Source organism: Psychromonas arctica, assembly GCF_038155225.1.
GTDB classification, from domain to species: Bacteria; Pseudomonadota; Gammaproteobacteria; order Enterobacterales; family Psychromonadaceae; genus Psychromonas; species Psychromonas arctica_B.
Genome location: NZ_JBAKBA010000008.1, coordinates 57,672 through 112,585, shown reverse-complemented (window position 1 = coordinate 112,585; position 54,914 = coordinate 57,672). Strand labels below are relative to the sequence as shown.

General features: G+C 36.3%; 47 protein-coding genes, 1 tRNA gene, 1 other RNA gene and 1 riboswitch (1 of these 50 only partly in view). Of the genes, 22 read left to right on the top strand and 27 right to left on the bottom strand.

Annotated elements, in window-relative coordinates; translation table 11 throughout:
- Positions 1-260: 260 nt before the first annotated feature.
- The 4 genes from V6255_RS05390 to V6255_RS05375 form a co-directional block, all read right to left on the bottom strand.
- The gene (locus tag V6255_RS05390) at positions 261-2,294 is read right to left on the bottom strand and encodes a putative bifunctional diguanylate cyclase/phosphodiesterase (protein WP_341627219.1); all 2,034 of its coding nucleotides are present in this window, start codon (positions 2,292-2,294) and stop codon (positions 261-263) included.
- Positions 2,295-2,339: 45 nt separating this feature from the next.
- Complete coding sequence (locus V6255_RS05385) at positions 2,340-2,957, bottom strand: hypothetical protein (RefSeq protein WP_341627218.1); 618 nt, start codon at positions 2,955-2,957, stop codon at positions 2,340-2,342.
- Positions 2,958-2,968: 11 nt separating this feature from the next.
- Positions 2,969-3,991, bottom strand: coding sequence for a hypothetical protein (locus V6255_RS05380; protein ID WP_341627217.1), 1,023 nt, complete (start codon positions 3,989-3,991; stop codon positions 2,969-2,971).
- Positions 3,992-4,355: 364 nt separating this feature from the next.
- Positions 4,356-5,396, bottom strand: coding sequence for an acyltransferase (locus tag V6255_RS05375; protein ID WP_341627216.1), 1,041 nt, complete (start codon positions 5,394-5,396; stop codon positions 4,356-4,358).
- A 305-nt stretch (positions 5,397-5,701) separates the two neighbouring features.
- Here V6255_RS05375 and V6255_RS05370 point away from each other — a divergent pair, with 305 nt between their 5' ends.
- A complete protein-coding gene (locus V6255_RS05370; RefSeq protein WP_341627215.1) occupies positions 5,702-7,297 on the top strand; it encodes a DUF3943 domain-containing protein in 1,596 nt (531 codons plus the stop codon).
- A 187-nt stretch (positions 7,298-7,484) separates the two neighbouring features.
- Here the strand turns inward: V6255_RS05370 and V6255_RS05365 are convergent, their stop codons facing one another.
- Complete coding sequence (locus V6255_RS05365; RefSeq protein ID WP_341627214.1) at positions 7,485-8,666, bottom strand: aromatic amino acid transaminase; 1,182 nt, start codon at positions 8,664-8,666, stop codon at positions 7,485-7,487.
- A gap of 106 nt (positions 8,667-8,772) precedes the next feature.
- Positions 8,773-9,774 carry a DMT family transporter gene (locus tag V6255_RS05360; RefSeq protein ID WP_341627213.1) on the bottom strand — a complete coding sequence of 334 codons (1,002 nt, stop codon included), beginning with the start codon at positions 9,772-9,774 and terminating at the stop codon, positions 8,773-8,775.
- 169 nt (positions 9,775-9,943) lie between these two features.
- On the opposite strand from V6255_RS05360, the gene V6255_RS05355 reads away from it, so the two are divergent.
- Positions 9,944-10,399 (top strand): Lrp/AsnC family transcriptional regulator, encoded by a 456-nt coding sequence (locus tag V6255_RS05355; RefSeq protein ID WP_025563831.1) that lies wholly within the window; start codon positions 9,944-9,946, stop codon positions 10,397-10,399.
- 232 nt (positions 10,400-10,631) lie between these two features.
- Here V6255_RS05355 and V6255_RS05350 read toward each other — a convergent pair whose 3' ends face one another.
- Positions 10,632-11,678, bottom strand: a complete 1,047-nt coding sequence (locus V6255_RS05350; RefSeq protein WP_341627212.1) for an adenosine deaminase — start codon at positions 11,676-11,678, stop codon at positions 10,632-10,634.
- 220 nt (positions 11,679-11,898) lie between these two features.
- Between V6255_RS05350 and V6255_RS05345 the strand changes: the two genes are divergently transcribed.
- From V6255_RS05345 to V6255_RS05300, 10 genes are all read left to right on the top strand, one after another.
- The gene (locus V6255_RS05345) at positions 11,899-13,728 is read left to right on the top strand and encodes an ABC transporter ATP-binding protein (protein WP_341627211.1); all 1,830 of its coding nucleotides are present in this window, start codon (positions 11,899-11,901) and stop codon (positions 13,726-13,728) included.
- 255 nt (positions 13,729-13,983) lie between these two features.
- Positions 13,984-14,106, top strand: a riboswitch (TPP riboswitch).
- Between the two features lie 66 nt (positions 14,107-14,172).
- Positions 14,173-15,015 (top strand): bifunctional hydroxymethylpyrimidine kinase/phosphomethylpyrimidine kinase, encoded by an 843-nt coding sequence (gene thiD, locus V6255_RS05340; RefSeq protein WP_341627210.1) that lies wholly within the window; start codon positions 14,173-14,175, stop codon positions 15,013-15,015.
- Between the two features lie 9 nt (positions 15,016-15,024).
- Entirely contained in the window at positions 15,025-15,846 is an 822-nt protein-coding gene (locus tag V6255_RS05335) for an ABC transporter ATP-binding protein (RefSeq protein ID WP_341627209.1), read from the top strand.
- On the top strand, positions 15,839-16,636 hold the full coding sequence (locus tag V6255_RS05330; RefSeq protein ID WP_341627208.1) for an ABC transporter permease: 798 nt from the start codon (positions 15,839-15,841) through the stop codon (positions 16,634-16,636). Before V6255_RS05335 ends, V6255_RS05330 begins: the two co-directional genes overlap by 8 nt.
- A gap of 119 nt (positions 16,637-16,755) precedes the next feature.
- A complete protein-coding gene (locus V6255_RS05325; RefSeq protein ID WP_341627207.1) occupies positions 16,756-17,706 on the top strand; it encodes an ABC transporter substrate-binding protein in 951 nt (316 codons plus the stop codon).
- 75 nt (positions 17,707-17,781) lie between these two features.
- Complete coding sequence (locus tag V6255_RS05320) at positions 17,782-18,447, top strand: TenA family protein (RefSeq protein WP_341627206.1); 666 nt, start codon at positions 17,782-17,784, stop codon at positions 18,445-18,447.
- Positions 18,448-18,516: 69 nt separating this feature from the next.
- Positions 18,517-19,356, top strand: coding sequence for a hydroxyethylthiazole kinase (thiM, locus tag V6255_RS05315; protein ID WP_341627205.1), 840 nt, complete (start codon positions 18,517-18,519; stop codon positions 19,354-19,356).
- Positions 19,357-19,446: 90 nt separating this feature from the next.
- Positions 19,447-20,073, top strand: a complete 627-nt coding sequence (gene thiE, locus V6255_RS05310) for a thiamine phosphate synthase (RefSeq protein ID WP_341627204.1) — start codon at positions 19,447-19,449, stop codon at positions 20,071-20,073.
- 522 nt (positions 20,074-20,595) lie between these two features.
- Positions 20,596-21,483 (top strand): LysR family transcriptional regulator, encoded by an 888-nt coding sequence (locus tag V6255_RS05305; RefSeq protein ID WP_341627203.1) that lies wholly within the window; start codon positions 20,596-20,598, stop codon positions 21,481-21,483.
- Positions 21,484-21,699: 216 nt separating this feature from the next.
- On the top strand, positions 21,700-22,380 hold the full coding sequence (locus tag V6255_RS05300) for a DUF3334 family protein (protein ID WP_341627202.1): 681 nt from the start codon (positions 21,700-21,702) through the stop codon (positions 22,378-22,380).
- Between the two features lie 530 nt (positions 22,381-22,910).
- Here the strand turns inward: V6255_RS05300 and V6255_RS05295 are convergent.
- The 4 genes from V6255_RS05295 to V6255_RS05280 form a co-directional block, all read right to left on the bottom strand.
- The gene (locus tag V6255_RS05295; RefSeq protein ID WP_341627201.1) at positions 22,911-24,230 is read right to left on the bottom strand and encodes a hypothetical protein; all 1,320 of its coding nucleotides are present in this window, start codon (positions 24,228-24,230) and stop codon (positions 22,911-22,913) included.
- A gap of 569 nt (positions 24,231-24,799) precedes the next feature.
- Entirely contained in the window at positions 24,800-25,468 is a 669-nt protein-coding gene (locus V6255_RS05290; protein WP_341627200.1) for a response regulator, read from the bottom strand.
- A 13-nt stretch (positions 25,469-25,481) separates the two neighbouring features.
- Positions 25,482-26,876, bottom strand: coding sequence for an ATP-binding protein (locus V6255_RS05285; protein WP_341627199.1), 1,395 nt, complete (start codon positions 26,874-26,876; stop codon positions 25,482-25,484).
- A 317-nt stretch (positions 26,877-27,193) separates the two neighbouring features.
- Entirely contained in the window at positions 27,194-29,422 is a 2,229-nt protein-coding gene (locus V6255_RS05280; protein ID WP_341627198.1) for an NADP-dependent isocitrate dehydrogenase, read from the bottom strand.
- A gap of 306 nt (positions 29,423-29,728) precedes the next feature.
- On the opposite strand from V6255_RS05280, the gene V6255_RS05275 reads away from it, so the two are divergent.
- A complete protein-coding gene (locus tag V6255_RS05275; RefSeq protein WP_425355906.1) occupies positions 29,729-30,430 on the top strand; it encodes a pseudouridine synthase in 702 nt (233 codons plus the stop codon).
- A 111-nt stretch (positions 30,431-30,541) separates the two neighbouring features.
- Here V6255_RS05275 and murI read toward each other — a convergent pair whose 3' ends face one another.
- On the bottom strand, positions 30,542-31,354 hold the full coding sequence (gene murI / locus V6255_RS05270) for a glutamate racemase (protein ID WP_341627197.1): 813 nt from the start codon (positions 31,352-31,354) through the stop codon (positions 30,542-30,544).
- 200 nt (positions 31,355-31,554) lie between these two features.
- Here murI and trmA point away from each other — a divergent pair, with 200 nt between their 5' ends.
- Complete coding sequence (gene trmA / locus V6255_RS05265) at positions 31,555-32,658, top strand: tRNA (uridine(54)-C5)-methyltransferase TrmA (protein WP_341627196.1); 1,104 nt, start codon at positions 31,555-31,557, stop codon at positions 32,656-32,658.
- A 111-nt stretch (positions 32,659-32,769) separates the two neighbouring features.
- On the opposite strand, the gene V6255_RS05260 is transcribed toward trmA, so the two are convergent.
- From V6255_RS05260 to ftsY, 7 genes are all read right to left on the bottom strand, one after another.
- Positions 32,770-33,699: a dienelactone hydrolase family protein gene (locus tag V6255_RS05260; protein WP_341627221.1), complete on the bottom strand. Its 930-nt coding sequence runs from the start codon at positions 33,697-33,699 to the stop codon at positions 32,770-32,772.
- Between the two features lie 435 nt (positions 33,700-34,134).
- The gene (locus V6255_RS05255) at positions 34,135-34,995 is read right to left on the bottom strand and encodes a prephenate dehydratase (protein ID WP_341627195.1); all 861 of its coding nucleotides are present in this window, start codon (positions 34,993-34,995) and stop codon (positions 34,135-34,137) included.
- A gap of 75 nt (positions 34,996-35,070) precedes the next feature.
- Positions 35,071-35,919 (bottom strand): RNA polymerase sigma factor RpoH, encoded by an 849-nt coding sequence (gene rpoH / locus V6255_RS05250; protein ID WP_025563871.1) that lies wholly within the window; start codon positions 35,917-35,919, stop codon positions 35,071-35,073.
- A gap of 113 nt (positions 35,920-36,032) precedes the next feature.
- A complete protein-coding gene (locus V6255_RS05245; RefSeq protein ID WP_341627194.1) occupies positions 36,033-36,353 on the bottom strand; it encodes a hypothetical protein in 321 nt (106 codons plus the stop codon).
- A gap of 154 nt (positions 36,354-36,507) precedes the next feature.
- Positions 36,508-37,497, bottom strand: coding sequence for a permease-like cell division protein FtsX (gene ftsX / locus V6255_RS05240; RefSeq protein WP_341627193.1), 990 nt, complete (start codon positions 37,495-37,497; stop codon positions 36,508-36,510).
- Entirely contained in the window at positions 37,490-38,170 is a 681-nt protein-coding gene (ftsE, locus tag V6255_RS05235; protein WP_341627192.1) for a cell division ATP-binding protein FtsE, read from the bottom strand. Before ftsE ends, ftsX begins: the two co-directional genes overlap by 8 nt.
- A gap of 17 nt (positions 38,171-38,187) precedes the next feature.
- The gene (ftsY, locus tag V6255_RS05230; protein WP_341627191.1) at positions 38,188-39,885 is read right to left on the bottom strand and encodes a signal recognition particle-docking protein FtsY; all 1,698 of its coding nucleotides are present in this window, start codon (positions 39,883-39,885) and stop codon (positions 38,188-38,190) included.
- Between the two features lie 97 nt (positions 39,886-39,982).
- Here ftsY and rsmD point away from each other — a divergent pair, with 97 nt between their 5' ends.
- Both rsmD and V6255_RS05220 read left to right on the top strand, forming a co-directional pair.
- Entirely contained in the window at positions 39,983-40,588 is a 606-nt protein-coding gene (rsmD, locus tag V6255_RS05225) for a 16S rRNA (guanine(966)-N(2))-methyltransferase RsmD (protein WP_341627190.1), read from the top strand.
- Positions 40,588-40,854, top strand: coding sequence for a DUF1145 domain-containing protein (locus tag V6255_RS05220; RefSeq protein WP_341627189.1), 267 nt, complete (start codon positions 40,588-40,590; stop codon positions 40,852-40,854). The genes rsmD and V6255_RS05220 overlap by 1 nt, the downstream gene beginning before the upstream one ends.
- A 215-nt stretch (positions 40,855-41,069) precedes the next feature.
- On the opposite strand, the gene V6255_RS05215 is transcribed toward V6255_RS05220, so the two are convergent.
- The 7 genes from V6255_RS05215 to V6255_RS05185 all read right to left on the bottom strand — a co-directional run bounded on the left by V6255_RS05215 (position 41,070) and on the right by V6255_RS05185 (position 48,056).
- Positions 41,070-42,029 carry a KpsF/GutQ family sugar-phosphate isomerase gene (locus tag V6255_RS05215; RefSeq protein WP_341627188.1) on the bottom strand — a complete coding sequence of 320 codons (960 nt, stop codon included), beginning with the start codon at positions 42,027-42,029 and terminating at the stop codon, positions 41,070-41,072.
- A 42-nt stretch (positions 42,030-42,071) separates the two neighbouring features.
- Positions 42,072-42,148: transfer RNA gene (locus V6255_RS05210), tRNA-Pro, on the bottom strand.
- Positions 42,149-42,310: 162 nt separating this feature from the next.
- Positions 42,311-43,507 carry an enoyl-ACP reductase FabV gene (gene fabV / locus V6255_RS05205; RefSeq protein ID WP_341627187.1) on the bottom strand — a complete coding sequence of 399 codons (1,197 nt, stop codon included), beginning with the start codon at positions 43,505-43,507 and terminating at the stop codon, positions 42,311-42,313.
- Between the two features lie 173 nt (positions 43,508-43,680).
- Positions 43,681-44,901, bottom strand: a complete 1,221-nt coding sequence (locus V6255_RS05200; protein ID WP_341627186.1) for an FAD-dependent monooxygenase — start codon at positions 44,899-44,901, stop codon at positions 43,681-43,683.
- Entirely contained in the window at positions 44,898-46,184 is a 1,287-nt protein-coding gene (gene ubiH, locus V6255_RS05195; RefSeq protein ID WP_341627185.1) for a 2-octaprenyl-6-methoxyphenyl hydroxylase, read from the bottom strand. Before ubiH ends, V6255_RS05200 begins: the two co-directional genes overlap by 4 nt.
- Entirely contained in the window at positions 46,177-47,475 is a 1,299-nt protein-coding gene (pepP, locus tag V6255_RS05190) for a Xaa-Pro aminopeptidase (RefSeq protein ID WP_341627184.1), read from the bottom strand. Before pepP ends, ubiH begins: the two co-directional genes overlap by 8 nt.
- 11 nt (positions 47,476-47,486) lie before the next feature.
- A complete protein-coding gene (locus tag V6255_RS05185) occupies positions 47,487-48,056 on the bottom strand; it encodes a UPF0149 family protein (RefSeq protein ID WP_341627183.1) in 570 nt (189 codons plus the stop codon).
- 172 nt (positions 48,057-48,228) lie between these two features.
- Between V6255_RS05185 and V6255_RS05180 the strand changes: the two genes are divergently transcribed.
- The 6 genes from V6255_RS05180 (at position 48,229) to V6255_RS05155 (ending at position 54,734) form a co-directional block, all read left to right on the top strand.
- A complete protein-coding gene (locus V6255_RS05180; RefSeq protein ID WP_341627182.1) occupies positions 48,229-48,528 on the top strand; it encodes a cell division protein ZapA in 300 nt (99 codons plus the stop codon).
- 448 nt (positions 48,529-48,976) lie between these two features.
- Positions 48,977-49,162, top strand: a non-coding RNA gene (gene ssrS / locus V6255_RS05175) — 6S RNA.
- Positions 49,163-49,313: 151 nt separating this feature from the next.
- A complete protein-coding gene (locus tag V6255_RS05170; protein ID WP_341627181.1) occupies positions 49,314-50,024 on the top strand; it encodes a 5-formyltetrahydrofolate cyclo-ligase in 711 nt (236 codons plus the stop codon).
- Between the two features lie 152 nt (positions 50,025-50,176).
- Positions 50,177-50,833 carry a ribose-5-phosphate isomerase RpiA gene (gene rpiA, locus V6255_RS05165; RefSeq protein WP_341627180.1) on the top strand — a complete coding sequence of 219 codons (657 nt, stop codon included), beginning with the start codon at positions 50,177-50,179 and terminating at the stop codon, positions 50,831-50,833.
- Positions 50,834-51,065: 232 nt separating this feature from the next.
- Positions 51,066-52,295 carry a phosphoglycerate dehydrogenase gene (gene serA, locus V6255_RS05160; RefSeq protein ID WP_341627179.1) on the top strand — a complete coding sequence of 410 codons (1,230 nt, stop codon included), beginning with the start codon at positions 51,066-51,068 and terminating at the stop codon, positions 52,293-52,295.
- Between the two features lie 360 nt (positions 52,296-52,655).
- Positions 52,656-54,734 (top strand): methyl-accepting chemotaxis protein, encoded by a 2,079-nt coding sequence (locus tag V6255_RS05155; RefSeq protein ID WP_425355905.1) that lies wholly within the window; start codon positions 52,656-52,658, stop codon positions 54,732-54,734.
- Positions 54,735-54,905: 171 nt separating this feature from the next.
- On the opposite strand, the gene V6255_RS05150 is transcribed toward V6255_RS05155, so the two are convergent.
- Positions 54,906-54,914: the 3' end of a LysR family transcriptional regulator gene (locus V6255_RS05150; protein WP_341627177.1), read on the bottom strand. It continues 870 nt past the right edge of the window; 9 of the gene's 879 nt are visible here — the last part of the coding sequence; the start codon falls outside the window, past its right edge; its stop codon occupies positions 54,906-54,908.

Sequence of the window (54,914 nt, the reverse complement as noted above, 5' to 3'; positions counted from 1 at the left end):
AACTCATTTTTCCTGCGCAAAATTTAGATCACTTATTTAATGTAATCGGTATAATACCAAAAGAATTAATAAGGTGATCATTCTTGCTGGTTAAAATCGCCCCTAACTGCGTTGTGAGTTTTGAAGTCAGAACAACTATCTCCTACAACTCACGCCTTATTAGTGTTAATTTTTCCTGCGTAATCTCTGATCACTTATTTAATTCCATTAGTATAATACCCAATCAAAATTTCAATATAAAAAATACGAAGAGACAGACCTTAACTGTTTGCCTCTACTGGAGGTTTGGTTAAAGGCTCTGGTTTTGCAAAATAATAACCTTGCGCATAATCTACGCCTAGTTTAGTTAATGCTTCAACTAAACTAAAATCTTCCACAAATTCTGCAATAATATCTTGTTTAGCTGCTTTACCAATCTCACAAATAGACTTAACAGCGGTAAAGTCTATTGGATTGTTCATCATATTCGCCACAATAGCACCATCTATCTTAATTTTATCCGTAGGTAATTGCTTAATATAAGCATATGAAGAATGACCACTACCAAAGTCATCGAGTGCAAACTGACAACCTAATGCTTTTATATTTTCCATAAACAACTGCGCCCGCTTGATATTTTTGATGGCAGCCGTTTCAGTAATTTCAAAACAAATTTTATCTAAAGGTATTACGCAGTTAGTAAGCTTTTCGATAATAAAGGTCTCTAGCTCATTATCAGTTAAAGAGTATCCGGATAAATTAATAGCGATTGTTTCAATAGACTCGAGTTGATCACCGTAAGATTTATAGTGTTCACAAACTGCATTAATAACCCAACGATCTATTTTACTTGTGAGCAAATAACGTTCGGCGACCGGTAAAAAATAAGCAGGGCTAATCAACTGGCCGTCATTGCCTAACATCCTTAATAATATTTCAAAGCTTTTACCTATTTTTTGCTGTTGTAAAGGCACAATATCTTGTTTGTATAAAACGAATAAATTGTTATTTAATGCGTTATTTAGATGGTGTACAGATATTAGTTGTTGCTTGGTATCTGAACACATCTGCTGGTTACTATCAAAAAGATACACAGCGTTTCTTCCTGAGTTTTTGGCTAACCCACAAGCCATATCTGCCGAGTTCAATAACTCTGTGACAGTATTTTCACAAGCTTTAGGTGCAACACCAATACTTGCACTTAAGTTAAAATTTTCACCTTCCCAATGATAAGTTAACAAGTTAATAGCTTGCTTTATTTTATTCGCTATTTCTAAGGCTTTTTGCTCTGTACATCTATTAATTAAAATAGCAAACTCGTCACCACCTAATCTCGCTACGGTGTCGTAATTACGTACATTTTGCTTAAGTATATGGGCTACACTCACTAAAACCTGATCGCCTACAGCATGCCCACAGGTATCATTAATAGTTTTAAAATAATCTAAATCGATAAAACATAAAAACCAATTTTGATCATTCACTTCTGAATTACCCATTACCTCGTTTAGATGACGCTCAAAAGCGCGGCGATTATAAAGCTCTGTTAGTGGATCATGTGAGGCTTGGTGGGACAATGTTTGTGTTAATAATTTAAAATCGTTACTTAGTGCTGTAATTTCAATGGGCGCATTATCGACTTTTTGAAAGTCATGCCCAGCTAATGCTTTATGTGATGAAACAATCAAGCCATTTAATGGATTACAAATTTTTCTATTTGCCCACCACCAAACAGCGATAATGAATAAAAAGAAAAATCCGCGAGAAACCCAAGCAGCAATCACTATAAAACTTTTTTCTTTTTGCAAAGCGATTGTATCTTGTTGAATAGTATTCTTTGTCTCAGACATCATAAATTGAATACTTTTTACCAAAGATAAACTAATAGAATCGTAATTTGGCAATAACTGACGTAAATGTGTAATCAGTTCCTTTTCTGGTGTATTGCCAATCGTATCAAGCTGTTTATTAATGTTTTTGATATTAACGATTGTTTTCTTAATTTCAGCGTTAAGTTCAGCAGAAAGATTGACGCCTTGTATTTTTGATAGTTCAGCACTGATATAGTCTCCCATATTTTTTGCACCAAAAATGAGGTAAGTATTGCCTGAAGCAATCACCAGATCCGTAGAGACTAAAAATTGCGAAGTGCTATTTTCAATTCGTTCGAAATCTTTAGCTCGTAAAAGACTTTGAGTGTGTTTGCTCGCTAATATTTGGACATGATTGAAGCGATACCCTAATACTTGCTCTAACATATAGGCACCAAGTAAACAGGCTAAAACAAGTATCGCTAAATAGCTTCTTATTCTCATTCAATACCTTCAGTTAATATATCAATTCAATTATCAGTAAATTTATTAATAATTAGCTTCAATTTTTTCAATATCTGGTGCCCAACTAATATCAGTAATAGCTAAGGTTTTTAATGCTGAACGTAATACTAATAACGACAGTTTTGGTGAAGTTAAAAATGCGCTTTCTCCAGCTTCTGATAGCGCCTCGCCATCAGCAGAGAGAAATAATTTCAGTTGTTCAATACTTTTATTATGAAGCTCTTTATTGATGCTTTTTACGACTGTGTCGTTACATTCTGGGCTACGACAACGTTGAAAATAAAAACCTTTCAAGCTTCTATCTAAATTTATAGCCCATGCAATTTCTACTAATCCCCATTTAGCCCACTCGGAGCGAGCTTGTAAAAAACCAGCAGGCTTTTCATTTTTATAAAGTACGTATAAAGTATGTTTGCTCACTTCACTTTGATGGATAGTAAAAGGTAGTATCTTTTTAACTGCTAATCTATCTTGTTCAGTCACCGTCCCAATTAATGAACGATATTGGTAACCCCCTTGATAAAGTATTTGAATAGCAGAGACAGGGTCTCTTAAGGAACAAAATGCAGCATAAGCAGAAGAAATTGTCAGCATTTCTACTACTAATAATATAATTAATCCACAAACTCTATTTCGTTTCATACAACCTACCATTACATTCTATATCTCAACTGCAAACTAAAACTAGGATCAATATTAATACCTTCTGCTTCTTTTAATTTTTGTTTATATTGAGCACTAATATCAAACCCACCATCGCTTACCCATTTTATGCCAGCAGTCCAATTACTTTTTGAGTCATATTTACTGTTCTCCGTCTGGTCAACTTCAAATCGTTGGTAATCTATTTGAGTATAAACTGATAAATTTTCTTTCACGTTACGCCATAACACCTCTACAAAACCATTGAGTGTATTATTATTCTCAACCTTTCCAATAGAAGATTCAGCTATAAACTGCCACTGATAGTAATAATAAGAAGTATCTAAACCAATATATTTCCGTTCAGTAACGCCATTAGCAGTTAAAACATCACCCGTTAACCATGATATGCCAGCCACTGTATTTTTATTGCTAAGCGTAGCGATTCGACCAGAAAATAAATGTGGATTACCGTTACTATTAAATTCGATACCAGAGCCACGTGTTAGGGCAACTTCATATTCAAAACGAGGCATAATACCATTAATAGAAATTCCCCAATCGGTTTTTATACCTCGTTGTGCAGCGGTTAATTGACGTAATGTACCACTTGTATCTATCTGGTATTCTAATCCGAATGGCACTTCAAAATGCCCTACTCTAATATTAAACTTACCTTGATTTAAAGCAGTATAATTGAAGTTAGCAATACGCCACGTAAGCTTTGTATCGTTACCATCATCAAAAATAAAAGGAGGGTTATTCACGTTATTTAGTTTAAAAATATAAGGTTGTAATATTAGCGTTCCAATATCCGCAGTATCATTACTGAAAACTTTATGTATATCGATCCCAAATACATTCAAAAAAGAATACTTTTGAGTATTAATATTACTATTAATTCGTGAAGAAAAATCAATAGAACTACGGCTATTCTCCCCTAGAAATACCCAATCCCTTGCAATTGTTAAAGGAGAAAAAAGAAGATTACTGCCTATACTTATAGCTAGCCACTTTGAATAACTTTTTGGCATAACAGATAACCCTTGTTTAAGCTAAAATTTAAAATGGCCAGAGTCATAAACAACATAACTTTTTAAACGGATAAATTAGCCTGCGAGTTAAATTAATCAATGAAATAAAGAGTTAGCTTAAATACAACTTAGCAATCATGTTTCAATATTATTCAATAGTTTTACTAACAACTGTATCCTATGAAACTTCATTATAGTACAAACAATGCATACATAAAGTGGTATGAATTTAAAATATGGACATTCCTCTCGACACAGTATTATTATCTTTTATTTAGTAAGCTATTAATTACTTTCTAGTGGTCCGGTGTAACTTTATCGTCAATAGCCCTAACTCATTTAACATTTGGATTCAGACAAAAAATTATGGAACCAAGCGTCTAATAAAAGGTACTTTAACTAAAGTCATGGTGAAGATTAGTGACACGATTAATGTCACCAAAGTAATCATTGGAATAGCAATCCAGTTGCTCCCAAACAGATCATAAAAACCATTATTTAGCTCACGTACTGGAATCAATAAAAGTGGATGAATTAAGTAAATACCTAAGCTATAAGTAGAAATAAGTGTTATCAGTGCGCGAAATTTTCCTGTTATTTTTTCAGCATAGGCTTGGGCTAATACAAATAACATCCCGCCAATAACAGCAGTGTTCAGCGTTTTATATCCCATAAAGAATGAGCTGTATTCACCCGTTTCATTCGCTAAAAACCAGGTACCAAAGAAGTTAAGTAAAAGCATGCTCGTACCAGCAATAAGCCATAGTTTTAGTTGTGGACGATTGTCTCTATTAAATAAGTACCAACCTAAAACGAGATAACCACTGTATAAGACTAAGTTTTGTTGTAAGAAGCTACCCACTTTTAGCCAATGCATAATGAATAAAATAGCCCAACTGAATAATGCTAATTTAATATGTTCTGGTGATGCCTTTTTTAGTAATGGGATTAAAAATGGGATCACAAAATACAATGGAATAAAGTCATAGAAAAACCATAAGTGATACCAAGCAGGATCAATAGCTGCATTTTTTAATACATCAATAGCAATAGTACTCACCCACTGCCCAGTAAAGACATCATCAATCATAAAACCAGAGATCAGCCCATAGATAATGGTCCAACCGATAAAGGGAATAGCCACTTTACTTAAGCGTTTAGTTAGATAATGTTCGCATTGAAAAGCTCTTTCGGTAGACAATAACAATGCACCACTAATCAACATAAAAACAGGCACTGCCCAGCGAGTTAAGCTATTCATTCCAGCCGCCGCTAACCAATCACTATCTGGGATATCACCATACAGAAAACGAAAAGGTCCCAGTACATGAATAGTAATGACTGCAATTGCCGCGATAAAACGTAAAAAATCTATATAAAATATCGATGTGCGTTTTGTTGGCATACTAATAACCCATATTAACTTAATTAAAAAAGAGTACCTACTTGCTACTAAGCTTGCAATGATAGGTAGTTAAGACAATATAACCTACTTGCAGTTCATCCCTTAAAACAATCTTATTGAAGTAAAATAATTTACCGCATTGATATATCTGCAACACCTCAAAAATGAGGTATTGCAGAAAGATGAAAAAACACGATAATAAGCAAAAATGCCCTCCTATTAAATCACTATTATTAACGCATATAATTAAGTCTATATGTGAGGCTATTAAATAATTGGCTTTAACTCTACTCAAGGATTTATCTGTGATTATCACAAAGCACGCTACTCGTTCGCTTTTTTTATTATTCTCTATATCAACGCACAGCTTATTATTTGCAGCAGAAGAGATAATAAGTGATATCCATCAATCAGCATCAAATGAAGTTAATAAGGCTTCAAGTAAAGCAGTTTCTACTAAATTACCTATTGCTGAAAATAATGATTTACAAAAAACATCGGTATATGAAGGGACAGACCAACAACTACTCGCTCCATTACCAGAAATTCTAGCAACAGATGTTCAAACAGAAACAACCGATAACGAGAAACAAGCGGCGGAGTACAAAACTGCGTTTACTAACTCAGCTTGGGAACAATTTGATGTGCCAGAAAGCTTTTATGACAATCCTTATAAAGTCTCTTTATTTTCACCAAAAAATGGAGAAGATAGCGAGCGTTTATTATCACAAACGTCTTCTATTTTTTATTATGGGTTAGGTGTTATCTCGGTACTTGCAGTTATGCCTGAATCAGTCACCAATTGGAATAATGATGAGGATGTTAGCTTAGCGCAGAAATGGCTTGATCACGTGTCAGAAGGCCCAGTATGGGATAGAGATGACGCCATATTAAATTATATTATGCACCCTTACTTTGGTGGTGTTTACTACCAAGCAGCACGTAAGTCAGGCTACCGACAATGGGATTCATTTTTATACTCAGCGCTTATGTCTAGCGCATTTTGGGAATATGGTGTTGAAGCCTTTGCAGAAAAACCGTCTATGCAAGATTTAGTGGTGACGCCCGTATTAGGTTGGGTTTATGGTGAATGGGCCTTTAACACTGAACGCGAAATTTGGGCTGGCGGCGGTACGGTATGGGGAAGTGAATACTTAGGTAACACTGCCCTCTTTTTATTAGACCCGATTGACTCTATTGGACGTAACTTTAACCGTTTATTTGGCAGAGATTTAATTAAAGCCGGTACCGGTTATATTAAAATTTCAGAGCAAGGCGATGACGCAAGAGTCCCTAACGAAAGACAAATTATGTTTGAAATCAATTACCTGTTTGGCGAAGATAGTAGCTCAGCTCAATCTGGCATTAGTGGTAAACGTAAACTAGGCACTGGTTATTCATTTGCAAATTCTAATGACCCTGTTAACTTTGGCATTGTCGGCTTAAGTTTAGGATCTGGCTACCTTAACTATGATGACAAACGCGGCCTGACCAATGAACAATATGCACAAGTATCATTGGGTTTATATTTTTCACCACGCTTTTCAGCGCGTTTAAATTATGCCTCAACAAAAATGATGCAAGCTTTCACAACACCAAATGAAACCTATGAAACCTATGAAACCTTTAATGTTGATGGCCAATATTACTTTAATGCCAGTTCAAACTTACGCCCTTATATAACGGCAGGGTTAGGCGAAGAAATTTGGAATGAAGATGACGATCAATACAACTTTCAACTTAACACAGGTGTTGGCCTTCATTACCGTTTAAACGCGAACTGGGCAATACAAGCTGACTATGTTAATTACTTCACTACACATGAAAGCAGTCATGATCAACAAATGACGGGGAAACTCGTTTACCGTTTTGGTGAAGGCGAAACAATGCTAGTTCAATAAATGTTAAATCAGCTGTATTAACAAAAAAGGCCAGTGATAACGTTTATCACTGGCCTTTTTTTATATTCGAGTTGAAGTTTCACCTTAAATTTAAAGTGAAATGAAGCCGTGTGAAATATCAATTAACCTTTGATACTACAGCTCTCACAGCCCGATTTTTAGCTTCAGTCTTTCCACTATTACTATTTCAACATTCGCTTTTCATTACGTCCACTAATGCTTTCGCAAGATAGCTAACTTGGGCTTGTTTTAAACCCGCAATGTTAATTCTACCATTTAACATACCGTATATTGCATGCTTTTCACGTAGAGCGGTCATCTGCTCTGGCGTTAATGGTAATAAAGAAAACATGCCTTTTTGTCTTGTTACTGCTTGTAAAGAAACAGGAGCATTCATTTCTAACAATAAGTTTCCTAATGCTTTACGTAAATCATTAATACGTTCTCTGCACACCGACAGTTCGGCTAACCAAGGTTCAGGATCTGAGAACAATAACGATGCGACTGCCGCACCATGATTTGGTGGCATAGAATAGTTTGCACGCGTAATACGTTCTAATAAAGTACGTAAAGGAGCATGTTGAGAGTGATCATTTGTTATCACCATCGCGACACCAGTACGCTCACAATATAACCCCATATTTTTTGAACAACTTGCCGCCACCAGCATGAAATCGACTTGCTCAACAAACAGTCTTAAACCAGCAGCATCTTCTTCAGGCCCATCACCAAAACCTTGATAGGCAATATCAATAAAAGGCACGACTTTTTTAGCAAGACAAAAATCAATAAATTGTTGCCACTGTGCGAGTGAAGGATCTACGCCAGAAGGATTATGACAACTCCCATGTAACAATAAGATATCACCTTCTTTCGCTTGCTCTAGATCTTCAAAACACGCCTCTATATCTAAAACGCCTCCAACATGCTGCCAGCGGAACGGTTCAACGTTGAGACCAGCCCCTTCCATAATTGGACGATGATTAAGATAACCTGGGTTAGTATTCCAAATCACAGCATCCGGTGATAGCGTCGCAACAAAGTCGGCAATAACTCTTAACGCACCTGAACCACCAACGGTTTGAATAGTGCATTGATCAGAAAATCGCTCACTATCACCCAATAAAAATTTGGCCATGTGGTCATTAAACTCAAGATTTCCAGACAACATCTTATAAGACTTCGACTCGGCTACCGCTGCTAATTTTTGTTCTGCTTTCTGTACTTGTTGCATCACAGGTGTTTGCCCTGTCTCATCACGATACACACCCACTAACATATCAATTTTATGGTCTCGTTGGTCTGCATTAAATTGATGTAATAGCGCCCAAAGAGGATCGCCTTGGACAATAGGTAAGTTTTCTAACATAACGACATTCCTTAAATAAAAGGCTTAGAGAAAAGAACTAAATAAAAGTACTAAGTAAAAGTACAGAAATACCCATACTTAAATAAAAAAACTTAAACAAAATAAACTAACAACGACTCGATAAAATAACGCCTATCACTGTTAAGGCAACTCCAATACAAACAAAAACAGATAATGATTCACCTAAAATCGGCACGGCTAATAATGCAGTGGCGGCAGGAGAAAGTGAACCTAGCACTGAAGATCGAGCTGAACCTAATTGGCTTACTGCATAAGAAAAGCAAATAGTTGCCACTACGCCAATACCAAGCCCTTGGATTAAAATAAACGGTAGCGCTTGTTGGAAAGAAAAATGCCCCAAATTACTTGGCACCATACCCGTTCCAATCAGCAGTAACATAATAAAACCTGAGAGGTAAGAGATAATAAGCGTAATAGTCATTGGTTTCAAAGCGATTTTTCTAAGGCCAATGATATAAACAGACCAAAGAAAACTAGCACCAAACAAAAAACAAAGACCAATAATCACATCCAACGACATACCTTCTGACTCGCCAACAATCATAATGAATATGCCAACTAATATAAATGAGAGTGTAAACAATCGTTTTTTAGAGAGTGCTTGAGCCAGAAAGAAGTAAGAAATAATAGCAACAAAGAATGCAGGAGTACCAGCGAGTATGGTCCCAACGTAAGCCACAGGAACACTTTTAGCACCTAATGCAGCTAAGAAAACAAAAGGAATTCCACCAAGCAAAATAAGTGTGGTATCGGATAACTTCACTTTTTTGATAGTTTTACAATGAGAAACCAACCAGGGTGACAATAATATTGCAGGTACTAAAAAACGAATTAACGCGACATCAGCAATCTTTAATGCTGAGCCATCAATAATACGTATAGTCAGAGCAAAGCCAGACCAAATGAATAAAACCAATAACATTGAAATATATCCCCAAATAACAGGGGAATTTAAAGCGATAGAGAAGTTATCGCTTAATCGTTTATAAACGTTGCCTTTATAAACATTACTTTTATAGACATTACCTTTATAAACATTGTTATTAACTTGCCCTTTATGGAGACTCTGCTGTTGAATTTTTTGCATTTTTCAAGCCCTACCAATTGTTTATGAAAAGTATCTAATAAACAATATTATCCATTAAAAGTGACGCTCTTATCGCTCAAAGAAAGGCCAAAAACCTCAGGTATTAGCTGATACAATCAATATATAAACAAACTAAGCATTAAACCACTAAAAAAGAGTCAGGTGAAGAATGGATAAAATAGACCAACACATATTGAAGCACCTTCAAAAAGAAGCACGTATATCAATAGCAGACCTTGCCGATAAAGTCGGTTTATCCGCGTCTCCCTGCGCCAGACGCTTAAAACGATTGGAAGATGAAGGCTTCATAAAAGATTACCAAGCCAATCTAAATAAAGAAAAAGTCGGTATTAATATGACCTTTTTTGTTGAAGTGAGCTTAGATAGACACCAAGAAAAAGCCATTGAAGAGTTTGAAATTGCGTTATTAAAAATTGAAGAAGTGATCAATGCACATATCGTCTCCGGCGCTTTTGATTACTTATTAGAAGTTGTTAGCCCAAATTTACAAGGTTATGAAACCTTCACGACTAAACTCCATAAAATCTCCAGCGTTAAAGATATCCATACGCATTTATCTGTTAGACAATTAAATACGCAACGAGAACTGCCTATGTATATTTAGGTGTTATAAAAAACTCAGGAATTATATTAACGGGATCAGAGCTTGGCAGGTTAAACGTTGAAAGTCATAACTTTTGTTGTTGATAAAAATAGCAGAATAACGAAATAGCAAAATAATAAAATAACGATGCACAGCCTTATTTAATCAATGAATATTAAATAGGGTTATGCATTTTCTAAACTAAATATTAACTTAAGCCTTAGCCCTTAAGCATTAACCACAGAAAGAATAATTAAATATAATCACGTAATGCAGACGATAATTGCTGTTTACGCTGTTGGCAACAGAAACTAGCGGTAATGCTGTTCTCAACCAGTTTAATCATTTGTTCTTGAGTCATATCTAATGATACGATTAACGCTTCAAAATTTTCAGTCATATAGCCACCAAAATAAGAAGGATCGTCAGAATTCACTGTGACACAAATACCTAGGCTTAATAGATCTAAAATATTATGTTGGTTCATATCATCAAATACTTTTAACTTAGTATTTGATAACGGACAAACAGTTAATGGTATTTGACTCTCCTGTAAGTATTTAATCAAAGCAGGGTCATGAATAGCATTAACACCATGGTCAACTCTTGATACTTTTAAATCATTAATCGCGGTCCATATATAATCAGCAGGCCCTTCTTCACCAGCATGAGCAACCGTTAATAAACCTAACTCACGCGCTTTAGCAAAAACACGGCTAAATTTCTCAGGCGGATGTCCTAACTCAGAACTATCTAAGCCTACTCCTTTAAGTTTATCTAAGTGGTCCATCGCCAATATTAAAGTAGCAAAAGCACTTTCTTCATCTAAGTGACGTAAAAAACACATGATCAATTCACTGCTGATACCTAGTTTTTCTTCGCTGTCTTCTAACGCACGATCAATCCCATTGATGACAGTAGCAAAACTAATACCACGTTCAGTATGTGTTTGAGGGTCAAAAAATGGCTCGACATGGAGTACATTTTGCTCTTTACACTTTAATAAATAAGCCCATGTTAAGTCATAAAAATCTTGTTCAGTTACTAAAACGGTTGCAGCTTGATAATAAATATCTAAAAAATCTTGTAGCTGAGTAAATTGAAATGCTTGCTTTACTTCCTTTACGTTTTGATAAGGCAATGTGACTTGATTACGAACCGCTAAATCAAATAGCATTTGCGGCTCTAAGCTCCCTTCTAAATGTAAATGCAATTCTACTTTCGGTAATTGCGCTAACCAGCTTAGTAACACAAGGTCCGCTTTAGGTGAAGTGTCTAGATGTGATGTTGAATGCGGCATAATGTTCTCTTTTAATTTTACACTGGCTAAGCATAACTAATTTCTCATCCATAAAAATAAAAACAATCATTATTTAACAGTATAAACACTGAAATAAACGTTAAGTACTTTAATTAAAGCTTGTTTTATAAGCACTAATCATTATGATCACAGGATTAAAGCCCCTTCCCAGCTCGACGTAAGACCTGTCATAAAAGCAATAAAAAATTAAGGACTTAACATGTATAAATTTTTTGAAAATTTAGTGCCTGCACTAGATGATCAAGAGCCAACTCAACCGCCTAAAACGCTAGTGGCTTTTTGTATGCATTATACAAAAGGTTATAAAAAAGCGCTTTTTGCTATGACACTATTAACCGCTTTATTAGCGATTTTAGAAGTGTCGTTATTTGGTTTTATGGGGCAATTAGTGGATTGGTTAATCACTAAAAATCCAGAAACCCTATTACAAGATGAAGGCCAAAAGTTATTAATTATGTCCGTGATTGTATTGGTCTTAATTCCTTTATTAATACTGCTGCATTCTTTAATTGTTCACCAAATATTACTCGGTAATTATCCGATGTCGATACGTTGGTTTGCGCACCGTTATTTATTAAAACAAAGTGTTTCTTTTTATCAAGATGACTTTGCCGGACGCATCGCAACCAAAGTCATGCAAACCGCATTAGCCGTGCGTGAAACAGTAATGAAACTATTAAACGTCATGGTTTATATCCTCGTTTATTTAATTTCGATGTTAGTGATGGTGGCACAGGCGGATTATCGCTTAGCGATTCCGATGTTAGTCTGGTTGGTGATATATACGGGTATTCAATACTATTTCATTCCCAAGTTAAAAAAAGTAGCCGCAGAACAAGCCGATGCCCGCTCAACCATGACGGGACGTATTGTGGATAGCTACACCAATATTTCAACGGTTAAATTATTTGCACATACCGATTCAGAATCAACTTATGCTAAACAGGGCATGACTGGTTTTTTAGAGACAGTTTATCGACAAATGCGCTTGGCAACGGGCATTAATATTTGCGTACAAATATCAAACTACACTTTAGCCTTTGCCATCACAGCGTTATCAATAGCGTTATGGATGCAAAGTGCAATCACCGTCGGTGCCATTGCTGTCGCGATCAGTTTAGCACTGCGTTTAAATGGTATGTCACAATGGATCATGTATGAGCTAAGTGCCCTATTTGAAAACATTGGTACCGTAACAGACGGCATGAATACACTTGCTAAGCCTAATATTATTAAAGATAAAGAAGATGCTAAACCATTAATCGTCTCTGAAGGTAACATCTACTTTAAACAAATGAGTTTCCATTACGGTGAAAATAAAGGCGTGATTGAAAACTTTGATTTGAATATTAAAGCAGGTGAAAAAATTGGCTTAGTCGGCCGTTCAGGCGCAGGTAAATCAACCTTAGTAAATCTATTATTACGCTTTTACGATGTTGAAAAAGGCCAAATTATTATTGATAGTCAAGATATCAAAGCAGTGCAACAAGAAAGCTTACGTTTACAAATAGGCATGGTGACTCAAGATACTTCATTGTTACACCGCTCTATCCGTGAAAATATCCTCTACGGGCGACCAGATGCAACGGAAGAGGAAATGGTCAATGCGACGAAACAAGCGCAAGCACATGAATTTATTTCAACGCTAACAGATAACGAAGGTAATGTTGGATACGACGCGCAAGTAGGCGAACGAGGCGTGAAGCTTTCTGGTGGTCAACGTCAGCGTATTGCTATATCTCGTGTACTATTAAAAGATGCGCCAATTCTAGTGTTAGATGAAGCGACATCAGCCTTAGACTCAGAAGTTGAAGCGGCGATTCAAGAAAGTTTGTATGAATTAATGCAAGGCAAAACGGTGATTGCCATTGCCCACCGTCTATCGACTATTGCCGCTATGGACCGTTTAATTGTACTAGATAAAGGTAATATTATTGAGCAAGGTAGCCACCAAGAATTGATTGCTAAAAATGGTGTTTATGCACAATTATGGGCACATCAAACAGGTGGTTTTTTAGGAAGTGAATAGCTTTATAACGCTTTAACTTTGTTTTAGAGTATCAATAAAGGCTAATTTATTAACAATTAGCTTTTTATTACTCGGCATGATCTTTGAATTTTTAAAATCAAAGTTATTTTCTCTCATTTTAAATAACAATATGTATTTCCTATTTGTTATTTTTTGCTCCCTTTTAATGTAAACCTTAAGCAATTGAAACCTCTACAATCCTACCTAAGCAATATGTTTGATTGCGCTTTTAACAGAACTTGATATGATTTGGCACAATTATAGTCGGGGAGCCTTAGGCTGAGAACGAGTGTGATATCAAGACTTATTGATAAAACACCGATACCCGTTGAACCTGATACAGTTAACACTGACGCAGGGAACTATTTATAAACCATCCCTGTAGCATCTCTTTGCTTGATGTTGGTTGATATAAGTTCCGCTCGCGTTTTCATCGGAGCCATTATGTCTGACCTTATTCTTAACGCTATTTGTACACCTATTAGCACCCCGATTGTATTGACTATTGCTGGTTCTGACAGCAGTGGTGGTGCAGGTATTCAAGCCGACATCAAAGCTATTTCAGCAACAGGCAGTTACGCTTGTTCCGCAATCACTGCTATTACTGCACAAAATACACTTGGCGTATCCGCTATATTTCCGATTCCGCTTGAACATGTTGAAAAGCAATTAGACGCTGTATTTAGTGACCTCAATATTGTTGCAGTAAAAGTAGGCATGTTAGCTGATTGCGACATTATCAAAGTGGTTGCTAAAAAACTCAAGCAATACAAACCAGCCTTTTTAGTCATCGACCCTGTGATGGTCACTACTAATGGCGATCTACTATTAGAAAAAGTGGCCATTCAAACCTTAAAAACAGAATTACTGGCAATGGCTGATTTAATCACGCCAAACTTACCTGAAGGGGCGGCGTTAATTGATAGCCAACTCCCCACTAGCGAACAAGAAATGCAGACAATGATTGATGCATTACGTCTGTTAGGCGCTAAAGCAGTCTTATTAAAAGGTGGGCATTTAGAACAAGACGAAAACAGTAATGATTTATTAATTTTACCGAATTCAGTACAGCAACTTACAGCAAAACGCGTTGAGACTAATAACAATCACGGCACAGGCTGCACCTTATCTTCAGCCATCGCCTCTTATCTCGCTCAAGGTAATGAACTGACAACAGCAGTGCAACTAGGTAAAGATTATATTACGCAAGCACTACAACATGCCGACCAACTTAAAATTGGTAAAGGTCGCGGCCCTGTTGACCATTTTTACAAGCTGAATCGATAGATGTTAAGTATGACCAATAAGCATTCAGCGAAGCAAGTGCCAAAGCAAACAGTACTGAATGAAATAAAGGCGCCTAGTCTTGATATTAAAGATGCCAGCTTACGTTATCACCATAGTGAACAGTACGTATTGTCATCGCTGAACATGCACTTTCCTGCTGCACAATGGACCTGTATTTTAGGGCGAAGTGGTTGCGGTAAAAGCTCCCTATTACGTTATCTTGCTAATTTATTGGTTGATAAAGTCACATGGTCAGGACAACTATCCACCAGCACCAACCTACCTTTACAAAACCAAATCGCTTATATGGCTCAGCAAGATTTATTAATGCCATGGTTATCGGTATTAGATAACGTTCTGTTAAGTGAAAAACTCAGTAACAAAAGTCATAAGACTGGTAAACAACAAAAATCACTACACATTACAAAAGCACAACAGCTATTAGAGCAAGTAGGCCTGTCCGATAAAATACATTATTTACCACAGCAATTATCTGGCGGTATGCGTCAACGAGTTGCACTCGCTAGAACCTTAATGCAAAACAAACCAGTGGTATTGATGGACGAACCTTTTTCAGCATTAGATGCAGTCACTCGCTATCGTTTACAAAACCTAGCCCATCAATTATTAAAAGATAAAACGGTGGTGTTGATTACTCACGATCCACAGGAAGCGATTCGCTTAGCTAATCAACTGTACATTATGCAAGGGCAACCTGCCTTTGCAGAATCATTAACAGTGCCAGATAGCCAGATACCAAGATCCTTTGATACTCAAAGTGCCAGCTTGCAACAACAAATTCTGGATCGATTGGAGCAAGATTATGAGTAATTTACCTCCCATGATTAACCTAGCTAAACCAATTAAAAGTAAGGATAAAACCCTACATCCAGTATTACGTTCGTTACTTACTTTTGCAGTGATTATTGCAATTTGGCAAGCCGTTGTGATCGTATTTAAATTACCTGCTTTTATTCTACCTGAGCCTTTATCTGTGTTCGAACGTTTGATTGCTCGCTATGACGTTTTATTAAAGCATAGTTGGGTGACCACTCAAGAGATCATACTCGGCTTATTATTAGGCTTATCCATGGGCTTATGTTTTGCCTTGCAGATGTTGTTATTTAAACCAATCAAACGTTGGTTATTGCCGATTTTAATTACTAGCCAAGCGATCCCCGTTTTTGCCATCGCGCCTATTTTGATGATCTGGTTAGGTTATGGCATTGCTTCAAAAATAGTCATGGCTGCGATGATCATCTTTTTTCCTGTTACAACTTGTTGTTATGACGGGTTAAAAAACACACCTACGGGTTATCTCGACTTAGCTAAGACCATGAATGCGAGTAAATGGAAGATGTTACGCCATATTCAACTGCCAGCGTCATTACCTACTTTGGCCTCTGGTATTCGTGTTGCTGTGGTTATTGCACCGATTGGTGCCGTTGCTGGTGAATGGGTTGGCTCAAGTGAAGGCTTGGGTTATTTAATGCTGCAAGCTAATGCCCGTATGTTAATTGATGAAATGTTCGCCGCTTTATTCATCCTGTCTACGATTTCAGTCGGCTTATATTTCATCACCGATAAGGTATTAAAAAAACTGATCCCATGGGAGGCCTGAAAGCACGTTTTCTATTATTCAAAATAGTAAATATGAGTGCCAATATAAATACCACTAAAGCTCAATATATTAATTTAAAACAATGCACACTCTTTAAATACAATAAGGAAATACACTACATGAAAAAGAATTTCATCTTAACCACGCTTACTTTAGCGGCAACCTTGTTCTCATTTTCAGCACAAGCTGAGGATAAAAAAGTCACTTTGATGTTGGATTGGTTTGTTAACCCTAACCATGGCCCAATTATCGTGGCACAACAACGTGGTTACTTTAAAGAACAAGGTTTAAATGTGGTTATTCAAGAGCCTGCCGATCCAAGTATGCCACCAAAATTAGTAGCTGCAGGCAACATTGACCTTGCTATTACTTATCAGCCAAACCTAATTATTGATGTTGCAGAAGGGTTACCTTTAGTGCGCTCAGCGACGTTAATCGCTACACCATTAAACACATTAATGGTACTCGATAACGGAAAAATTAATTCGCTAAGCGATTTGAAAGGTAAAAAAGTAGGTATTGCTATTTCAGGAAGCGAAGAAGCGACCATCGGTAAAATGCTAGAAACCGTTAATGTCAGTTACGATGAATTAGAAATCATTAACGTGGGTTGGGCATTATCAGCGTCATTAGCATCGGGTAAAGTTGATGCAATTTGGGGTGGTCTACGCAACTTTGAAACGAACCAATTGGCATTAGAAGGTTTTAAAGCTAAGGCTTATTTTCCTGAAGAACATGGTGTTCCAGCTTATGATGAACTTATATTTGTAGCTAATGCTAAAAAATATGATGCTGCGATGATCAGTGCTTTCAATAAAGCCCTAGAACAAGCAACTACCTACATTGTTAACCACCCAAAAGAAGCATGGAATGAGTTTGTTAACTATGCACCAGATACCTTAAACAATGAGCTTAATAAACGAGCATGGCGCGATACATTAACACGTTTTGCATTACGCCCTGCTGCTATCGACTTAAAACGTTACGATGATTACGCGCAATTTATGTTTGATAACAAGCTAATTAAGAGCCAGCCAAAAGCAAAAGATTATATGCCTACATTCAAGTAATGAAATAGCTTAATGTCCGTTGAAAAAACGGACTAAAAATTCACTCAATAGCAAATTTAAAACAGTGAGAAAATCATGAATCATAAAGATTTAATCAATGCTTGCCAGTCTGACTGGAATGACTATACAAAGCACCCTTTTGTGATGCAATTAGGCAATGGAAGCTTAGCGCAACCCTGCTTTTTACATTACCTAAAACAAGACTTTTTGTTCTTGAAGCAATATTCGCGTGCCTATGCATTAGCGATTTATAAAGCGAATTCGTTAGCAGAAATGCGTAAAGGCCTTGCGAGTGTGCAAGCATTATTGAGCTTTGAGATTAATCACCACATCACTTACTGTGCAAATTGGGGATTAACCGAGGCTGATTTAGAAGCAGAAGATGAGGACTTTGGCACGGTCGCCTATACACGTTACGTTTTAGATACAGGCATGGCTGGCGATATTGTTGATCTTTATGTTGCGTTAGCACCTTGTTCAATTGGTTATGCTGAAATTGGTCGCTTATTAGCAAATGACAAAAACACTAAAATTGAGGGCAATGAATTTGCTAGCTGGATTGATTTATATAGTGGTGATGAGTTTCAACAAAGCATCATCGATAGCACCGAACATTTAGACCAATTACTCGCAGAGATTGATATCAATAGCCAACGTGGTCAACATCTTCTCAAAGTATTTAGAACGGCGACTAGAATGGAAGTGGCTTTCTGGCAGCAAGGTTTAAATGCCGCGATTTAGCAAATACTGTATTAAGTTTTGTATTAAAGAGATCTTGTCATAAATAAAACAGTGAGCAGAGGATTAACGATGCAAACAACACAAAAAGAAGATACCCAGAAAGAAAGCACACAAAAAGAAAAGACCAAGCTAATTGTCGGTGCGTTACACGCATTACGTACGCAAAAACCGTTAGTCGTCAACATTACTAATTATGTGGTTATGAATAATACAGCGAATGCTTTATTAGCAATTGGTGCATCACCGATCATGGCACATTCTCGTCAAGAAATGGCTGAAATGATGTCATTTAGTGGTGCATTGGTTATTAATATCGGCACCCTAGATAGCCAATGGGTTCCGCGTATGATTTACGCTATTGAACAAGCAAACGTACATGAAAAAGTCGTGGTATTAGACCCCGTTGGTTGTGGTGCGAGTACATTACGCACTGAGACTTCACGCCAAATAGCAGCACTGGCAAAACATTTAATTATTCGTGCAAACGCATCTGAAATAATAGCGTTAGCCGGTGAAAAAGCACAAAGCAAAGGTGTAGATTCACTTGATAGTAGTGAAATGGCAGTGGATGCCGCTCGCTACTTAACTGAAACTTATCACTGTAATGTAGTTATTTCTGGCGAAGTCGATTACATCATCACCGCTGACAGTGAAATTACATTGCATAACGGTCATGCAATGATGCCAAGTATCACAGGAATGGGGTGTAGTTTAAGTGCTTTAACCGGCGCTTTTGCAGCGATTGGAGAAGACTCTGGTTTAGCCGCAGCCGCTGTATTAGGTGTTGCTGGTGAAATTGCAGCAGAGCAATCTGCCGGCCCAGGTAGTTTACAAATGAATTTGCTTGATGTGTTATATCAATTAGATGCCACCACTATTAATAAACGTTTAAAAATAACTGTCAAATAGTGGCTAATTTAAAGGTGTTTTTTATTCTTCATGGAATATTAAGCGCCTTTATTAGGTACCATTACTCACTCTATTTTCAAGGAAAACTCCATGAACCCGTACCGCTTATATTTAGTGACAGATGATCAGCAAGATCTACAAACACTAAAGCACGTTGTCAAAGAAGCCGTTGTAGGCGGTGTTACCATGGTACAAGTCCGTGAAAAAAGTGGTGATATACGATCTTTTATTGCTCGCGCTCAAGCAATTAAAACCATTCTAAAAGGCACTAACGTAGCACTTATTATTAACGATCGTGTTGATGTCGCATTAGCCGTTGATGCTGACGGAGTTCACTTAGGGCAATCGGATATGCCCGCTGGATTAGCACGACAATTGATAGGCCCTAACAAGTTACTCGGCCTATCTATTGAAAATGAACACCAGCTATTAGAAGCGAATGCATTATCCTTGGATTACATTGGTTTAAGTGCAATTTTTGCAACACCAACTAAAACAGATACTAAAAAAGAATGGGGAATAGCAGGCTTAACGAATGCATTAACAAAAACAAATTTTCCAGTCGTTGCGATTGGCGGCATCAACCAAAGCAATTTAGATGACATCATAAAAACCGGTGTTGATGGTGTCGCGTTAGTGTCTGCTATTTGCCATGCAGATGATCCTAAATCTGCTGCGGCAGCTCTGTTAAAGCAAATACACGCAGCTATGCCATAAGCCTTTTAAAATCAAAGCACTTAACCACAAAGTTAAAGAGATAAAATCAAAAGCAATTAACCACCAAGGCACGAAGTGAAAAGAAGGTTAAGTCAAAAACCTTATAATTAAAAACAACCTGAAATACTTTCAGTTCTAACTTACCTCATAATTATTTTGTTGTATTTTCTTCGTATCCTTCGTGTAGCGCAGCGCTTCGTGGTTAATTAAGCTTTTAAAGCCAAAACCAATTAACCACCAAGGCACGAAGTGAAAAGAAAGTTAAGTCAAAAACCTTAAGATTAACAACTAACTTAAATGTACTGAGTTCTGCATATTTTCACTTTTAGCTACTCTTTATGCCTTCCTTCGTGCCCTTCATGTAGCGTAGCGCTTCGTGGTTAATATTTTTCACTTTGAAACTTTGTCTTTGCTTCTAACTTAATATTTTTCTATTGATGGCTCCTCAAACGCAGCATTTCTATTAAGAATAACTTACACTAACATTCATCTTGTTAATTAAATCGAAACCCTTGGCTGATTATGAATATTACACTTAAGCAATTACATGTCTTTATAACTATCACACAAGAAAAAACACTAACTACTGCGGCAGAAAAACTATTTCTAAGCAAACCAGCGGTAAGTATGGCGCTAGCAGAGTTAGAAAAACAACTCGCTCATAAACTATTTGAGCGCACTAATAATCGTTTATTAATCAATGAAATGGGTAAAGCATTATTGCCCTTAGCCGATGAACAAATAGAACGTAGTAAGGCAATTACAAGTTTATTTGATAATCATAACTTCCAAGGAAAGCTAAGAATTGGTTCAAGTAATACAGTAGGTAATCATTTACTGCCCGCTTTATTAGCGCAGTTTCGTGACATTAAAAATCATCAAGATCAATTAATATGTATTGATAACAGCACCACTATTGGTGAAAAACTAAAAGAATACGAGTTAGATATTGGATTAGTTGAAGCTTTATTAGTGGATAAACAGTTACACATCGAACGTTGGCTTAAAGATGAAATGGTCATTGTGGTTCACCCTAAGCACCCTTTAACTAATAAAAAATCAATTACTATCGAAGACTTGAATCACCAACATTGGATCTTACGAGAGCAAGGTTCGGGTACTCGTGATTTTTTTATTACGCACATTGGGCAGCATTTGACAGACCTAGATATTACCTTTGAACTGACGACGACTGAAGCAATCATTAATTGCTGTGCCGCTGGTTTAGGGGTTTCTTGTATGTCACGAACAGCCGCTAGGCATGCTCTGCAAGATAAACGTTTAGCCTCCCTTTCTATTGATATTGATATGTCGCGAGATTTATATCTAGTGTGGCATAAAGAAAAGTATCAAAGCCCTATATTGAAACAGTTTATTAGCTACTGCCAACAATGGAACTTACAAGATTAAGCAAACGTAATAACATTCAAATTCAATACCTGCTCTAATAGACAGGTCAATGCCCCTTTTAAATGAACAATGGATAAGATTCACAACATAATAAATAACAAAAACAGCGACTTGCTATCATTTTTATTAAATAACCATCGACAAAACTACCTATATTTAAATAATAGCCTATTCTAAACGCTCCATTATTAGCATTTTAAAAGGCGATAACAAGATATGACTAAAAGTAAAACCACCTCAACAGATGATGTGTTATTAGTATTATGTAACTCTATGAAATCTGTTTTAAGTAATGCGACGGGCCGCCAAATTAATTATTCTTCAATGGTTCAAAAAATCAATAAAACCTGCCTTAAACCAGACATAGGCTGCTTTGTATTATTTGATGGTGGTTTTTCTGGATTAGTTATTTTAAATTTTAGTGCTGCTGCCGCAATGGAATTATATACGACTTATATGACCAATATGGGGCTATCAGTGGAAGACTTAGCAATATCACATACTGCTGACGATGTGAGTGATGTAATGGGCGAATTAATGAATCAAGCCGTTGGTGATTTTACCAGTGTCATTGGCCATGAATTACATACTTCTATTAATCAAAATCAACCTAAAATGTTGACCATTAATAAACAAGTCGTACTCTCTATAGATACAAATTTAGACCGCCCACAAGCACGTCGAGTAAGTTTCACGACAGCAAAAAATAACATTTTCTACCTTGAATTGGCCATGGATAAAACGGAGTTTATTAAATTACCTAATTTTGAAGAACGAGAAGCTTTTGATCCTGATTCAATAATTGAAGAAGAAAAAAACAAAACATCTCAAGTAGACACAACCACAGCTAAAAATCCAGCCGCTGAAATCGATTTATTCGATGAATTAGGCATCTAAAACCAAGTGCTTAAAAAGTAATTCATTAAAGAATAATGCCAATAAATTAGGATAATGAAAGTGGAGATTAAAAGTCGCTCATTGTAATGAGAGCTGTGCTAAAACTCATACTGAAAATGATATTGAGAAGAATGACAATAATATAAATAACCTAAACTCTGGATAATTAAAGCCTCTCTATATTTAAATCCATAACGTTATATTACTTATTACACCGATTGCATTAAATAAGTGATCTACATTGTGCGTAGAAAAAATGGCTTAATTTAAGGCATAAGTTGAGGCCTTTCTCGTAAATCATCTGTCGGAGAATTAACTAAAAGATATTAATTCTTTAATGGTTATTCTCTTTACGAAACTTATAACGACGAAATAAGTTATTTTAAGATGAGTTAATTAGTGTGATTGGTATAACGGTATTATGTTATTTTTCTGTTCCAGAACAGAGATTAAATCGCACAATAAAAAAGCCTGATGAGAAAACTCACCAGGCTTTTTTATTTATAACTGTAGTTAAACATTTATAAAGCTTATTTTTTGATTTCAGCATGTTTTTGTTGGAAAGCGGCAAACTCTACATTTGATACTTTACCGTTACCATCAGCATCTAATATTTCAAATGTTGGACGTTTGTTACCTTTACGGTCTCCACGTTTTGTATCTAATTCTTGAGTTGTTATTTTACCGTCAGCATCACCGTCGATTTTGTCGAAGTTACTAAGTAAGCGACCTTTTGCTTCGTCTTTAGTAATGGCTCCGTCTTTATTCGCATCTAATGTTGAGAATGAGACTTTCTGCCCGTGCTTACCTTTTTTCATGTTTTTAACTAATTCAAATTCAGCAGATGTAATAGAGCCATTCGCATCTGTATCGACTTTATCAAAGTGTTTAGCTAAACGACCTTTTGCTTCATCTTTAGTGATAGCACCATTGCTGTTTGCATCTAATTTAGCAAAGCTAACTTCTTTATTACCTTTTTTATGACCTTTTCCTTTATGCATTTTTTGCATTTTTTGCATTTTTTGCATTTCTAACAATTCAGCTTGAGTAATAACACCATTTTTATCACTATCTATTTTATCAAAATGTTTCGATAGGCGGCCTTTTGCTTCATCTTTTGTGATTTTACTATCGCTGTTTGTATCGAAAGAACCGAAGTCTAATTTATGATTGCCCTTGCCTTTATGCGTTTTTTCTAAAGCTGCAAATTCAGTTGTTGAAATAGAGCCGTTTGCATCACTGTCAATTTTATCAAAACCTTTTAACAAGCGCCCTTTTGCTTCATCTTTTGTAATTTGGTTATCATTGTTTGCATCAATAGAACCGAAATCTAGTTTATGATTACCTTTACCTTTGTGCATTTTTTCTAAAGCTGCGAATTCTGTTGTTGAAATTGAACCGTTTGCATCGCTGTCAATTTTATCAAAACGTTTAAGTAATCCTCGTTTCGCTTCATCTTTAGTAATTTTTCCATCTTTATTAACATCTACTTTAGCGAAGTCTACTTTATGGTGATGTTTGCCTTTTTTCATTTTCTTAGCGGCATCAAATTCAGCGCTAGAAATTGAACCATCATTATTTTTATCGAAATCAGCAAATGTAGGTTTTTTAGCTTCTCTCATTTTTTTCATTTCAGCAAACTCAGCTTCACTGATTAAATCATTGCTATCTGCATCGATTTTATCAAAATGCTTCGCTAGTTTCCCCGTCGCTTCTACGACACTAATTTGGCCATCTTTATTAAGATCGAACTTTCCAAAGTCATATTTAGCTGAGTTATTACCAGCAGCCATTGTTAGCGAACTTGAAACCATTAATGCAACACCACTTAAAATAAATAACTTTTTCATATAAACCTCTTTTTTTACTTAGAATATAAAGCTCTCTTCTGAGCCGATGTAGAGACTATAGATAAGCATTGTGTAGAGAATATGGATAAAAAAAGGAGTTAACCGTTTTGCTTGATTTTTAGGGAGATAATTGAGGAAAAACTAAGGCGGTCACTAATAAAACGTTAGTAGATGATGTTAATAATACTCTCAAAGCATTAACTAAGATAAACAATACGGATAAGGCACACTAAGAATAACAAAAGATACATGGCCTAACGCTTCCCCTAAAGCCAAATACCTAATACTCCATTTATAAAGCTAACCTTCAAAAAATGTATCAATATAGGCTTCAAAATTATACCAATCTAAGTCATTATCTAGTCATTTATACTTGTTAAAATGAATCCTAGCTTCGTTGTTGATTTTGTAATGAGAATAACTAGTTACTGCACTTGCTATTATCCATTTCCCCTAACGCCTAAATAGACCATTTACTTATCCAGATTGGTATTAATCGAACCAGCGACCTGCTTATTGAAAATGCAGGTTTATTCAAACCGCTGGTTTACTAGCTATGATGAGAGCAACTACAGAGCAAATTTGTAACCGACACCGTAGATAGATTGAATGCAATCAACCTCTGCATCAACGTTTTGAATTTTGCGACGTAAGTTTTTAATATGACTATCGATAGTTCTATCTGTCACTACACGGTTATCTGAGTAGATTTGAGTCATTAACTGCTCTCGACTAAAGACTTGCTCTTTATGTTGATGAAAATGCGATAGAAGACGAAATTCAGCACGCGTTAAGCTAACTTCTTTGCCTTTCACTAATACTTGCATCGTACTTTCATTAATACTTAATACTTTATCAACCATTTTCATTTCATCGGTTGAGCGGCGCAGGATATTTTTGACTCGAACGACGACCTCTCTTGGACTATACGGCTTACAAATATAATCATCGGCACCGAGTTCCAAACCAATTAAGCGATCAATCTCATCGATTCTAGCGGTCGCCATTACCACAGGAATACCGGTAAAAGTACGTAACTCTCTGTAAATATCTAATCCATTTTTCCCTGGTAACATTAAATCTAAGATTAATAAATCAACTGGATTTTTTTTAACCCATTCAATCACCTGTGAACCATCAGTAATAATATGAGTGATTAAACCAGACTGAGTAAGATACTCGCCTAAGACTTGCGCTAATGACTCTTCATCTTCCACAATTAAAACATGCTGTGACATTATAATTCCTTTATTAACTCTCTGAGATAGGTAGATAAATAGTAATAGTTAACCCACCTAAAGCTGAATGTGTTGCTATCATTTCACCTTGATGTGCTTTTACAATTGTTTGGCAAATGGATAACCCTAAACCAGAACCGCCACTCAAACGACTGCGAGACTCGTCAACACGATATAAACGTTCAAACAATTTAGGTAAAGCCTGATCGGGCACACTTGGGGCACTGTCTTCAATACAAATTTGAAGCTGCTGCTTATTTAGTTTTAATTTAACCTGTAATAAACCCGGCGCATCGGTGTAACGTAAACTGTTCTCTAGTAAGTTAGAGAACAACTGTGTTAATGATTTTTTATCGCCTTTAATATAAACAGGCTTTTTAAGGTTAAAGTCACTTTGTAATTGAATTTGCTTTTCTTGGCAACGTAATTGGTATTGTGAACAACTCGTTGCTAGCACTTGTTGTACGTCAACAGACTCAGCCAAATCAAACTGCATTCCTGCATCAGACAACGACAGCTGATATAAATCATTTACTAATTGGCTCAAGTTTTGTACTTGGTTATGTAATGAATCAATATACTTGGGTTCTGGCTTACGAATGCCATCTTGTAATGCTTCTATTTCACTTTTTAAGACAGAAATAGGAGTGCGTAATTCATGAGATATATCTGCTAGCCATTGCTCTCTATTTTCTTTTTGTCGCAATAAGCTACCACTTAATTCATTAAATCGTAAAGATAGCGCCGCTAATTCATCTTCTCCTTTAACGTCTATTTGCGTTAAGTAATCACCTTCTTGTAATGAATTTGCTGCATTTTCAAGGCGCTTTAAAGGCGTTAAAAAGTGCCTCACTAACAACCAAGCCAAGGTAAATGACAGCAATGTTACCCATAAAACAATCCACATTAAGTTATATTGTTGTTGATGATAAAAAGTACTCTCAAGCTCCCCTGGAATAACGTAACGCTTTTGTGTTGTCACCCAACCCACAGTTTTTTGTTGGTATATAACAGGCACTTTAATAATTTCATTTGTCGATTTAGATTTTCTTTGACTAAAAATCGGCTGATCGTTTTCATCCAACACGACAATACGTTTAAACAATCGTCTTATAAGCTCTTTTCGCGCCTTTTTAGGTTCATTGCCATCGCCTCTTGGACGATTAAATACCTGTGATAATACGGTTAACATCGTATCAGGCGTTAACCCTTGCCATCCATTTTGCTCAGAGTAATAAGGAGCAATATATTCAGAGACAATTTCTAATCGCTCCTCTTCCCCATGATTTAGATACTTTTGCAGACCAGTTTGAAAACTGTCGTTAATAGACCACGCCATTCCCAGTACCATCAAAGCACTAATAAATAACATCGAGAATAGAATTTTTTTGAATAAAGTAAGACGCATCAGCACCCTTTTCACTAAAATGAATGAAATAAACATTGTTAACTTTAACGCAAAGCAGCTTGATTGAGGTTATTATTTTTTAATTTTTCGTTAAATTAGTTTAATCGCAACATCTAATAGCACTTTTCATTTATCGGCTAATTGAGGATATTCTGAGGAATGAATACCAATTACATTAAATAAGCATTCTAAATTTTACGCAGGAAAAAGAATAAAAAAAGCCACTAAGTGAATCACTTAATGGCTTTATGAATACTCACGTTATAAAACGTTTACGTTGAGCTTTTGCCACTCAACATAATGACTACAATCGAAAATTAAATATTATCGACAGCAGCATTTAACGTTTTACTTGGACGCATTGCAGCAGACACTTTAACAGGATCTGTATGGAAGTAACCACCTAGATCAACAACAACGCCCTGTGCATCGTTAAGCTCTTGAACGATAACTGCTTCATTGCTTAATAGTGACTCTGCTAAAGGTTTGAACTGTGCTTGTAATTCAGCATCTTTAGTTTGTTCAGCAAGTGCTTCAGCCCAGTACATGGCTAAGTAGAAGTGACTACCACGGTTATCTAATTCACCGACTTTACGTGAAGGAGATTTATCTTCTTTTAAGAATTTACCGTTCGCTACATGTAACGCTTCAGCCAAAATAACTGCTTTTTTATTACCTGTTTTAGCGGCGATATCTTCAATCGATACAGCCAATGCTAAGAACTCACCTAAAGAATCCCAACGTAAGTGGTTTTCTTCAACAAATTGTTGAACGTGTTTAGGAGCAGAACCACCAGCGCCAGTTTCAAATAAACCACCACCTGCAAGTAATGGAACAATTGAAAGCATTTTAGCACTTGTACCCAACTCTAAAATTGGGAATAAATCTGTTAGGTAATCACGTAATACGTTACCTGTTACAGAGATAGTGTTTTTACCTTCTTTAACACGTTGTAATGAGAACTTACATGCTTCAACAGGCGTTAAGATTTGAATATCTAAACCAGCTGTATCATGATCTTTTAAGTAAGCATTTACTTTTTCGATTAAGTTTTTATCGTGAGCTCGTGCTTCGTCTAACCAGAAAATTGCTGGTTGGCCAGTTGCTTGAGCACGGCTTACTGCTAAACGAACCCAATCACGGATTGGAATGTCTTTAGCTTGACACATGCGCCAGATATCACCTTGCTCAACATCGTGAGACATTAGCGTGTTACCTGCTGAATCGATTACTTTAACAGTACCCGCTTCAGTGATTTGGAATGTTTTATCGTGAGAACCGTATTCTTCAGCTTTTTGAGCCATTAGACCTACGTTTGATACGTTACCCATTGTTGCTGGGTCAAACGCGCCATTTTCACGACAGAATTTAATTGTTTCTTCGTAGATACCTGAGTAACAACGATCTGGGATCAATGCTTTAGTATCTTCAAGTTTACCTTCTGCATTCCACATTTGACCGCTAGAACGAACCATAGCAGGCATAGAAGCATCGATGATCACATCACTTGGTACGTGTAAGTTAGTGATGCCTTTATCAGAATCAACCATTGCTAAGCTAGGACGTGTTGCGTAAACCGCTTGGATATCAGCTTCTACTTCTGCTTTTTTAGCGGCATCGATATTAGCAATCTTAGCGTAAACATCACCTAGACCATTACGCTCATCAACACCTAACTCTTTAAATAAGTCTGCATGTTTAGCAAATACATCTTTAAAGTAAACGGTTACCGCGTGACCGAACATGATTGGGTCTGATACTTTCATCATGGTTGCTTTAAGGTGTAAAGAAAGCATGATGTTGTTTTCTTTTGCGTCAGTCATTTCTTTTTCGAAGAAATCACGTAATGCTTTAGCGCTCATGCGTGATGAATCGATTAGTTCATCTTTTAAAACAGGTGTAGATGCTTTAAGTACCGTGCTTACGCCTGCTTTATTAGTGAATTCAATTTTTACATCATCATCTTGACCTAATACAACAGATTGCTCAGAGCTGTAGAAATCGCCATCAGACATATCTGCAACGTGTGATTTAGATTCTTTAGACCACTTACCCATACGGTGTGGATGATCTTGTGCATACTGTTTAACAGCATCTGCAACACGACGGTCAGAGTTACCTTCACGTAATACAGGGTTTACTGCACTACCTAATACTTTTGCATAAACTGCTTTTGTTTCTTCTTCTTCAGGGCTTGTTGCTACTTCAGGGTAATCTGGTAATGCAAAACCATGAGATTGTAGCTCTTTAATCGCCGCTTGTAGTTGCGGGATAGATGCACTTACATTCGGTAATTTAATAATGTTTGCTTCTGGTGTTTTTGCTAAATCACCTAATTCTGCTAATGAGTCTGCTTGCTGTTGTGCAGCTGGCAACTTGTAAGAAAAGTTGGCAATAATTCGACCAGCTAAAGAGATGTCACGCGTTTCTACAACAATGTTTGCTGCTTTAGTGAATGCATTAACAATAGGTAATAGAGAGTGAGTTGCAAGCGCAGGTGCTTCATCTGTTTGTGTATAGATGATCTTTGCTGATTTATCTGTCATTTTATTTCCTTTAACAAAAATTTATGAAGTGAATTAATATCGCTAAAAATGTTATCAAATTGTTACGCGCAATAATTACGCGCATATCATATCGAAAAAAACAAAATTATCTAGTTTCATGCCCTTAAGTCACCGATTTTAACGTGATCTTGATCGTTATTTGTGAACTCGTACTTGTTAACATAAAGTAACAAGATGCCGATGGGCTATCGTTTTTGATGTTATAAACATAACATTTAATAAGCAATACTGTCTGCACTATTTATTCTGATACAATAACTCTTTTGACTGCTTTAAGGGCAACAAGTGAATCAACCTCCAATAAATAAAACCAATAATAAATTTAAAGCAGACTCAACAGCAAGTAAGCGATCAGGTAAAAAGCCTACTCACTTTAATGTAAAAAAAGCAGCGCATAAAAAGTTTGTACCGAAAAAGGTACTGCCTAAGTCAATGCAAAAAGTAGTCTTATTTAACAAACCCTTTGATGTATTAAGTCAATTTACCGATGAAGGTAATGAAGATTCAATGCGTGAAACATTAAAAGACTATATTGATATTCCCAATATTTATGCCGCTGGACGTTTAGATAGAGACAGTGAAGGTTTATTAGTATTAACCAATGATGGCCAATTACAGTCAGAGATTACCCAGCCGGGTAAAAAGACAGAAAAAACGTACTGGGTACAAGTTGAAGGTGCACCTAGCGAAACTGATTTAGCAAAATTACGCCAAGGTGTAGCACTAAAAGACGGTATAACAGCACCAGCAAAAGTAAAAATAATGGATACCCCTGATATTTGGGAACGTTACCCGCCTATCCGTGAACGCGCTAATATTCCAACGACATGGTTAAGCATTACGATTTCTGAGGGCCGTAATCGCCAAGTTCGTCGCATGACCGCCAATATTGGTTTTCCTACATTACGATTGATTCGTTACTCCATTGGCGAATGGACAATTAAAGGTTTAGCAAACGGTACTTACACCGTGCTTAAAAATACTTAACACAAAGCTAGTCATTTATAGTGAATGGCTAACCAAGGTTTAGTTTAGCTCAACAATAACGATGCTTTGAAATAAATCATCGTTATTGTCGATTGCTATAAAGTTTATTACTTATAGGTTACAAAAATTTAATTGTGTAAAACCATAATCAATGAAGCGTTTGTGTAAAGCAGATAAATGCGTTTGATTAGCAAATATTTGAGTATAAAAAGCTTGATGGCTTTGTGATGTTAAGTCACCGCCCTCTTTTTTAAGTTTTAATAATTTTTGGACTCGCAATGCAATCGCTTCACCAGAATCGACTAGATGAATGGGTCGCGTAAAGCATCTTGAAATTTCCTGTTTAAGTAAAGGAAAATGCGTGCAGCCTAAGACTAATGTGTCAGGCATATTTTCTTCATTGTTAATCCAAGGTGCCAATATGGCTTCAAAATCACTTTGCAGTAACGCTTTCCCCATTAACTTATCTTCAGCTAATTTAACCAACCTAGTAGAGCCAATGCGTAACACCGTTTTATCAGCAGCAAACTCATTAATTAAAGCGGTAGTATAAACACGTTCAATAGTACCTGGTGTCGCTAACAATCCAATCACATTGTTGTTAGTCACTGAGGTAGCCGGTTTAATTGCTGGTACGACACCAACGATAGGAATAGAAAAGTGTTGGCGTAAATCTTCAAGTGCAATGGTACTGGCTGAGTTACAAGCAATAACAATCAAATCAGTGGGATATTCTTTTATAAAATCAGTGAGTAATTGTGTAATGCGTTTAATGAGTTTTTCTCTTGGTAGCTCACCGTAAGGAAAATAAGCATTATCAAACAAATAATGACATTTGATGGTAGGATTAACTTTGATAATCTGTTCATAAACCGATAAGCCCCCCACTCCAGAATCAAATATAAGCACTCGTTTAGCTGACATATCACTGCTTCCTCAATAAAAAAAGTATTTTAGCCTGTAATCGAAGGAGAAAGAAATAAAATGATCAACTAGATAGTGCACAGAAATACCATGACATTCTGTTTTCACTAGCCAAGTTCTACTGCCTGCTTTAGAATGCCCCTCCATTTATATGCTATTGATAGAATAGTCACATACAGATTTAGAATACAGAGGTAATAATGAGCTTAGAATTTGTTGATCCGGACAATTATGAATCACAATTAGACGCTAAAAAAGAGCAATTTACACAACTCTTTTCAACCTTTGAACTACCTGAATTAGATTGTTTTGCTTCAGAAAAACAACATTACCGTATGCGTAGTCAATTTCGTGTTTGGCATGAAGATGAAGACCTATATTTTTACATGACAGATCAAGAGACGCGTCAGCGTATTCGTGTTGAGCAATTCTTACCAGCAAGTACCTTAATTAATAAATTAATGCCTATGCTCGTTGAAGAGTTAAAGGTCTCTCCTATTCTACGTTTTAAGTTATTCCAAGCTAACTTTTTATCGAGCTTGAGTGGCGAAATCATGGTTAGCCTGCTTTACCACAAAGTGTTAGATGACGAATGGTTAACAGCAATAAAAGCCTTAAAAGAACGTTTATCTAAACACTTTACCATCAATATTATTGGCCGAGCAAGACGCCAAAAGTTTATTGTTGATAATGATTTCGTAATTGAAAAGCTAGAGGTTGATGGACAACAATTAATCTATCAGCAAGTTGAAAATAGTTTTACGCAACCAAATGCTAAAGTGTCTGTCGATATGTTGGAATGGGCCATTGATTGTACGCGTGATAGTGAAGGTGATTTATTAGAGCTGTACTGTGGTAATGGTAACTTCTCGTTAGCGCTCGCTAAAAACTTTAACCGAGTGTTAGCAACCGAAGTTTCAACTCCTTCAGTTAATTCTGCACAATTTAATATTGCTGCAAATAACATAGATAACGTAACCATCGTGCGTATGTCCGCTGAAGAGTTTACACAGGCCATTAATGGTGTTCGTGAGTTTAATCGTTTAAAAGAGAAGAATGTTGAGTTATCTAGCTACCAATGCAACACTATTTTTGTTGATCCACCGCGTGCAGGTTTAGATGACGATACAGTTAAAATGGTACAGCAGTACGAGAACATCATGTACATCAGCTGTAACCCTGAAACATTAAAAGATAACCTAGAAGTCTTTACTCAAACGCATGACATTAAGAAATTTTCTCTGTTTGATCAATTCCCTTACACACACCACACTGAAGCGGGTGTATTTTTAGTAAGAAAATAAAGCACTAGAAAGCAAGAGTTAAGAGCTAAATAATAGCGCTAAACGAAAAAAGAGCTCAATATGCAAATATTGAGCTCTTTTTGTTTGAGACTGTAATAAAAGCTATATCGCTTAGCTTGTCGCTAAATGCTTATTAAAGAAGTCGATGCTTCTATCCCATGCTAGGTCAGCCATGGTTGGCACATAACGCGCTGTCGAATCATTATGGAAGCCATGATTGGCTTTTTCATACATAAACATTTCGTAATCAACATTATATTTTTTCAAATCAGCTTCATATTCAGGCCAATACGCATTAACTCTTTTATCAAGCTCTGCTAATTGAATTAATAATGGTGCTTTAATATTTTTTCTTAACTCAGAAGCTGCCGGTGTTCCATAAAATGGGACGCCTGCATCTAATGTTTCAGGTATCGTTGCGGCTAACATGTTAACAATATAACCACCAAAACAGAAACCAACAGCCCCTAGTTTACCGTTACTTTGTGGGTGCTCTTTCAAAAATGATGCTGCCGCAATAAAGTCTTGTTCTATTTTGACTTTATCAAGTGACTTCTGCATCACTTTACCTTCGTCATCATTACCTGGATAACCACCTAGTGGATACAAGGCATCAGGTGCAAATGCGATAAATCCAGCTTTCGCTAAACGACGCGCTACGTCTTTAATGTAAGGGTTTAAACCACGGTTTTCATGAATAACTAATACAACAGGTAGTTTACCATCCACTTTTTTAGGTGTTACAAAATACCCTTGTCCTTCACCATGGCCTTTTGGCGATGAGAACTTTTCATAGGTAGCAGTAATATCAGCATCATTAAATGATATTTGTTCGGCTAATGCATAATTAGGAGATAAAGCAGTAGAAAGTGTGGCTAATGTAATACCAGCCCCAGCGATGCCCGCGAGTCTTCTCAAAAAGGTGCGTCGATCAATATCACCATGTGCGTATTCATCGTACCAATCAAAAGCTTCTTGAGGAATTTGCACTGTATTTTGCTCTTCTGTTCCTGGTTTTAACTGCGGTGATTGTTGCTGCATAGGGTTAGTCATATTCACACTCTCATTATTAAACGTTACGGACATTATTAAAATGCTATGGAAAATAAAAAGGAAAATAAAAAACGATCGTTCAAAAGATAGCTATTTTTTAAACAACTGTAAATCAAATAATAACCATTAAAATAATAAGTGAAATTAATATGTAGAACAAAAAATATTATTAATTATCTTTGAATACACCTATTTATATGGGGTTTTAGAAGATAAAAAAATAACAGGAATAGCAATAAGACATTTCCAAAAGAGACTAATTAGCTTGAATATGTGATCTAAATCTTGTGCAGATCAATTAAATTTTAGGAAGAAATAGTTGTAAATGGTGATTATTTTTACAAAAAAATAAAGTAGCAGTAGAGTTGATAGTAAAATTAATCGTACAAAAATGGGTTATTTTAACCAATAAAATGAGAACCTCTATTTATTGCCATTAGTATTAATCGCTTTAATATAAGACCCAACAACAGTGACATCATATTGCGCTTGTATTTCTGTTAGTGCAGCAGAAATATGTGCATCTTCTTGATGCCCATCAATATCAATAAAAAAGTGGTAATTACCAATTTGAGAACGCGTAGGACGCGACATAATCGAGGTTAAATTCACTTTTTGTAATGCAAAAGCACTCACGATATTGCCTAGTACACCAGGACAATCTTGTTTGTTATTAACGACTAGCGTAGTTTTATACTCTTTACCCTGAATACGCGCTTGTGCTGTTTCTGAAAGGACTAAAAAACGTGTTTGATTATTCCTGTAATTGGTAACATCATTATCGATTAGCTTTGCATCACTTGCCTGTGACAATGCATGTTGCGGAATAATCGCTCCTGCAGTTTTGCCTTTTTTCTGTGCCAATACCAAAGACTCAATATTACTTTGTGTCATGTGGATCTGCACACCTTCCAAACCGTTAATAAACTCAGAACATTGTCCGTGGGCAACAAACTGAACATATAAGTCGGTTAGCTCAGATATCTGCTCACAAAAACCAACAAATGAAAATTGAATAGGTAATAGTAACTCAGAGATCACTGATAACTTAGTATCAAGCAGTTGATCTAATACGACTTGTACATAACCTTCCGATAAATTCTCAATCGGCAGGACGCCTAATTGACAATGTTTACCAATGGCTTCAAAGGTTTGTGACAACGTTGCATAGTATTGAATATGTGTTGTTTGTAGTGGCTCTTTAGCTTGTATAGCTTGAATGTATTGCTTAGTTGCGAGATCAGAGAATGTATCTTTAGGGCCAAGCGTTGCAATATTAAGCATAAAGTACCGAGTTGATGTGTTATAGAAAGGAATAAAAAAGGTGAGCTAAAGCTCACCTAATCAAATTGTTACTCGTTAGAAATCCATATTGGTTTTGAGTTTCTTCAATGCGTTAGCTTCTAACTGGCGAACACGTTCTGCTGAAATACCATAACGGTCAGCTAAATCATGTAACGTCGCTTTAGGTTCACTTAACCAACGAGAACTTAAAATATCTTGGCTACGTGCATCTAATGTTGATAACGCAGAATACAGTTTATTTTTAGTATGAGACTCTGTATTTTCTTGCTCAATTTGCGTTTCTACACTTGCGCTTTTATCTTCAAGATAATGCATTGGCGCGAAATTGTTATCGTCATCATCATTAACACTTAAATCAAATGAATGATCTTGTGCATTTAAACGCGATTCCATTTCAAGTACATCTTTAGTACTTACATTTAAGTCTTCAGCTACCGCTTCAACTTCTTCTTTTTTAAACCAGCCTAAACGTTTTTTAGATTTACGAAGGTTAAAGAACAATTTACGTTGTGCTTTAGTTGTCGCAATTTTAACTACACGCCAATTACGAATAACGTACTCATGAATTTCAGCTTTAATCCAGTGCACAGCAAAAGATACAAGACGCACGCCCACAGTTGGGTCAAAGCGTTTAACTGCTTTCATTAAGCCTACGTTACCTTCTTGAATTAAATCAGCTTGTGCTAGGCCATAACCGGCATAGCTTTTAGCAATGTAAGCCACAAAACGAAGATGTGACATGACTAACTTTTTAGCTGCTTCTAAATCACCTTGATAAAATAGACGCTCTGCTAACTCTTGTTCTTCTTCAGCGCTTAGCTTTGAGAATGAGTTTACAGATTGAACATAGGCTCCAATACTTCCTTGAGGAACGATACTCATTGAATTTATTGTTTCACTCATGATTCACCTTTGAAATACTTTAGGTTTAGATAATAGATGTTTTCTTAAAAAGATAACAATTTATTATACAGTAGCAAACACAAAAGAAAAATACATTAACCAATGTAATAAAGTTAACTGGCTATCAAAAAATTCAAATAGCATTTTCTTTCAAGTTTACGTTTTACATAACGAGATAACCAGTATTGCCCTAATACATGATGTTGAAAAACATCTCGAAAATGTAAAGAATTAATACGCATAATCTGACCTTCATGCAGATCAAAAGTTCCATAGGCAATCAATCGACCATCAACCCGTATGACAAGGATTTCCTTGCAGTCGGCAGTTAGCTCAATTAGCTTCATTTCTTTTTGGAAAGCCATTTGTTCTTGAATAAGTGCTTGGCAAGTAGGCGACGAGATTGGTAACAACTTAATATCAACAATTTTCATAAAACACCTGAAATCAAATCTTCTCAAGGAAATCCCGTGAAGTAGATCACATAATACATGCAAAAAAAAAGAGATCAAGGTTGATCTCTTTAATTTATAAGTGCATAGGCTTAGCTATGAGTCATTCAAATATTTATTTAATGAAGCGTTTAAATTACTTTGGTTCTATTGTAACAAGGTATTGTTTCACTGAGATGAACGAAGCAATTAAACCTAATAATGCACTCGTTACCAATAATATAATTGTTCCATCAAAACTGAGTGATATAAGTTCAAAGTTAGCTTGATAAAGATCCGTTAAATTCATCACGCCAGACTCTAACCAAATCACCAGCACAAAAGAAAATAACCAAGCAATAACACCTCCTAAGAATCCATACCAAGCCCCTATATATAAATAAGGTAATTGAATAAAGCTATTGGTTGCCCCTACTAACTTTAGTACTTCAATTTCGGCGCGTTGGTTAAGAATATTCAAACGAATAGTATTACTCACGATTAGCAGTACTGATAATAGTAACAAGGTCGCAATACCTATCACCACATCAACAACCAAATAGAAAATAGCTTGTAGTTTTTCTATCCAATCAATATCAACTCGGACTAAATCAATATCTTGTTCACGCTCTAACTTAGCCACTAATAGCTTATTTCCAGCCGTATTCATTGCCTCTTTAACAGGAATAACAACGAGCACTGCAGGTAATGGGTTTTCATCTAGATAGTTTAATGCCTTTGAAAACCCTGACATTTCTTTAAACTCTTCTAATGCTTGATGACGAGAAATATAAGTGACCGTTTCAATATCTTTATATAAACCGAGTTTATTAATTAGTACTTGTACTCTTTCCTCTGATATATCTTTTTTCAAAAAAAGACTAATTTCAGAAGCACTGTCCCATTGCCCACTAACACGCTCTACATTTTTATAAACCACATGAAAAACAGTAGGTAAGGAAAGTGCAATACCGAGTACAAAAATAGTCATTAAGGTAGCAAAAGGTGTTTTCCATAATTCAAAAAAACTATTTGATAACTGATGTATATGCTGACCAAGTGATGCTTTAACACGGCCAAAAAGAGAAACTTTATTAATTTTTGGAGAACCCGACAGCTTTCTTTTTGCATCCATTGAATTACTCATTACGTTCCCTTAATAAGCCATCATTAATCATATCGCCTTCACGTAACGTTAATGTGCGATAACGCATCTTAGCAATCAGTCCTAAATCATGTGTTGCAATAAGTACAGACATGCCAAATTGATTTAACGATTCAAATAAGGTCAAAATTTCTAATGATAATTTAGGATCCAAGTTACCCGTAGGTTCATCAGCTAATAGTAATGGGGGTTGATTGATAATTGCACGTGCGATACCAACACGTTGTTGTTCACCGCCTGATAAGTTAATAGGAAAAGAATGCTCTTTACCTGTCAAGCCTACTTTATCTAATGCAGCTAAACTACGACGTCTTATTTCAAAGCTACTATACCCTTCAATTAATAAAGGTAAGCCTACATTATCAAGTACCGTACGGTTCATTAATAAACGATGATCTTGAAAAATCATACCAATGTGACGGCGTAGATAAGGAATATCATTACCTTTAATATGACTGATATCATTACCGTTTAAAACAATGCGACCTGTTGTTGGGCGTTCCATTAAACTAACTAACTTTAATAGTGTACTTTTACCAGAGCCTGAGTGACCCGTTAAAAAAGCCATTTCACCTTGTTTTAAATGAAAATCTACTTTATTTAAAGCAATTTGATCATCGCCATAAATTTTGCTGACTTCTTCAAATAATATCATTATCTAATTTTACCTTGTTATGATTCATCTTCTTTAGAAAAAAGAGCATCAATAAACTCTTTAGCATTAAACTCTCTTAAATCATCAATACCTTCACCGACACCTATATAACGAATTGGAAGTTTGAATTGATCGGCGATAGAGAAGATAATACCGCCTTTTGCTGTGCCGTCTAACTTAGTAAATGTAACGCCAGTTAAACCGACAGCCTGATTAAATAACTTAACCTGACTAATGGCGTTTTGACCTGTACCGGCATCAATGGTTAACATTATTTCATGTGGTGCTGTTGCATCTTTTTTACGCATAATACGCACAACTTTTGCAAGCTCTCCCATCAAATGCTCTTTGTTTTGTAAGCGGCCAGCGGTATCTGCAATCAACACATCTGCACCACGAGCTTGAGCCGCATCCATTGCATCAAACAATACAGATGCACTATCGGCACCGGTTTGCTGTGCAATAACAGGAATATTATTACGATCGCCCCATACTTGTAACTGCTCAACTGCAGCGGCGCGGAATGTATCACCCGCAGCCAGCATCACTGACTTCCCTTCGTTTTGATATTTTTTAGCGAGTTTACCGATAGTCGTAGTTTTACCAACACCGTTTACCCCTACCATTAAAATAACGTAAGGTTTTTTAGTTTCGTCAATAACTAAAGGCTGCTCAACTTTTTCTAAGATATCAGACAAATCTTTTTTCAATAATTCATAAAGTACTTCTGCATCTTTTAATTGTTTTCTATCCGCATGATCCGTTAAGTTTTGAATAATACGTAATGTTGTTTCAACACCAATATCAGCTACAATAAGTTGCTCTTCTAACTCTTCAAATAAATCATCATCGATTTTTTTACCTTTGAATAAAGATAATAAACCACTACCAATACTAAGACGTGTTCTCTTTAGACTATGTGCAAAACGAGCAAAAAAACCAAGTTTCTTGGTTTCTTCAGACTCTTCTACTACTACGGGCGCTACTTCTGTTTCAGTCTCAACTTCTTCATTAGCATCTTGTTCTACTTGTTGACGTGCTAGCTCAGCATTTCGTTGCGCTTCTTGATAAGCAGCTCGTGCTTTAGCAGCTTGCTCTTGGGCTTCAAGTTCAGCTTGTTGACGTGCTAATAAATCAGCTTGTTTTTGCGCTTCTTCGGCTGCAGCTTTTTCTTCAGCTGCAAGTTCTGCTTGCTCTTTTGCTAATAAGGCTGCAACTTGTTTAGCCTCTTCAGCGGCTTGCTCTTTAGCTGCTAATTCTGCTTGTTCCCGAGCGAATATTTCAGCTTGCTTTTGTGCTTCTTCAGCAGCGGCTTTTTCTCGAGCAGCTATTTCTGCTTGCTCACGTGCTTCTAATTCAGCTTGCTTTTGTGCTTCTTCAGCAGCGGCTTTTTCTCGTGCGGCTATTTCAGCCTGTTCACGTGCTTCTAATTCAGCTTGCTTTTGTGCTTCTTCGGCAGCGGCTTTTTCTCGTGCGGCTATTTCAACCTGCTCGCGTACCAATAACTCAGCTTGTTGTTGAGCTTCTTCGGCGACCGCTTTTTCACGTGCAACTATTTCAGCCTGCTCGCGAGCCTCTAACTCAGCTTGTTGCTGGGCTTCTTCAGCAGCCGCTTTTTCTGCCTGCTCACGAATTAATAATTCAGCTTCTTCTTGCTCAGTTTTCTTCGCTGGTTTTTTAGAAAACCATGAAAACAATCCTTTCTTCTTAGACATTAATTAAAAACCTTACTAACAACCTGTTTACCCTGCTAAAATAGCAAGCGTATTGAACTGCTATATTAACACTATTGCTTGCCGGACTAAAAATAATATGCGTAAAAATCAACATGCTTCAACCCAAGAAAAAAGCAGAAAGCCAACTAGTGACGGATTTATCCGCTTAATCTCTGGTCAATGGCGAGGAAAAAAATTACCCGTTAAAGATAAACAAGGTTTACGTCCAACAACCGACCGAACAAAAGAAACGCTTTTTAATTGGTTAATGCATGATATTCGAGATGCAAACTGCTTAGATTGTTTTAGTGGTAGTGGCAGTTTAGGCTTTGAAGCTTTATCTCGTTACTGTAAATATTGCACTTTTTTAGAACTCGATAAGCAAGTCGCGAATCAATTAAAGAGCAACATAAATACGCTTAAAGTTGAAAACGCGCAAGTTATTCAAGGTGACTCTTTAAAATATTTAACAAAGCCTGCGGCTCAGCAATATAATGTGGTATTTGTAGACCCGCCATTTAATTTAGGTTTAGCGCAACCTTGTATTGAACAATTAGAATCTCAAGGTCATTTAGCGGATCATTGCCTGATTTATGTTGAAATCGAAAATACATTAACCACGTTAACAACACCTGACAATTGGGAATTGTTAAAAGAAAAAATTTCCGGTCAAGTTCGTTACCAATTATTTAGTAGAGGTTAATGATGAAGTTCTTTATTCCCTTTGCTAAAGCGTTAATGATCATTATTTGGGGATTATTAATTGCTAACTTATTTTTTCCTTTCCCTGGTAAAGCCGCCCTCGCTTTTTACTTTTTGTTAGCTTTTGTGGTAGCTATGCATGCCATCCAACTATTAGTTATTTATGGTGCATTCGCTGAAAAACTCAAATTAACTAAAAAAGAAGGATTTGCTATTTTCTTTTTTGGTGTGTTTAAAATGTGGCAGTTAAAAGACCGATTAAATTAGTTAAAGATGATGCCTATTTTGAGGTGATCTTTGAAAACTAAAAAGGGTGAACATTTATATGTTCATCCTTTTTTAATGAAGTAGATTAAAGCGATAGCGTTAATATATTTAGAACTGACTCAGCTATTTTAACTCATTAAACCCACTCAGCTATTTTAACTTATTAAACCCGCTCAGCAATTTTAACTTATTAAACCCGCTCAGCAGTTTATAACTTATTGAGCCCATTCAATGATGCCATCTACTTTTTTGCCATCTTCACTAACGACCAGCCATTTAATGTGCTTTTCACGCATTAACTCTTCAGCTTCAGTTAAACGTGCAGACGCTGAAATTAAACGAGGTGTTGAATTCATTAAGTGTGACGCTTGGCTATCAACAATACTTTCACCCGCGATTAAGAATCGGCGAACATCACCATCAGTAATAACACCTTGTAAGTTCTCGCCATCTAACACTAATGCTAACCCAGTACGAGTTTCAGTCATCACCATTAACACATCAGTTACTGATGTGTCTGCAGAAACAATTGGTAAATTATCACTACGCATTTCATCGCGAACAAAAGTTAATAATCGCTTACCTAAACTGCCTCCTGGATGAAAACGAGCAAAGTCCATCGGACTAAAATCTTTTTCTAAGGTTAAAGTGTTCGCTAAAGCATCGCCAATGACTAAAGTGAGTGTTGTTGATGTGCTTGGTGCTAAATTATTTGGACAGGTTTCCTTTTCTACACTCGCATCTAGTACAACATCTGAATGTTGAGCTAACGTAGAACTTTTACCACCGGTAATCGAAATTATTTTATTACCGAAATGCTGTAACGAAGGAATTATTTTTAATAGCTCATCTGTTTCACCACTGTATGATATCAGTAATAACACATCATCTTTAGTGACCATACCCAAGTCACCATGAAAAGCTTCACCTGGATGCATGAAAAATGATGGCGTACCAACAGATGCAAGTGTTGCAGCGATTTTAGTACCGATGTGTCCTGATTTCCCCATACCACAAACGATCACTCGTCCTTGGCAGTTTTTCATTAATGATAAAGCTTGTAAGTATGGTTCACCGACCAATTTACTATGTGCGCTAATCGCTGCACTTTGTACTTCAAATACGGTTTGAACTTCTTTTAATAATTGAGACTCAGGTAATGAAAAACGAGACATGAAACGTCCTTTATATAAGAGGAAAGGTAATAAAAGAGGAATTGGTCGGTATGAGAAGATTCGAACTTCTGACCCCTGACACCCCATGACAGTGCGCTACCAAGCTGCGCTACATACCGATGGCCATAATTTTAATTAATTACCATCAAGTTGCAACAAAAAAAGTCACGTATCGGTTAGCACTCTAAAATAAATAGCTAACTAAGAAACAATTATTTTACTAAAAAAATACCCGCGAGTAAGCGGGTATTTTTAATGTTTATCTTTCAGCTTAATACTGATTATAGACAGTCGAATTCTACTAAAGTTTCAACTTCAGCATCATAGTCAACACCATCGAGACCAAAACCAAATAATTGTAAAAACTCATCTTTGTAATCTTGGTAGTCTGTTAATTCAAACAGGTTTTCAGTAGTAATTTGTGGCCATAAGTCAGTACATGCTTGTTGTACTTCATCACGAAGTTCCCAATCATCAAGACGTAAACGACGCGCTTCATCTGTAATAGGAGCAGAACCGTCGGCTTTGAATAATTGTGTTGTGAATAGACGGTGAATCTGTTCCATACAACCTTCATGTAAGCCTTTTTCTTTCATGATTCTAAATACCATTGAAAGGTATAGAGGCATTACTGGAATAGCAGAACTTGCTTGTGTTACGACACTTTTTTGTACTGAAACATAAGCTTCACCACCTAAAGGTGTTAATTGAGATTGAATAGCAGTAGAAGCACGGTCTAAATCTAATTTAGCTTTACCTAATGCGCCATTCCAGTAGATAGGCCATGTTAATTCAGTACCAATGTAAGAGTAAGCAACGGTTTTAACACCTTCAGCTAATACACCAGCATCTGCTAGCGCGTTCATCCAAAGTTCCCAATCTTGTCCGCCCATTACCGTGACAGTATTAGCAACTTCTTCTTCTGTTGCTGGCTCTACTGATGCTTCGATGATCACGTCTTTGTTAGTATCGATAGCAGTTGAAGTGTAAGTTTCGCCAATTGGTTTTAAGCTTGAACGAATTACTTCACCTGACTCAGGTAATTTACGAACAGGTGCAGCAACAGAATAGATGATCGCATCGATTTGACCTAAGTCAGCTTTGATTGTATCGATAACAAGTTGCTTTGTTTCATTCGAGAATGCATCGCCATTAACGCTTTTAGCGTATAGACCATCTTCTTTAGCTTGTTTTTCAAATGCAGCACTGTTGTACCAACCTGCAGAACCCGGTTTGCGATCGGTTGCTGGTTTCTCAAAAAACACACCGATTGTTGAAGCATCGCTTCCGTATGCAGCAGCAATACGAGATGACATGCCGTAACCTGCAGAAGAACCAATCACTAATACACGTTTAGGGCCTTTTTCAATTTTGCCTTGTTTTTTAGTGTATTCAATTTGTGCTTGAATGTTTTTTTCACAACCCGTTGGGTGTGTAGTTGTACAAATAAAGCCACGAATCTTTGGTTTAATGATCATATTATTTCGCTCTTATGGTATTTGAAACCTTCAATCTAGACACATTTATTTAATTAAACTCATTAAAAAGTATCGTTTCAATCAAAGGCGTAAGTAAAATTATCGCTAATATACCTGTTCTCAGGGGAAATGCCAAAAACAACAAGTATCGTTACTAGTTTACTGATGCTAATTTATTCAACCGTTGCTATTGGTAAACATAAAGTAGGCTTATTGCCACCTAACCCCATTGCCTGTTTAATAAACTGCTTTTTTAATGGGCTAATATTGTCAGCCATTAACAGTGCTACATCTCTTAGGATTTTTTGCACAGGATTTACACCATTAAATAATTGCTTTAATAGCTCCATCGACGCAATCATTTCTGTTGCTTCTGTTTTTCTCCAGCGCTCGAAGTGACGTAAATTATTGTACAAGCCAATATCATTACCTAATGTCGCATTTTGCAATATTTCTTGCCCTAAGCAAGCGGCATCCAATAAACCTAAGTTTACTCCTTGTCCCGCTAACGGATGAATCGTATGGGCTGCATCGCCAATTAACGCAACGCGATGTTTAGCAAAATCTCTCGCATAACGCATGCTTAAAGGAATACTTTTACGTTCCCCTTGTACTTCACATAATCCTAAACGATTATCAAAAGCTCGAGTTAATTGTTGATTGAAAGCTTGATCATCTAATGCGAGTAACAACTCTGCTTGCATTGGCGGTAGAGACCACACTATTGAACAAGTATTTTGATCATATAAAGGCAAGAACGCCAAAGGCCCCTGCCCTGTAAATATTTGGCGCGCACAAGCTTGATGTGGTTCGACTGTTTTTACCGTAGCCACAATCGCATGATGATGATAATCCCATTGTGTTAGTGGAATATTAAGTTGTTGTCTCACCCATGAATTAGCACCATCAGCTGCCACGACTAATTTTGAGGTTAATTGTTTGCCGCTACTCAAAGTTAACCACGCTTCACCATCACCAATGGCCATACTTTGTAACGAGTCAGGGCAAAAGAAAGTGACGTTGTCTTGTTGTTCAACACCGCTTAAGAGTGATTGTTGCAAGTTTTTATTTTCAACGATATAACCTAAATCTTTTTGATTCACTTGTTCAGCAGCAAAGTCTATTTTGCCAAAACTGTCTTTTTCCCATACTTGCATAGTGTGATAAGGCGTGATGCGCTGTGCTTTCAATAATGGCCAAATACCTAAATTATCAAGCATGGTTTTACTGGCAAAACTCACTGCGCTCACTCGACTTTCTGGCATTTCAGATAAATCAGTCGCTTCATTAGCTTCAATAATGGCTATCGATAAGTTACTTTTCGCTAATGATTTCGCTAAGGTTAACCCAACCATTCCACCACCGACTATAGTCACGTCATAAGACTGCATCATGATAAACTCTCTCTTTTAAACAAATCAAATTGACCTTTTGCTTGTTCGATAATAGGCTGAGATAAAAAGGGGAAAAGGCTCATTGCCTGAAGACCAATATTGCGAGGAAGACTTAATACAGGATATTGATTACTGAATACGCGTACTAAACTATCGGTCATTAAAATAGTACGATGATGATCTTTTGCTCGACACTGCCAATAATGATTGAGCATTGCAAATGAGCCAATCTGTTCAATATCAGATTCTGCAATCACTTTTGCTAATACAAACAAATCTCTTAAGCCTAAATTAAATCCCTGTCCTGCGACGGGATGTAAGCTATGTGCAGCATTACCAATACACACAACACGATGTGCTATTGGCTTTGTGGTTTTTAATAAGTTTAATGGGTAAATATCGCGCTTACCTGCTACTTCAAATAAACCACATCGATAACCAAAGGTTTTCTGTAGTTCAGCTAAAAACTGTGAATCAGGTAAACCTGCGATCGATTCAGCCTGATCACCTTCAACACAGTAAACTAAAGAATAACGATTTTTTGTTAACGGTAATAAAGCAATTGGGCCACTTGTAGTAAAACGTTCATAAGCAACACTGTGATGAGGCTCAGAACAACTCACATTACAAATGATCGCACTACGTTGATAAGCCACATTAGTACTACTGATATTAGCGAGTTCTCTCACTTGGCTATTGCTACCATCAGCACCAACACACAACTTAGCTTCGATAGATTGACCATTACTTAATTCACAAGTAACGGAGTTCAGCGTTTGTTGTATATTATCTAACTTAACCTGATATAACGTGGTTAATGATGAAAAAGCAGCGAGAGCATTCGATAATATTTTACCGACATGTTGTAACTCCACCACATAGCCAAACGCTGTTTTTTTACTTTCAGGCGTTAGCTCAACCGCTCCAAAATAACCTTTATCAGAGACTTGAATTTGATCAATCGCTTGTGCATTCACTTTGATATCAGACCACATCGATAAACCATTTAAAATATCTACTGACCCCGCATTAAGGGCAATACAACGCCCATCAAAACTTGGATTGCTATGTTCACGTTGAGTTTGTTTAGGCACTATAGAGGCCGAATGGTTAACTCTTTGTGCGTTCTCATCAAGCAATAATACGTTGAGCTGTGAGTTTTGCTTTAATAACGACAATGCGAGTAAAGAGCCAGACATACCAGCACCAACAATCACTACATCATATAATGTATTGTTACCGGTTATTTTTGATGTTGTTTCTGTGTGAGTTTGATTAGCCATTCATTAAAGCTTCGATTTCTAGGATACTTTTAGGCACAGCAGACGTTAACACTTCACATCCACTGTCTGTGACAATCACATCATCCTCAATACGAATACCAATTCCTTTCCAACGATCTTCAACATCAGCATCATGGCTAATATATAAACCAGGCTCAATAGTAATGGCCATACCGGCCTCTAATGGACGTGGTTGGTCAATGGTGCCAGCGTTGCCAACATCGTGTACATCTAAACCAATGAAATGCCCTAAACCGTGCATATAGAATGCTTTATGTTTCTCTTCTTTAATTAAGGTTTCAATGTCGCCTTGTAAAATGCCTAAAGCCAATAAACCTTCACACATTTTACGAACCACTAACTTGTTAATACCTAATACGCTCGAACCGGGCTTAACTTGCTCAAGCGCCAATAACTGACAATCTAATACTAGTTGATAAATGGTTGCTTGCTCTTTAGAAAAGCGACCGTTAACAGGGAAAGTACGTGTAATATCCCCCGCATAACCTTGGTATTCAGCCCCTGCATCTATTAGCACTAAATCACCGTCTTTTAACGGTTGATCATTCTCAGTGTAATGTAAAATACAAGCGTTATTACCACCAGCAACAATACTATTATAAGCAACGTCACGTGTGCCTTGTTTAGCAAACTCATATTCAACTTCTAACTGTAATTGAAACTCAAGCATACCCGGTTTACAGTGCTGCATAGCACGAACATGCCCTAATGCAGATATTTCACCCGCTTTACGCATGATTTGCTTTTCAGCTTCACTTTTAAATAGACGCATTTCATGTAACTGTGGCTTCCAGTTTAAAAATTGATTGGTAGCAATCAAACCACTTCGAGAACGACTACGTAATTTATTTAATACATTTTGTAATTTTTGGTCTAATACTAAGCCACTTAACACTGGGTAATATACACTTTCAATACCCGTTAATAGTTCACTTAACTTCTCTTCAAAATCATCAATAGGAAATGCTTGATCGACTTCTAATTGGATAATGGCATCAGCTTGTCCTAAACGATAACCATGCCAAATTTCTGCTGTTTTATCTTTTTTACGATTAAATAAAACGGTGCTTAATTGTCCATTTTGTTTAATCAATAACAAACAAGCATCAGGCTCATTGAATCCACACAGGTAATAGAAATCACTATTTTGACGAAAACGAAATTCAGTATCATTACTACGCGTTAATTCTTCATTGGCAGGGAAAATAGCCATGCTGTTATCCAGCATGCTATTAGCAAATACATTACGACGGGTTATAAATTCAGTCATGGGTTCTCACTTTAATGCAGAGTCTTAGAAACAGGTAACGGCGTATTACGAGAAAAAGTATTAAAACATAACATAGCACTAACTCGAAGGTACTCAACAATTTCAGTAAAAGCAATTTCAGAGTCTTCATCTTCTTGTTCAAAATCTAACGATAATTGTGAAATATCGCGAATATCACGGATCACTTCTTGAACATCATCTGATGCTTGATTAAGAGCTTGTTGAACCATACCAAAACCCACTAAGAAACCTTGCGCCCATTGCGCCATGGCTTCTGCTCGTTCATCTAATGGTTTTTCGTCTTCTGGTAACAATAAATTAAACCCCAAACCATCATCAGTACATTGTTTAACAACATCAGCATAGATGCTTGAAACCAAGCTTTTTACTGCTTGTGGTAGCGCCATACCTTCATTAACAACATCATTAAATAATGACTGCCAGCTTTTATCGTCAAGGGCAACGCCACCACAAACAAAGCCAGATAACACCCCATGTGTTTCCGCTGCATTGGTGAATAGGTCAGCACTGTCAAGGGCTTGCGAGATTTCATCAAAACTTGGTAGAACGGCAGAACTCATAGCGACACTCTTAATAAACTAAGGATAGTGCAACTATTCTATCATCCAGAAGATCTCGTCGCTAGTAAGTACTTGAAACTTGATAGCTAGGTCGATATAGTTCGCCCACAATATGACATTTTTTTTAGGGAAACTGATTACTCCCTTATTCTGCAACACTAACGGGGGCATTATGGCGCAACTTGATATAACTATTTTAGGCCAACAATATAAAATCGGCTGCCCTGACGGTGAGCAAGAAAACTTATTAAGTACCGCCACTCAGGTAGATGAGCATTTAAAAGAAATGAAAAGTAGCGGAAGAACGTTACGAAATGAACAATTAGTGGTAATGGCCGCATTAAACTATCGCCATCAATTAAATACCATAAAAGCAGAAGCTCAAGAACAAACAGATCAATTGAATAAGCGTATTCAAGAACTTCAAGATGCAATTAATGGCGCATTGAATAAAACAACGATTAAAGAATAGCGTTAATAATTAGCATTCTTAACTAAATGCTTAATTTAATGCTTAACTACATTTTTAGCTAAAGACTTAACTCATTTTCTTAATGCTTTCCTTACGCCTCTTTCTAGCAAATAACACCGACGTCAAAATAAGCACTACTTTTAGCGGACTCGGTGTTATCGCAATACATTAAAGCCTCTACCTTGAAATAAGGTTAAACGTTTTTTAAGAGTTTATCTAAAGCGGTTATAAACATTTTTCTAAAATACACTTAAAATTTACAACATAAATATAAGTACTTGTCTTCTTTCATAAAATTTATAGCCAATAAACAAGTTATTTTACCCAGTGAAATAGTACCGCTATTGACAACATTGTTATAATGTTTAAAAAACCATCAAGCAGTATCAAACTTCATGTTTTTTCCTAAAAAGCCTTTTAATACGGTTCAAATGTAGGTACAGTTTATTCAACCCTCGGGTACACGTTAATCTTGACTAAGTCCCTGAGCCGATAAGTATTACCCTGGTGAATTGTTTTGCTTTGCTATTGTGTAAGCTCGACTCGTATCGAGAAACCTGCGGTAGACATCAATACGCCAACCTTGACCTTCGGGTTCAAGGTCACAGTCAAAAGCGGTATCCTTGGGTTATCTTTCTTAAGTCTTTTTCTTAAGATTTAAGTGTTTTTTATTTCTTCTTTACACCTTTATTCTCCATCATAAATTATTATTTAGCGGTGCTAACTGACAACATATTTGTTATGTTATTGACACAACCTGTTTACCTACAAACGCGAATAATATAATGCCTAATATGCCCGATAATATTTCTCAACAGCGAAATGCGATTCGTCAGCAAGTTCGTGCTGCGCGCAACGCTTTATTACCCGAGCAGCAACAGCAAGCTTCATCACAACTACTAACTTCTTTAGTTAAACATCCCAAAGTACAACAAGCACAACATATTTCAGTGACGCTTGCGCACGATGGCGAAATTGATTTACACAACTTTATTGAATGGTGCTGGCAACAAAAAAAACAGGTTTATCTACCTGTGGTTCACCCGACTCAAGTTGGTGAGCTATTGTTTTTAGCTTATCAAGAAAATACAGTGATGATTAAAAATCGCTACGGCATTAAAGAACCTAGACTCGACATTAATGTTGATCATCAGATTAATGAACATAATGATGGCCATGACAATCAATCTACTTCTACTTCTACTTCTACTTCTACTTCAAAAAGTTTAGCGCCTTATTTAAACACTTGCTCACCCGAAAACTTAGATATTGTATTCACTCCATTAGTTGCTTTTGATCAGCAAGGAAACCGAATCGGTATGGGAGGCGGTTATTACGATCGTTTATTAGCACCTTGGTTTTCTGATAAGATAGGCCCCTACCCGATCGGACTTGCGCATAACTGTCAATACGTTGATTTATTGCCAATTCAAAAATGGGATGTGCCTTTACCTGAAATAATGACTCCTCTGCAACATTTCCATTTTTCTGAATGAAAATTCTTCATTCAACTCGTAATTCAATTATGAAAAAATAATAAGCACAATTATTTACTGGTTTTTAGTAAATAGAGCTTAAAATTACAGCGTAATTAGGGGTATAATCGCGCCACTTTCAAGACTCACGCTCACTCAACAGGATACAAGTCATGACTCAAGATGATAAAAAGAAAGCAGCCGCTTATGCAGCCTTAGAATACGTTGAAAAAGATACCATCGTAGGTGTTGGTACAGGTTCAACGGTTAATCATTTTATTGATGCACTAGCAACGATAAAAAATAGCATAGTAGGCGCAGTATCCAGTTCAGAAGCTTCAACAGATAAATTAAAATCGTATGGTATCGAAGTATTCGACCTAAACGAAGTCTCTGAATTAAGTGTATATGTTGACGGAGCAGATGAAATTAACCCATACAATCACATGATTAAAGGTGGTGGTGCTGCATTAACACGTGAAAAGATTGTTTCAGCAGTGGCAGATAAGTTCATCTGTATTGTTGATGATACTAAAAATGTCGATATTTTAGGTGACTTCCCACTGCCTGTTGAAGTCATTCCAATGGCACGTAGCTACGTTGCTCGTGAACTTGTTAAGTTAGGCGGCGACCCTGTTTACCGAGAAGGTGTGATCACTGATAACGGTAATGTTATTTTAGATGTTCATAACCTAAAAATTGCAGAACCATTAGCACTAGAAAATCAAATCAATTCAATCGTCGGTGTTGTGACAAATGGTTTATTCGCAAATCGCGCGGCGGATGTTGTTTTAGTCGGTGCAGAAGACGGCGTAAAAACACTAAAATAATCTCATTTAACGATTTTTTTGCTCTATTCGCTTACTATTTAAAAAAACTAAGTGAATGGATCAAACATTATGTAAATAATAACAATGAAATTGTAATAAGTTGTTTCGATTTATAATATAGAAACAACAGTCTCAGATTCACAATTACAACTATTTTTGCTATTTTACAGACACTAAAATTATTCTAAAAATTGCTGTCCATCCACCTTTAAATAAGGCTCAAGGAAATACAATGACTAAGTTTTCACTCAATAAAGATAAAATTAAAATTCTTCTTTTAGAAGGTTTACACCAGAGTTCAGTTGATACTTTTACACAAGCTGGTTACAACAACATCGAAAGTATTAAAACATCGCTAAATGAAGATGATTTAATCGAAAAAATTAAAGACGTGCATTTTATCGGTATTCGTTCGCGCTCTAACTTATCAGCAAAAGTATTAGCAGCAGCAGACAAACTAGTTGCAATTGGTTGTTTTTGTATTGGTACTAACCAAGTAGATTTAGGTGCTGCACAAACAAAAGGTGTTGCCGTTTTTAATGCACCTTTCTCAAATACTCGAAGTGTTGCAGAACTAGTACTTGGTCAAGCATTATTATTATTACGTGGTGTACCTGAGCGTAATGCTAAAGCTCACCGTGGCGAGTGGGACAAATCAGCAACAGCTTCTTATGAAGCACGTGGTAAAAACTTAGGTATTATTGGTTACGGTCATATCGGTACTCAATTTGGCATTCTTGCTGAAGGTCTAGGTTTCAATGTTTCTTTCTACGATATCGAAAGTAAACTAACACTAGGTAATGCAACTCAAGTGGCAACCATGAAAGAGCTATTAGAGAAATCTGATGTCGTCAGCCTACATGTACCAGAAGTTGATTCTACAAAAAATATGATGGGTGCTAAAGAGTTTGCACAAATGAAAGACGGTGCAATCTTCATGAATGCGGCACGCGGTACTGTTGTAGATATCCCTGCATTATGTGAAGCATTACGTAGCAAAAAACTATCTGGTGCGGCGGTTGATGTTTTCCCAACTGAACCAAAATCAAACAATGAAGAGTTTGAGTCTCCATTACGTGAATTTGATAATGTAATTCTGACTCCACATGTTGGTGGTAGCACACAAGAAGCACAAGAAAATATCGGTTATGAAGTTGCAGGTAAATTAGTTAAATACTCTGATAACGGTTCAACACTGTCTTCTAAAAACTTTCCTGAAGTATCTTTACCACTTCATAAAGATGCAAGTCGTCTATTACACATTCACCGTAACCAACCGGGTATCTTAACTAAGATTAACTTGGCATTTGCTGATAACAATATCAATATTGCAGCACAATACTTACAAACTAATGAAAATATTGGTTACGTTGTTATTGATGTTAATAGCGAAGATGCAGATACTGCATTAGATAAACTAAAAGAAATTGAAGGTACAATTCGAGCTCGTTTATTAAACTAATCGTATTATTCGATATATCTATATTTAACAAAGGGACTCATTGAGTCCCTTTGTTATTTTTATATCTCTATTTACTTTCCATTTAATACCTTAAATTTTCATATAAAAACAACATTAGTTAAGCTAATGAATATTAATTTTTTCAAAAGCATAATCTTAAAAACAGTGCTTTATATTAAGAATATTCGGTTTATCCTTTAATAAATACCTTCGTTTTAAACTCCACACCTTATATTTAGGTAATAATTAACGGTTTATTTGATGAATAACAATAAAACTGTAATAAATTTATGAACAAATTGAACTTATTACCTATAATTGAATAGTTACAAATAAAATAACTTATTATGGGAAATGCCTGTGCCAATAAAATTTACTATCAAAACTAAACTCGTTACTACGTTATGCGTGCCATTGATCATTATGGCTGTTTTTTTTCTCTACTCATTAATTGAAACAGAGAATTATGTACTTGAAAAGGAGAAAGAAAACGTTAGCTTACAACTAGGAAAAGTACTTGATCAGGAACTTAAGGGACAAGTGGATACCCTTTCTTTTGCTATTGCTGATTATTATGAAAAATCTAAAATACAAAATATAGAAAAGAACTTAACTGAAGAAATGTCAGAGTTCAGAACAATGATTGAAGGCATTTATAAAAATAGTCACTCGGAAATTGAAGCAGAAATAAGTATTTATGCCTTTTTAAATCAATACCGTTGGAATGGAGGACGCTATCTATTTGCTTATAATGCTTCTTCTTATGTCAGTGTCGCCTACGGAAGTAATTCAAATAGTATAGGAAAGAGTGGATTTAATAACGTTAGTCCCGATGGCAAATACTATGTACAAAATATCATTGCAGCAGCTAAGAAAGACGATATTGGATTCAGCCAATACACTTACTTAAATCCAAATACCAATATAATAGAAGATAAAATAACCGCTTCATTTTATTTCAAACCTTTAAACATAGTCATTGCAAGCGGTGAATATATTAGTACGCTTAGAATGAATAATATTAAAAATGCTTTACATGCGGTAACTATCGCTAAATATGGTGAAAATGGATATTTTTGGATTCAAGATAAAAATGGGACAATTATTGCTCACCCTAAAAAAGAGATTGTTGGAACGGTAGTAGATAGCTCAAAATTGGTAGCAAACAGCATTAAAGGTCAAACAGAAACCAGTGTAAAAATAATCTTTGAAAATCCAGTAACCAAAGAATATGAAAATAAAATCGCTTATGCTCGAAATATATTCCCTGACTGGGAGTGGACAATCGTAACAGGCGCCTATGAGAATGATATTATTGCTGTTCAGGAAAGCTTAACCAGCGTGACTGAAGATATTTTTGGAGAACAAGTTTATTCAATGGTCACTACTTCAGCAATATTAATTATTTTGTCATTTGTTATCGTTATTTGGATCATTAGCGCTATTGTTAAAAGTTTACTGACGCTAAAAGAGAGAATCGATACATTATCAACAGGTGAAGCTGATTTAACATCACGTATCGCCATAGTTTATGATGATGAGCTAGGTGATATCAGTCGTTCAGTGAATAACTTCATTATTTATTTACAATCTATGATGCTTGATATTTCACAAGCTTCAGTACATATCACAAAAAGTACTGAACAACTTAATGATCAATCGATTAAAGTAAATAGTGCCTTGCTAACACACGCAAGTGAAACAGATCAGGTAGTCAGTGCTATTACAGAAATGAGTAGTACTTCTGAAACTGTGGCACAAAATGCAGCAGATACTTCAATCAATACACAAAAAGCAAATGATGAAGCAATCTTATCTAAAGCCATTGTGACAGAAGCATCAAACAGTGTTATTGCACTAGTTGATGAGGTTGACTCAGCTTCAACCAGCATTAATACAATGAATGATAATACGCAAGAAATTATTAAAGCATTAAGCGTGATTGGTGAAATAGCAGACCAAACTAACTTATTAGCGTTAAATGCCGCAATAGAAGCTGCACGAGCAGGTGAACAAGGCCGAGGTTTTGCAGTCGTTGCAGATGAAGTTCGTTCGTTAGCAGCACGTACTCAAACAAGTACCGCTGAAATAAACAAAATACTATCTACATTAAGTAACGATGCTGAAAACGCAGTAACGGCAATGGACGTGACAAGAGCAAGTTGTCAACGTACTGCCGAAAACACAGCTCGAGTGACAGATAGCTTAGATAATATGACTAATTTTATTATTCATATTAATGATCTGAACACACAAATAGCAACGGCATCAGAAGAACAAAGTGCAGTCACAGAAGAAGTTAATCGCAACATGACTAATATCAGTGAGATGGTAAAAGAATTAACAAGAAGTGGTCAAGAGACACTTGATAGTACTGAAAACTTAGCATCAGCAAACTCACAATTAGATTCGTTAGTTAAGAAATTCAAACTAGAATAATCTTAATAAAAGTAACCTAAACAAGAGTAGGCTACATACAAATAAAGAGGTTAACCTATGTTTAGGTTAGCCTCTTTTTATTGGAATACTTGAAGCTTTAGGCAGGTTAGTTTCATCTATTATTAACACTGCTATTTATCAAAATGTTTACTTGATTAATACAAACATAGCCTAATCATT

Bases quoted from the DNA above. Each gene is read 5' to 3' on its own strand.
- V6255_RS05390 (WP_341627219.1), bottom strand. From the start codon at position 2,294: ATGAGAATAAGAAGCTATTTAGCGATACTTGTTTTAGCCTGTTTACTT.
- V6255_RS05385 (WP_341627218.1), bottom strand. From the start codon at position 2,957: ATGAAACGAAATAGAGTTTGTGGATTAATTATATTATTAGTAGTAGAA.
- V6255_RS05380 (WP_341627217.1), bottom strand. From the start codon at position 3,991: ATGCCAAAAAGTTATTCAAAGTGGCTAGCTATAAGTATAGGCAGTAAT.
- V6255_RS05375 (WP_341627216.1), bottom strand. From the start codon at position 5,396: ATGCCAACAAAACGCACATCGATATTTTATATAGATTTTTTACGTTTT.
- V6255_RS05365 (WP_341627214.1), bottom strand. From the start codon at position 8,666: ATGTTAGAAAACTTACCTATTGTCCAAGGCGATCCTCTTTGGGCGCTA.
- V6255_RS05360 (WP_341627213.1), bottom strand. From the start codon at position 9,774: ATGCAAAAAATTCAACAGCAGAGTCTCCATAAAGGGCAAGTTAATAAC.
- V6255_RS05355 (WP_025563831.1), top strand. From the start codon at position 9,944: ATGGATAAAATAGACCAACACATATTGAAGCACCTTCAAAAAGAAGCA.
- V6255_RS05350 (WP_341627212.1), bottom strand. From the start codon at position 11,678: ATGCCGCATTCAACATCACATCTAGACACTTCACCTAAAGCGGACCTT.
- V6255_RS05345 (WP_341627211.1), top strand. From the start codon at position 11,899: ATGTATAAATTTTTTGAAAATTTAGTGCCTGCACTAGATGATCAAGAG.
- thiD (WP_341627210.1), top strand. From the start codon at position 14,173: ATGTCTGACCTTATTCTTAACGCTATTTGTACACCTATTAGCACCCCG.
- V6255_RS05335 (WP_341627209.1), top strand. From the start codon at position 15,025: ATGACCAATAAGCATTCAGCGAAGCAAGTGCCAAAGCAAACAGTACTG.
- V6255_RS05330 (WP_341627208.1), top strand. From the start codon at position 15,839: ATGAGTAATTTACCTCCCATGATTAACCTAGCTAAACCAATTAAAAGT.
- V6255_RS05325 (WP_341627207.1), top strand. From the start codon at position 16,756: ATGAAAAAGAATTTCATCTTAACCACGCTTACTTTAGCGGCAACCTTG.
- V6255_RS05320 (WP_341627206.1), top strand. From the start codon at position 17,782: ATGAATCATAAAGATTTAATCAATGCTTGCCAGTCTGACTGGAATGAC.
- thiM (WP_341627205.1), top strand. From the start codon at position 18,517: ATGCAAACAACACAAAAAGAAGATACCCAGAAAGAAAGCACACAAAAA.
- thiE (WP_341627204.1), top strand. From the start codon at position 19,447: ATGAACCCGTACCGCTTATATTTAGTGACAGATGATCAGCAAGATCTA.
- V6255_RS05305 (WP_341627203.1), top strand. From the start codon at position 20,596: ATGAATATTACACTTAAGCAATTACATGTCTTTATAACTATCACACAA.
- V6255_RS05300 (WP_341627202.1), top strand. From the start codon at position 21,700: ATGACTAAAAGTAAAACCACCTCAACAGATGATGTGTTATTAGTATTA.
- V6255_RS05295 (WP_341627201.1), bottom strand. From the start codon at position 24,230: ATGAAAAAGTTATTTATTTTAAGTGGTGTTGCATTAATGGTTTCAAGT.
- V6255_RS05290 (WP_341627200.1), bottom strand. From the start codon at position 25,468: ATGTCACAGCATGTTTTAATTGTGGAAGATGAAGAGTCATTAGCGCAA.
- V6255_RS05285 (WP_341627199.1), bottom strand. From the start codon at position 26,876: ATGCGTCTTACTTTATTCAAAAAAATTCTATTCTCGATGTTATTTATT.
- V6255_RS05280 (WP_341627198.1), bottom strand. From the start codon at position 29,422: ATGACAGATAAATCAGCAAAGATCATCTATACACAAACAGATGAAGCA.
- murI (WP_341627197.1), bottom strand. From the start codon at position 31,354: ATGTCAGCTAAACGAGTGCTTATATTTGATTCTGGAGTGGGGGGCTTA.
- trmA (WP_341627196.1), top strand. From the start codon at position 31,555: ATGAGCTTAGAATTTGTTGATCCGGACAATTATGAATCACAATTAGAC.
- V6255_RS05260 (WP_341627221.1), bottom strand. From the start codon at position 33,699: ATGCAGCAACAATCACCGCAGTTAAAACCAGGAACAGAAGAGCAAAAT.
- V6255_RS05255 (WP_341627195.1), bottom strand. From the start codon at position 34,995: ATGCTTAATATTGCAACGCTTGGCCCTAAAGATACATTCTCTGATCTC.
- rpoH (WP_025563871.1), bottom strand. From the start codon at position 35,919: ATGAGTGAAACAATAAATTCAATGAGTATCGTTCCTCAAGGAAGTATT.
- V6255_RS05245 (WP_341627194.1), bottom strand. From the start codon at position 36,353: ATGAAAATTGTTGATATTAAGTTGTTACCAATCTCGTCGCCTACTTGC.
- ftsX (WP_341627193.1), bottom strand. From the start codon at position 37,497: ATGAGTAATTCAATGGATGCAAAAAGAAAGCTGTCGGGTTCTCCAAAA.
- ftsE (WP_341627192.1), bottom strand. From the start codon at position 38,170: ATGATATTATTTGAAGAAGTCAGCAAAATTTATGGCGATGATCAAATT.
- ftsY (WP_341627191.1), bottom strand. From the start codon at position 39,885: ATGTCTAAGAAGAAAGGATTGTTTTCATGGTTTTCTAAAAAACCAGCG.
- rsmD (WP_341627190.1), top strand. From the start codon at position 39,983: ATGCGTAAAAATCAACATGCTTCAACCCAAGAAAAAAGCAGAAAGCCA.
- V6255_RS05220 (WP_341627189.1), top strand. From the start codon at position 40,588: ATGATGAAGTTCTTTATTCCCTTTGCTAAAGCGTTAATGATCATTATT.
- V6255_RS05215 (WP_341627188.1), bottom strand. From the start codon at position 42,029: ATGTCTCGTTTTTCATTACCTGAGTCTCAATTATTAAAAGAAGTTCAA.
- fabV (WP_341627187.1), bottom strand. From the start codon at position 43,507: ATGATCATTAAACCAAAGATTCGTGGCTTTATTTGTACAACTACACAC.
- V6255_RS05200 (WP_341627186.1), bottom strand. From the start codon at position 44,901: ATGATGCAGTCTTATGACGTGACTATAGTCGGTGGTGGAATGGTTGGG.
- ubiH (WP_341627185.1), bottom strand. From the start codon at position 46,184: ATGGCTAATCAAACTCACACAGAAACAACATCAAAAATAACCGGTAAC.
- pepP (WP_341627184.1), bottom strand. From the start codon at position 47,475: ATGACTGAATTTATAACCCGTCGTAATGTATTTGCTAATAGCATGCTG.
- V6255_RS05185 (WP_341627183.1), bottom strand. From the start codon at position 48,056: ATGAGTTCTGCCGTTCTACCAAGTTTTGATGAAATCTCGCAAGCCCTT.
- V6255_RS05180 (WP_341627182.1), top strand. From the start codon at position 48,229: ATGGCGCAACTTGATATAACTATTTTAGGCCAACAATATAAAATCGGC.
- V6255_RS05170 (WP_341627181.1), top strand. From the start codon at position 49,314: ATGCCTAATATGCCCGATAATATTTCTCAACAGCGAAATGCGATTCGT.
- rpiA (WP_341627180.1), top strand. From the start codon at position 50,177: ATGACTCAAGATGATAAAAAGAAAGCAGCCGCTTATGCAGCCTTAGAA.
- serA (WP_341627179.1), top strand. From the start codon at position 51,066: ATGACTAAGTTTTCACTCAATAAAGATAAAATTAAAATTCTTCTTTTA.